The sequence below is a fragment of the Blastopirellula marina DSM 3645 genome (assembly GCF_000153105.1).
Classification (GTDB): domain Bacteria; phylum Planctomycetota; class Planctomycetia; order Pirellulales; family Pirellulaceae; genus Blastopirellula; species Blastopirellula marina.
In genome coordinates, this window is sequence record NZ_CH672377.1 from 407,274 (window position 1) to 459,500 (window position 52,227).

34 protein-coding genes and 1 tRNA gene are annotated in these 52,227 nt (G+C 57.7%); 13 read left to right on the plus strand and 22 right to left on the minus strand.

The window, feature by feature from the left end; translation table 11 throughout:
* Positions 1-291 precede the first annotated feature (291 nt).
* Together DSM3645_RS20760 and DSM3645_RS20765 are read left to right on the plus strand one after the other, a co-directional pair.
* Entirely contained in the window at positions 292-708 is a 417-nt protein-coding gene (locus tag DSM3645_RS20760; protein ID WP_002654527.1) for a hypothetical protein, read from the plus strand.
* A 464-nt stretch (positions 709-1,172) separates the two neighbouring features.
* Positions 1,173-2,717, plus strand: a complete 1,545-nt coding sequence (locus DSM3645_RS20765) for a hypothetical protein (protein WP_040352895.1) — start codon at positions 1,173-1,175, stop codon at positions 2,715-2,717.
* A 412-nt stretch (positions 2,718-3,129) separates the two neighbouring features.
* Here DSM3645_RS20765 and DSM3645_RS20770 read toward each other — a convergent pair whose 3' ends face one another.
* Positions 3,130-4,461 carry an HD domain-containing protein gene (locus tag DSM3645_RS20770; protein WP_002654530.1) on the minus strand — a complete coding sequence of 444 codons (1,332 nt, stop codon included), beginning with the start codon at positions 4,459-4,461 and terminating at the stop codon, positions 3,130-3,132.
* Positions 4,462-4,669: 208 nt separating this feature from the next.
* Here DSM3645_RS20770 and aspS point away from each other — a divergent pair, with 208 nt between their 5' ends.
* Positions 4,670-6,454, plus strand: coding sequence for an aspartate--tRNA ligase (aspS, locus tag DSM3645_RS20775; RefSeq protein WP_002654531.1), 1,785 nt, complete (start codon positions 4,670-4,672; stop codon positions 6,452-6,454).
* A gap of 3 nt (positions 6,455-6,457) precedes the next feature.
* Here aspS and DSM3645_RS20780 read toward each other — a convergent pair whose 3' ends face one another.
* The gene (locus DSM3645_RS20780) at positions 6,458-8,068 is read right to left on the minus strand and encodes an ArnT family glycosyltransferase (protein WP_002654532.1); all 1,611 of its coding nucleotides are present in this window, start codon (positions 8,066-8,068) and stop codon (positions 6,458-6,460) included.
* A 118-nt stretch (positions 8,069-8,186) separates the two neighbouring features.
* A complete protein-coding gene (gene glgX, locus DSM3645_RS20785) occupies positions 8,187-10,274 on the minus strand; it encodes a glycogen debranching protein GlgX (protein WP_002654533.1) in 2,088 nt (695 codons plus the stop codon).
* Positions 10,275-10,713: 439 nt separating this feature from the next.
* Here glgX and purM point away from each other — a divergent pair, with 439 nt between their 5' ends.
* Positions 10,714-11,775 carry a phosphoribosylformylglycinamidine cyclo-ligase gene (gene purM, locus DSM3645_RS20795; RefSeq protein WP_002654535.1) on the plus strand — a complete coding sequence of 354 codons (1,062 nt, stop codon included), beginning with the start codon at positions 10,714-10,716 and terminating at the stop codon, positions 11,773-11,775.
* A gap of 71 nt (positions 11,776-11,846) precedes the next feature.
* Here the strand turns inward: purM and DSM3645_RS20800 are convergent, their stop codons facing one another.
* From DSM3645_RS20800 to DSM3645_RS20830, 7 genes are all read right to left on the minus strand, one after another.
* Entirely contained in the window at positions 11,847-13,049 is a 1,203-nt protein-coding gene (locus DSM3645_RS20800; protein WP_131282760.1) for an amidohydrolase family protein, read from the minus strand.
* Positions 13,050-13,393: 344 nt separating this feature from the next.
* On the minus strand, positions 13,394-14,146 hold the full coding sequence (locus tag DSM3645_RS20805) for an RluA family pseudouridine synthase (RefSeq protein ID WP_002654537.1): 753 nt from the start codon (positions 14,144-14,146) through the stop codon (positions 13,394-13,396).
* Between the two features lie 81 nt (positions 14,147-14,227).
* Positions 14,228-14,494, minus strand: a complete 267-nt coding sequence (locus tag DSM3645_RS20810) for a BON domain-containing protein (RefSeq protein ID WP_002654538.1) — start codon at positions 14,492-14,494, stop codon at positions 14,228-14,230.
* Positions 14,495-14,685: 191 nt separating this feature from the next.
* On the minus strand, positions 14,686-16,173 hold the full coding sequence (locus tag DSM3645_RS20815; protein WP_002654540.1) for a Gfo/Idh/MocA family protein: 1,488 nt from the start codon (positions 16,171-16,173) through the stop codon (positions 14,686-14,688).
* 107 nt (positions 16,174-16,280) lie between these two features.
* Positions 16,281-17,099, minus strand: a complete 819-nt coding sequence (locus tag DSM3645_RS20820) for an SDR family NAD(P)-dependent oxidoreductase (RefSeq protein WP_002654541.1) — start codon at positions 17,097-17,099, stop codon at positions 16,281-16,283.
* 2 nt (positions 17,100-17,101) lie between these two features.
* Positions 17,102-18,430 (minus strand): GTPase HflX, encoded by a 1,329-nt coding sequence (gene hflX / locus DSM3645_RS20825; protein WP_002654542.1) that lies wholly within the window; start codon positions 18,428-18,430, stop codon positions 17,102-17,104.
* Between the two features lie 123 nt (positions 18,431-18,553).
* Positions 18,554-19,441, minus strand: a complete 888-nt coding sequence (locus DSM3645_RS20830) for a LysR family transcriptional regulator (RefSeq protein ID WP_002654543.1) — start codon at positions 19,439-19,441, stop codon at positions 18,554-18,556.
* A gap of 250 nt (positions 19,442-19,691) precedes the next feature.
* Between DSM3645_RS20830 and DSM3645_RS20835 the strand changes: the two genes are divergently transcribed.
* From DSM3645_RS20835 to DSM3645_RS20855, 5 genes are all read left to right on the plus strand, one after another.
* Positions 19,692-21,491 carry a catalase gene (locus tag DSM3645_RS20835; RefSeq protein WP_040352898.1) on the plus strand — a complete coding sequence of 600 codons (1,800 nt, stop codon included), beginning with the start codon at positions 19,692-19,694 and terminating at the stop codon, positions 21,489-21,491.
* A gap of 95 nt (positions 21,492-21,586) precedes the next feature.
* Positions 21,587-22,252 (plus strand): ankyrin repeat domain-containing protein, encoded by a 666-nt coding sequence (locus DSM3645_RS20840; protein WP_002654545.1) that lies wholly within the window; start codon positions 21,587-21,589, stop codon positions 22,250-22,252.
* Between the two features lie 114 nt (positions 22,253-22,366).
* Entirely contained in the window at positions 22,367-23,266 is a 900-nt protein-coding gene (locus DSM3645_RS20845; protein WP_002654546.1) for a sugar phosphate isomerase/epimerase family protein, read from the plus strand.
* A 439-nt stretch (positions 23,267-23,705) separates the two neighbouring features.
* The gene (locus DSM3645_RS20850) at positions 23,706-24,305 is read left to right on the plus strand and encodes a hypothetical protein (RefSeq protein ID WP_002654547.1); all 600 of its coding nucleotides are present in this window, start codon (positions 23,706-23,708) and stop codon (positions 24,303-24,305) included.
* Between the two features lie 263 nt (positions 24,306-24,568).
* Complete coding sequence (locus DSM3645_RS20855) at positions 24,569-24,925, plus strand: ATP-dependent Clp protease adaptor ClpS (RefSeq protein WP_116344543.1); 357 nt, start codon at positions 24,569-24,571, stop codon at positions 24,923-24,925.
* 327 nt (positions 24,926-25,252) lie between these two features.
* Here DSM3645_RS20855 and aroA read toward each other — a convergent pair whose 3' ends face one another.
* From aroA to DSM3645_RS20875, 4 genes are all read right to left on the minus strand, one after another.
* A complete protein-coding gene (gene aroA, locus DSM3645_RS20860) occupies positions 25,253-26,536 on the minus strand; it encodes a 3-phosphoshikimate 1-carboxyvinyltransferase (RefSeq protein ID WP_002654549.1) in 1,284 nt (427 codons plus the stop codon).
* Positions 26,537-26,758: 222 nt separating this feature from the next.
* Positions 26,759-28,483 (minus strand): hypothetical protein, encoded by a 1,725-nt coding sequence (locus DSM3645_RS20865; protein ID WP_002654550.1) that lies wholly within the window; start codon positions 28,481-28,483, stop codon positions 26,759-26,761.
* Entirely contained in the window at positions 28,480-30,453 is a 1,974-nt protein-coding gene (locus tag DSM3645_RS20870) for a multiheme c-type cytochrome (protein ID WP_161603393.1), read from the minus strand. Before DSM3645_RS20870 ends, DSM3645_RS20865 begins: the two co-directional genes overlap by 4 nt.
* A 196-nt stretch (positions 30,454-30,649) precedes the next feature.
* Positions 30,650-33,199, minus strand: a complete 2,550-nt coding sequence (locus DSM3645_RS20875) for a hypothetical protein (RefSeq protein WP_002654552.1) — start codon at positions 33,197-33,199, stop codon at positions 30,650-30,652.
* Between the two features lie 427 nt (positions 33,200-33,626).
* On the opposite strand from DSM3645_RS20875, the gene DSM3645_RS20880 reads away from it, so the two are divergent.
* Positions 33,627-39,776 (plus strand): alpha-2-macroglobulin family protein, encoded by a 6,150-nt coding sequence (locus DSM3645_RS20880; RefSeq protein ID WP_081444954.1) that lies wholly within the window; start codon positions 33,627-33,629, stop codon positions 39,774-39,776.
* Positions 39,777-39,962: 186 nt separating this feature from the next.
* On the opposite strand, the gene DSM3645_RS20885 is transcribed toward DSM3645_RS20880, so the two are convergent.
* The 5 genes from DSM3645_RS20885 to DSM3645_RS20905 all read right to left on the minus strand — a co-directional run bounded on the left by DSM3645_RS20885 (position 39,963) and on the right by DSM3645_RS20905 (position 45,677).
* On the minus strand, positions 39,963-41,381 hold the full coding sequence (locus DSM3645_RS20885) for a hypothetical protein (protein ID WP_131282762.1): 1,419 nt from the start codon (positions 41,379-41,381) through the stop codon (positions 39,963-39,965).
* Between the two features lie 591 nt (positions 41,382-41,972).
* Positions 41,973-42,452 carry a carboxypeptidase-like regulatory domain-containing protein gene (locus DSM3645_RS20890; RefSeq protein WP_002654556.1) on the minus strand — a complete coding sequence of 160 codons (480 nt, stop codon included), beginning with the start codon at positions 42,450-42,452 and terminating at the stop codon, positions 41,973-41,975.
* A 102-nt stretch (positions 42,453-42,554) separates the two neighbouring features.
* Entirely contained in the window at positions 42,555-43,529 is a 975-nt protein-coding gene (locus DSM3645_RS20895) for a DUF1559 family PulG-like putative transporter (RefSeq protein ID WP_002654557.1), read from the minus strand.
* Positions 43,530-44,081: 552 nt separating this feature from the next.
* Positions 44,082-44,528, minus strand: coding sequence for a hypothetical protein (locus DSM3645_RS20900; protein WP_002654559.1), 447 nt, complete (start codon positions 44,526-44,528; stop codon positions 44,082-44,084).
* A gap of 129 nt (positions 44,529-44,657) precedes the next feature.
* Positions 44,658-45,677 (minus strand): DUF1559 domain-containing protein, encoded by a 1,020-nt coding sequence (locus DSM3645_RS20905; protein WP_040352899.1) that lies wholly within the window; start codon positions 45,675-45,677, stop codon positions 44,658-44,660.
* Between the two features lie 666 nt (positions 45,678-46,343).
* On the opposite strand from DSM3645_RS20905, the gene DSM3645_RS20910 reads away from it, so the two are divergent.
* The 3 genes from DSM3645_RS20910 (at position 46,344) to DSM3645_RS20920 (ending at position 49,095) form a co-directional block, all read left to right on the plus strand.
* On the plus strand, positions 46,344-47,789 hold the full coding sequence (locus DSM3645_RS20910) for an AAA family ATPase (RefSeq protein WP_040352900.1): 1,446 nt from the start codon (positions 46,344-46,346) through the stop codon (positions 47,787-47,789).
* A gap of 614 nt (positions 47,790-48,403) precedes the next feature.
* Positions 48,404-48,474, plus strand: a tRNA-OTHER gene (locus DSM3645_RS20915).
* Between the two features lie 27 nt (positions 48,475-48,501).
* Positions 48,502-49,095: an HNH endonuclease gene (locus DSM3645_RS20920; RefSeq protein WP_002654562.1), complete on the plus strand. Its 594-nt coding sequence runs from the start codon at positions 48,502-48,504 to the stop codon at positions 49,093-49,095.
* 89 nt (positions 49,096-49,184) lie between these two features.
* Here the strand turns inward: DSM3645_RS20920 and DSM3645_RS20925 are convergent, their stop codons facing one another.
* From DSM3645_RS20925 to DSM3645_RS20935, 3 genes are all read right to left on the minus strand, one after another.
* Positions 49,185-50,789: a hypothetical protein gene (locus DSM3645_RS20925; protein ID WP_081444955.1), complete on the minus strand. Its 1,605-nt coding sequence runs from the start codon at positions 50,787-50,789 to the stop codon at positions 49,185-49,187.
* A 263-nt stretch (positions 50,790-51,052) separates the two neighbouring features.
* A complete protein-coding gene (locus DSM3645_RS20930; protein ID WP_050769476.1) occupies positions 51,053-51,520 on the minus strand; it encodes an MOSC domain-containing protein in 468 nt (155 codons plus the stop codon).
* A gap of 6 nt (positions 51,521-51,526) precedes the next feature.
* Positions 51,527-52,075 (minus strand): RNA 2'-phosphotransferase, encoded by a 549-nt coding sequence (locus tag DSM3645_RS20935; RefSeq protein WP_040352901.1) that lies wholly within the window; start codon positions 52,073-52,075, stop codon positions 51,527-51,529.
* Positions 52,076-52,227: the final 152 nt, after the last annotated feature.

Sequence of the window (52,227 nt, forward strand, 5' to 3'; positions counted from 1 at the left end):
CTAGTTTAGAACTGCCGCTTCGCGCCTAAGACTTCGCCCGCATTCCGCAACTATCGCAGGGTGGGTGCAGCACGCAAGATTTCCGGCGGGCAAAATGGATCGACAGGGCCGATTGATTAACCCAACAACCATGCCGAACCGGCAATCGGGTTCGGCCGGTTGCGTTGAACCAAACGTGTCGATGGAAGATGGTGGAATCGATTGCGGTTTCGCTCTACCCAATCTGCGATGCTAGAAATATCTCCGTCCTTGCCCCGTGACGGTCAACGTGCTGACAAGACTGGAACTCCAATGGACTTCAAAAAGCCCGTGATCGTCTACTCCGCAGCGACCAACTTCGAAGCCCTTTTGATCGTCGCAATGCTTCACACCAACGGCGTGCCCGCGCATGCGGTCGAAGTCCAGTCGGGCGTCAGTCTGTGGGCACTCGGAACGATCGGGCAATTTCACAAGCCGAACATCTGGATTGACGAAGCAACCCAGAAAGAGGCCGCTGACCTAATCCGAGACTTCGAAGCGAAAAGAAAATCACGCAACGCGCCTGTGAATGGCTTGGCGGACATCAAAGTCATCTGTGAAGACTGTGGAAAAACTACATCGTTTCCGAATTCACTCGACGGGACGACGCAAGAGTGCCGACATTGCGCCGCGTACGTGGACGTTTGGGATTTGGGATGGGACGATGACTTTGGTGAGACCGAGGACTGAATCCATCGCGACGGAGACGACCACAACAAGGCCGTCATCCAGCTACTTCTTGCATCGCCTGAAGTTCTCGAGAAGTGCGACGATGATGGACACTCCAGGCAACGGCAGACGTTGAAGGCCGATTGATAGTGGTGGAATGGACTTCCTCTCTATCATTGAATTCGACCGCATCCATGGCCACGCAAGCCCGTAGACAGAGCACGGGCGCGAGACTACGCGGAACTAGTTGAGGTCTATCCAAATTAGTAGACGCCTACGTTCGGCGACACCGCTAGTTTTCACGCAAAGACCAGACAGTTGCTGAAGGTCAGCGGCTCATAAATCAAGAAGACTCGCCATTGCCACCTCAACAATTGCTGTTATTCAATTGCACCTTTTCTGTCATTTCTGTTGACAAACAAAAACGCGTTCCTCTATTCTTGGTAAATCCTTTCTTCTATCTTTTCATACCGAAGGAGAATGCTATGATTTCGCGATCTTGGATCATTTGCGTTACACTTTCAGTTTGCATTTCCGCAGGATCGACTGCAGCACAATCACCGTCTTCCAATCTCGACGAGGCCGGAAAACACATAGCTGTTGAGTTGGTTAGCTTCTTAGACTCCGTTCGCCCTGCGGTCGGGAAGAACCAAATTGGCATCCTGGCATTTGGCGACATTAATAGAATCATCACACCGTCAATGGGCGATTTCCCGCTGAAACTTCAAGCTCAGACAATCGAACACTTGATAGAACAACTGATTAACAATCCAGCGACAGATCCATTAGCATCAGATTTCGACGTTTTTACATACTCTCAACTCGAAGCGGTATTCAGCGCCCCGGTCAGTCCAAGCGGCTTGAATGATCTCGATCTAACCGCAGCTCGTGCAGCATTGGCGAATTTCAGCCAAATCGATGTGGCAATCGTCGGGCACTTTGAGATTGATGGAAAAACACTAAAACCACAAGACATCGGCAGGACCGTAAGTGTGTCGGTAACCGCTTTCACAGCAACAGCAGCCGAGACCTTTACTTTTTCTATGACTACGAGTGATCTTCTGCCAACGACTCCAGGAGGAGGCCCTGGCCCGCAGATAGGCGATAGTGATAACAACGGTAACGGAAGAGCTGACGTCAATTCCAACTTCATCGTCGAATTCTTCGCGCAACCAAATGGTTCAAGCACTTTTGAGCAGGTTCCACTAAAGCTAGTCACCGACGCCGGAAGCCCTCTGTTCAATACTTTTCTTGTTGTTTTAGATCGCGACCGTTTCGCTGGACAACGATATAAACTGCGAGTAAAAAACCGCGGTGGAAAACCGCACTTTATTCTTCCCGGAGAGCGAACGCCAAATGGAGACGGAACGGTGACGGTAGGCGTCATGCGTTGCCCAGATCCGCCAACCCCAAATGCCGAAGATCGCGTGTATCTGCTCTCGAGCTATGTCGATGGCGTATCAACGATAAATCGTCGAATTACCAACTCGGCAGGAGGCCTAGAATTCACCAAAGACATTCGGCATCAGGCCTTCGTCGGACGTCGCATCCTGACACCGCCCAAAAAATGGTTTGTCAGAGAAGATGGGTTTGAAAATAATCGCTTCAAAGATGCCAAACTGACTCCTTCGAAGCCTGGGTTGGTAGACCACAGCGAACAGGAGATTCTTGCATTTCTCAACGTGCGAGATGATGGCAGTCAAACGACCGGCAATGTCTTCGTTCTAGGCGATGCCCAGGAATCGGTCGGAGCAGAATTCGTCTCCACGGGACGAAACTCAATAGGAATCATTTCACTCTATTTCTTCGCCGAAAAGTTGCCGAACGAGACTGGCGCTGCTGAGGCAAAAGTCCTTTCAGAAAATGCCGCTACAATCGCTGGGCCCGAGATCCCCCGCCCAGTGATCCGTGTTGGTATTAAGAATGTCTATCCAGTCCCGATAGAGACTTGGCACATCCGCTATATGTACGACGAGGGATCGGGTGATGTACCACCAGCGATACCGATTGACCTATCGCCGAATGGCTAATCGCTAAAGAATAAGTCCATGTCATTGATACTTTTTCAAAACAAGTAGTTGCACTAGGCAATATGCGTCGAATTTCGCATCTACGTGGCAACGTGGCTTTGTTAGAGCTGAGCCCAAGTGAACGGAAACACTGCTTTCGGCTGCCAAGCAATTCTCTTGAAGTACATGTAAATTTTCGGGCCGATCGTGAGCCTTCGCTCGACCTTTGACCACGGCGGAATCCGGTGAAAGAAGAAAGGATCCGCCCCAACAAACGTCAGCATCTCCGGTGAGACACATACCCAGGACGAGCGAACGCGCCCTGGGCTAGTTAAACTCAGAGTTTGGCGCCGAACCGCCCACGGTTCCCTCTCCGCTTTGCTTGCGGCCGCATTCCCTCGCTGGCGCAACGGGCTAGTGTTTAAGCTCTCCCTTAGTCGATCGCTTCGATCGCGTCGGACAGTAGCGCTTCGATGTTATCGATCTTGCGCAGGTCATCAATGATCGCGGGGTGCGCGAAGACGCGGACCTTTTTCACGTAGTCGTCGAACTGGCGTTTGGCCAAGGTTTCTACCATCGGCGAGACCTGGCCTAGCAGGCGGTATTTGTCTTCTTTGGGCGAGAAGATCTCGATGTTGAACTGCACTTCTAATTTGATCGGCGGCGCGTCGATCAAGATTTCGTGCGGCGCGATGCGGCGGGTCATCGTGGTGCTGAGCCGGTTGGCGAATTCGGCCGACAAGCGTTCGAGCCATGCGTAAGGCCGTCGCGCGATCAGGTCGTAGAAATCGGGGTTTTCGACAAAGCTGTATTCGAGCAGACGTTTGTAAACGCGGCGGACCGGGCCAAACAAACCGAACAGCAGATCCCGTGCAGGGCCGTTGCCGGCGGCGCCCCGCATCGATGCGATCATCGGTTGCTCGACCTGGCGGAAGAGGGAATCGAGATCGAGCTGATCGTGCAGCATGTAGAAGGCGCGTTGGAACATCGCGGTGCCTGATCGAACGGCGTGATGCCAATAGACTTCGCTGAACATCACGTAGCGTGCGAAAACCATCATCTCGGCGGCGGTGCGCCCTTTGTTGGTCAGCGCGAGTCCTGTGCCGGCTTGATTCAAACAGAGACTGCCGATCAGGCGCTGTTGGTCAAAGTTCAAGCCGTACGGAACGCCGGCGTGCAAACTATCGCGGCGCAGATAGTCCATCTTGTCGACATCGATCGGCCCTGACAGCAAACTTTGCAGCACCTGCATTTTTTTGTTGCGGGGCTTCTCCGATAGCAGCGCCACCACGTCGCGCGGATTGATCCCCCAATCATCCCGCAGGCAATCGGCGATCTCCCCTTCCAGCAAAAAGCTGTTGGCGAACATCTCGTGCTGCGGCACGTTGGCCAGCCGCAAATCTTCGATCGGATGACAAAAGGGCCAATGCCCCAGGTCATGCAGCAGGGCCGCGACGATCAGCAGCTCGGCGTCGGCCGGCGTGATGATTTCGGCGAAACGCTCATCATGTGCAAGCTGCTGCAAATAGAGGAGCGCCGTTCGGTAAACGCCCAGCGAATGCTCGAACCGGGTATGGTTGGCCGCCGGGTAAACCAGCGAGACCAGCCCCAATTGGCTGATTTGCTGCAAACGGCGGAACTCGGGCGAGTCAATTAATTGCCGAACCCGCGGCGATAGCGGGACGTCCATCTCGGGGGGAATGCGGACGACCTGGCGTTTGACGTTGAGCCCGGCGACTTCGGGGATGTGCAAAATATCGGTCATTGGCCCGGTATACCGCGCTTCAGGTCGGCTGAGAAGACGACGAACAGGGTCCGCCTAACATGCGCAAACGGCAGTTTCCGCGAAACTTAACGGTTGGGACGCGGCGACTCGGGCCATCGCTGGCGCGGGGGAACCTTTGCGCATTGGCCGCGTCCGTCTAGAATACGTGATTTCCCCCCTACCGGCAGCCCAAATTCGGGAATCCCCTGTGTTACGAACGCATACTTGCGGCGAGCTTCGTGCCGCTCAAATCGGCCTTGAAGTTACTTTGTGCGGCTGGGTCGACAGCTATCGCGACCATGGCGGCGGCCTTTTTATCGACCTGCGCGACCGCTATGGCAAGACGCAAGTCGTCTTTAGCCCCGAAAGCGGCGCCGCCGTCCAAGAAGCGGCTCGCGGCCTGCGTAACGAAGACGTGATCAAAGTTCGCGGTCAGGTCAGCGCTCGCCCCGCAGGGACGGTCAACCCGAAGCTGATCACCGGGGAAATCGAAATCCGCTGCGTCGAGCTAGAAATCCTCAACAAGTGCAAGACGCCGCCGTTTTTGCCGACGCAGCAAGATATGCCGGGCGAAGATCTCCGTCTAAAGCACCGCTATCTCGACCTGCGTCGTCCGGCGATGCAAGAAACGCTGATGCTCCGCAGTCGCATCATCAAGATGATGCGCGACTATTTTGAAGAGCAACAATTTATCGATGTCGAAACGCCGATTCTGGGACGCAGCACGCCGGAAGGCGCCCGCGATTATCTGGTGCCAAGTCGCGTGCATCATGGTCATTTCTACGCACTGCCGCAGTCGCCGCAGCTGTACAAGCAGATCTTGATGATGGCCGGCTACGATCGCTACGTGCAGGTCGCGCGCTGTTTCCGCGACGAAGACCTGCGTGCCGACCGTCAGCCAGAGTTCACCCAGTTGGACGTCGAGATGGCGTTTGTCGACAAAGATGACGTGATCGGCATCATCGACGGCTTGGTCCAGCGAACCGCCAAAGAGCTCAAAGGACTCGACGTTCAATTGCCGCTGCCGCAAATGACCTATGACGAAGCGATGGAGCGTTTTGGTCACGACGCGCCCGACTTGCGGTTTGGCATGGAACTGGTCGACGCGACCGACCTGGCCGCAGAGGCCGAGTTCCGCGTCTTCAAAGCAGTCGCCGAAGCAGGCAACCGCGTCCGCGGCATCAACGCCAAAGGCGCCGCCGACAAGTACTCGCGCCGCTTGATCGACGAATTGACCGAGTTCGTCTCCAACGACTTTGGCGCCAAGGGACTCGCTTGGTTCAAGTGCGAAGCGGACGGCAAATTGGCCTCGCCGATCGCCAAAAACTTTACCGAAGAACTGTTGGCCAAGTTCAAAGACCGCTTCGAAGCTGAGCCCGGCGACTTGATCTTGATTGTCGCTGACAAGTTCAGCGTAACCTGCAAGGCGCTGTACGCACTGCGAAAACGGTTGGCGGCCGAGCTGAAGTTGTACGATCCCAAGCAGATGCACTTCTCGTGGATCGTCGAGTTCCCAATGTTCGATCATGACGAAGAGACCGATCGCTGGGTCGCGATGCATCACCCCTTCACCGCGCCGCGCCCGCAAGACCTAGAGCACCTGGAAAGCGATCCCGGCAAATGCCGCGCGGTCGCCTACGACCTGGTGATCAACGGCAGCGAAGCAGGCGGCGGTACGATGCGGATCCACGACAACAAAGTGCAGCAACAGGTCTTTGGCCTGTTGGGGATGACGCCGGAAGACGCCAAAGAACGTTTCGGCTTTTTGCTCGACGCGCTGCAATATGGCGCTCCGCCGCACGGCGGCATCGCGTTGGGGATCGATCGCTGGGTGATGCTGTTTGGCGGCTTGGATAACATCCGCGACTGTATCGCCTTCCCGAAGACGCAGCGCGCCGCCGACCTGATGACCGATGCGCCCGGCAATGTCGATCGCAAGCAGTTAGATGAATTGGCGATCAAGATCTTGCGTCCCGAAGAACTGAAGAAGTAGCCGCTAGTCGGCGGCTAACTTTTCGGCCCCTTTGCGGTAGGTTCGCAACTCATAATCCAGTAGCGGCGACGTGGCGATCAGTCGCCACTCGCTGTGGCTGTTGATTTGTTCGGCCAGCGGATCGCGCGAATCGACGATCAACGTTTGCACGCCATATTCGTCAAATTCGGCGTCGGCGGTGCTCCAATCGCTGGCGAATGATTTTCCGAGAAATGGCTGTTTCGCGTAATACGAAATCAGCAGGCCGTCTTGCCAACGATCGCCGATCATCGCGATTGGACCATCGACTCCTTTGCTCGCCAGCAGCTCCGAATACTTCTTGATCGCGCGTCCCGAACCACGTTCGTTGAAGACGTCGCGCAACAGGAAAAAGCCAGGCCGAGCGCAACATCCGACCACCAAATAGGCGGCCAACGCATAAGGCGCCCAGCGGCGCGTCGCGCTTAGTGATACGGTCTCGGCGTCGACGTTCAGCAGCCATTCAATAAAGGCCCACAGCTGCGCCACGCACAGCGGCAGCAGCACCGGCGCCATGTAACGGGGTTCGAACGCGACCGGCAAAAAGCCGCCGGCATAGATGCCGCACGTCGCAATCATCCAGACCGCGGCGAACTTGCTCCGCTTGTCGCCGTACAAACAGACCGTGAAGCCCGCGATCAGGATCATCGCCGGAAACAGGCCGAGCGGATCGAGCTTCCAAAAGCCGCTGAGAATCTTCTTGCCATTTTCGCGGGTATGCTGCAATTGACGCAGCAGGTTCTCTTGGGACGCGATCGGCGACCAGTCTTCAAAATCAAGTCGCTCCGGCGTCTCCCAAACGCTGTAGCGTCCCGGCTCTGGTTTTTGGATTTTATAGACGACTTTCCAATCGAAGTCTTCAATTCCAACTTGGTAGTGATTGAAGGCGCCCGAATTGGAAAAGGTAAATCGCCCATACTTGCTCGAGAGCGCACCGACCCAAGGCCCGGCGACAATCGTAAACGCGACAATCCCAATCGCCCAGCCAGCACACGCTTTGCCGAAACGAGTTTCTCGGCGATCCGCCAAATACCGCACCGCGACGCAAATGGTGAAGTGGGCCAGGAAGAAAGGAAAAGCATAAGCTTTGGCGAAAAAGGCGATTGCGCCCAGGACGCCGGCAAGCGCCGCGCAGCGCCAATCGGTCAACAGGCGATCCGAAGCGGTCAGGGGAAAATAGACCAACAGGAAACAGGCGAGCGCCACATCCGGCGTGGTCAGCGCTCCGCTCCAAACGGCGCCGGTGATCGCGGCGATCAAGCCGACGATCCATTGTCCGCGCGCATTCAATGCAAAGATTTGCGTCGTCGCCCAGATCGCGGCGGCGACATAGCCGACGCCGAGGATGCCTTGGGCGATCCGAAACGCGACGACCGACTCGATTCCGCTGGCGATCATCGGCGCCGAAAGAGCCGGCAAGAGAGGGCTCCAATATCCCGAGGCCGCTTCCCAGAAATCACCCTGGGCGAAGTAGTCCGCTTGTTGAACGTAAGCCGCGCCGTCGGGGCCGATCGCGTACATGACAACCGGCGCCGCGAGTCCAAATATTGCGACGAAGATCGCCTGGCAAACGAGGACAATTTTCCAACGTACCACGATATTTTAGGGGGAAATTCTGGAGCGATGCGCCCACGCTAAAGGGCGTACTCCAAAAGAATAGCCCGCACCTTGCGGTGCGGGCCATCAAATGTCGATCATTCTCGAAATATCGGTTTTAACGCGCGGCGACGTAAACTCGCATCGAGCGTTCCGGCATGACGAACTTGCCGGAAGCCGGCGGGCGCGGTCCGTTCAAGTCGGGATAAACGTCGGCCGGCGGTTCGGCGGCGGTGTCGACAAACATTCGCCAGCTGGTCGCTTTGGCGACCGGCGGCAGAATAAACTGCGCCGGTGCCGCGCTGGAGTTCATGATCAACAACACGTCACGGCCGACGCCATGCGGATCATTGAACGGCTCTGGAGCCGCCAAGACGCAAGTGAGCGTCCCTTCGGCCGCATCCCAGGTGACCGCCGTTCCTAGAGCGCTGTACCAGTTGACGTCAAACAGTCCGCGACGACCGGTCGGCTTGCCGCTCAGGAAGTGCTTCTGCCGCACCGTCGGCTGATCGCGTCGGAACGCAACCAACGCTTTGACAAACCGTCGCAGGTCGGCGTTCTTCTCGACCAGCTTCCAGTTCATGTAGGAGATTTCGTTGTCTTGGCAGTAGGCGTTGTTGTTGCCCCCCTGCGTTCGACGACATTCGTCTCCCATCAAGATCATCGGCACCCCTTGCGACAATAGCAGGGTGGTCATCATGTTCTTGATTTGTCGCTGACGAGTTTTCTCGATGCTGCGACGACGCGTCGGGCCTTCCACACCATAGTTGTAGCTGATGTTGTGGTTGTCGCCGTCGCGGTTGTTTTCGCCGTTGGCGTCGTTGTGCTTGTCGTTGTACGACACCATGTCGTTCATCGGAAAGCCGTCGTGCGACGTGATGAAGTTAATGCTGTGGTACGGCTGACGTCCGCCTGGTTGATACAGGTCGCTGGATCCAGCCAAGCGAGTCGCCAACGCGCCAAGTTTGCCGGGATCGCCGCGCCAGAACGAGCGGAGGTCGTCCCGATAGCGGCCGTTCCATTCGGCCCAACGCATGTTGGCGAACGAACCGACCTGGTAGGCGCCGGCGGCGTCCCACGCTTCGGCGATGATCTTGGTGTCGGCCAACAACGGGTCTTCAGCAATTGCTTCGACCAGCGGCGGATTGGGCACCAAATTGCCGTTGCGATCACGACTCAAAATCGACGCGAGATCGAAGCGGAAACCATCAATGTGATAGTTGTGGACCCAGTGCCGCAAACTATGGAAGATCATCTCGCGGACGATCGGATGGTTACCGTTGACCGTGTTGCCGCAGCCAGAATAGTTTTTGTAATGGCTGCCGCCGTTGGCCATCATGTAGTAGACCTGGTTCTCGAGCCCCTTGAAGCCGAGAATCGGTCCCATCTCGTTCCCTTCGCAGGTATGGTTGTAGACGACGTCGAGAATCACCTCGATCCCTGCTTGATGCAGCGCCTTGACCATCTCTTTGAATTCGCGAACCTGACCGCCGGGCTCTTTGCTGGCGGCGTAACCTCGATGCGGCGCAAAGAACGCCATCGAGTCGTAGCCCCAGTAGTTGTTGCGGGTCGGCTTTTCACCGGTCATCATGTCCATGATCGGAAATTCATGAACCGGCATCAGTTCGACCGCGGTCACGCCGAGCGATTTCAGGTATGGAATCTTCTCGACCACGCCGGCGTACGTCCCGGGATTTTTGACCCCTGACGTCTCGCTGGCCGTAAAGCCTTTGACGTGCATCTCGTAGATGATCGATTCCGACAGATCACGGCGGAGATGGCGATCTCCTTCCCAGTTAAACTGGTCGTCGACCACCACGCATTTGGGCGGTCGCACGATACCGTCGAAAGCCGGCTGAAACGTTCCGGCCAAAGCTTTGGCGTACGGATCGATCAAGCGCGCTCGGCCGTCAAACAGCATTCCGCGACTGGGATCGTACGGACCTTCGGCTTGGAAGTGATAGAGCTGGCCGGCGCTGACGCCTGGAACAAAGATGCTCCAGATATCGCCCCAACGGTCGGTGTCTCGATCGAAATCGATAATTTCCGACGGCTCGGTATCATCCACCGATTTGTACATCAGCAGGCGCATCGCCGTCGCATTGCGACTGAACACGACAAACTGTACGCCTCGCTCGTGCAGCACGGCGCCGTACGGCAGGATATGAGTAAACTGTAACTCTGGGTGGGGATAAACCATAAGCATAGGTGACGACATTGCTCCTTCGTCAGACGGGCTTCCTCGCATCAGCGATTAAAAGCTAACACCCGACTTGGAGTCGTGTCGTTGAAATCACCCCTCGCTATTTTGTTTTTTGGAATCTAGTCGCTTGTTGCATCATCTGGCGAAACAATAGCTTAGGGTCAACGGTGAAGCACTGCGAAAACCTTGCCGGCTATGACAATCAATGATGTCGCCATGGCGGCAAAGGATACGCACATCCCGCGCAATCCCTTCCACACGGATCATAGCAACGATTGCGACAGCGAAAACAATCGACTCGGCGAGAACTTCTATTTCGCGGAAATTAGCTCAAAAAACGTGGGCCAGCCCGATTCTGCATTAACTGACTCGGCTCGTTGACAATCTGGACCAGCAGCGGGAAAATGGCCTCTTTCTCCCGCAGCTTGCACGAATAAAGTCAATGGCCAAAGCAACTTACAAAGACGCCGGCGTCGATCTCGATATCTACGCCGAGTCGATGTCGCGACTTCCGCGACTCGTCCGCCGAACCCACAGCCCGCGGGTGATGAAACTTGACGGGGGATTCGCCGGGCTGTTTAAGCTCGACTTTGACAATTCTTTATTTGCCCGCAAGTACGAAAATCCCGTCCTTATTTCGTGCACCGACGGCGTTGGTACAAAATTAAAAATCGCGGAAAAAACCGGGATTCACAAGACGGTTGGGATCGATCTGGTCGCGATGTGCGTGAATGACGCCATCTGCTGCGGCGCCGAACCCCTCTTTTTTCTCGACTACATCGCGATGGGCAAGGACGACCCCGATCTGCTGGAAGATCTGGTCGAGGGGATTACCGACGGCTGCCTGCAGGGGGATTGCGCCTTGGTCGGCGGCGAAACCGCGATCATGCCCGACATCTATAAGGTGGGGGATTATGACATGGCCGGCTTTTGCGTCGGCGTCGCCGAACGTGCGCATTTGATCGACGGCTCGGCGATTGCGGCCGGCGACAAGGTGATTGGCCTCAGCTCCAGCGGAATCCACTCCAATGGGTTTAGTCTGGTCCGCAAAGTGGTCTTTGAACTCGCCCAACTGACCGTCGACCAGACGATCGACGAACTGGGAGAAACGGTCGGCCAAGCGCTGCTGCGACCGACCAAGATCTACGTCGCACCGGTTCGCAAAGTGCTGAACCACTACAAGGTGAAAAACGTCGTCCACGGCGTCGCGCATATTACCGGCGGCGGTTTAGCCGAGAATATCGAGCGCATCCTCCCCAAGAACGTCGACGTGCAGATCGATGGGCAATCGTGGAGTCGCCCGGCGGTCTTCCCCTGGCTGCAAAAGCTGGGTGAAATCGAAGAGGCCGAAATGGCCCGCGTCTTCAACATGGGAATCGGCCTGACCTTGATCGTCAGTTCGTACTACGCCAACAGCGTGAAGAGCCTCGTCGCCGACTGCGGCTTTGAAGCGTTCGACATCGGTGAAGTAGTCGATGGCAGCGGAAAAGTGACGATTCAGTAAACGCGACTGAAACGGCGGCAAATGGGGGCAGAAAAGGGGGGCAGGTCCCAATTTTGCTGCGGCCCCTTTCTTCAGACAGGCTGCGGCTCGACGGCCAACATCGCTTCCGGCAGCGCGCTTTGCGTTACGTTTGCCGGAACCGCGAACGTCACTAACGGGGCCGCTTTCCCCACGGTTAGCGAACCGTAGGTTGACTCAATCCCCAGCGCAATCGCCGGCGTTATCGTCACCATCCGCAGAAAATCGCTAGGCGGGATTTCTGGAAAAGTCGCTGCCGCAAGGCGCACATCGCGCCAAAGCGCCAGGTCGGGATTGGAGGCGCGCGAGTCGGTTCCGATCGCCAGCGCCGCGCCCCATTGGTAAAGCTTCGCCAATGGGTGACGATCATGCCCAAAGTACTGATGCGTCCGCGGGCAATAGACCAAGGTCAGCGACGTTGGACGCTCGGCGACGTATCGCAACTCTTCATCATCGAGATAGTTGCCGTGGATCACCAGCGCATGTTGCGCTTCGGACAAGCGACGCAGATAGTCGAGCGGCCGCGTTCCCGCAGCAAAGACGTCGTCGCGCCAGACCCCAAATTTCTCTAGCAGCTCGCGAAACGGCCCGGTCTGGCGATCGAGCAGTTCTAGCTCTTCCCGCGATTCGGCCAGATGCATCGCCAGCGGAGTTTTCGACGCGGCCGACAATTGCGCCGCCGCCGAGACCACATCCCGATGAACCGAGTATGGAGCATGCGGACTCAGTCCGGCCCGTTTGCCGTTGGCGTCAGCTTGCTGCAGATGGACCTGCGCGGCCGCGATCAACTCGGCGCCGCGCTCCGGCGCAAGTCCAATCAGCTCTAAGCAGGAAACGACGCCGTCCGCGGCGGCGTACATGTCCGGGGAATAGGGAACCGTCGTGATCTCGCCCAGCGCCGCGATCCCCTGCGTTTGCGACTCTTTGATACCAGCAGAAATTGCCGCGTTTTTTTGCGCTTCCAACAGCTCGCCGGCAGCAAGCCGCCGCCCGACCACTTGTTGGATCCAAGCGGGAAACGACATGCCGGCTTCCCCCAACGGCTGCGCGATGTCGCTGAATTCGAGATGCGTATGCGCGTTCACAAGCCCCGGCGCCAGCGCTGCATCGCCCAAATCGATCGGCGGCTGTCCCGAGAGATTTTCGCCGACCGCGACAATTCTTCCGGCGGCGACCGTCAGCAGCCCCCCTTCGAGCGGCGGTTGATCGACAGGAACGAGCCACTTCGCTCGATAGCAAACGGGCGCGGCGGTCATGATTAGGTCCTGTATCACGCGTTCTGAAATGTTGTTATTGGAAATCGCGAGCGTCGATTTCTCTTCGTAGCCCACAGCGTCCCGTTTTGAAGTTGCGATAGTTGGCAATTGGCGAACGATCAAACACGACTGAAGGGCGTAAAACAGGGTCAGAATCAACCGTAAATCGTCACACTAGCCAGAGGCGCGAGCCGATGGGATACGGTCGGCGATCCCAATTCGGCTTGAAGTGGCCAACCGCATTCCATCGGCTTGCGCCTCTGGCTAGTATTCGCTTGGCGCGAAAAATCGCCAACTTCAAAAAACGCCAACGAGCGACGAAGATCGATGACGGCCCCGTTTTCCTAAGGTGCAACATCAACAATCACGCGCTGGTCTTCCCACTCGGGATTCCAACCGGCGATCGCATTCCAACTCTCTGGCAGCGGCGCCGTGACGGCGACGATCTCGTCGACCATGGGATGTTTTAAACGCAGATAACGCGCGTGCAGCGCGATATGCCGGGCCCGCTCGTCCTCACTTTGCGGTCCAAAAGGAATCTCGCCCCCGTACGAGACGTCGCCCAAGATCGGAAATCCGCGCGACGCGCACTGCACGCGGATCTGATGGTAGCGACCGGTGTCGAGTTCAATCTCAAGCCAGGCGCCCTGCTCGGTTCGCTGGAGCACTTCGTACTTCAGCTTGGCCCAGCGTGCGCCCGGATCCGATGGCGACACGATCTCGGCCATCGCGACGTCCGGGATTTTGCGAATCGGATCTTCCCAAACTCCCTGGTCATCCGGCGGCTGGCCGGCGACGAACGCCCAGTAAAGTTTGCGCACCAGACGCGTTTCAAACTGCTGCGAGATCCGGCGCGCCGCACGCACATTGCGAGCAAACGTCAGCACGCCGGAGACAGGTCGATCCAACCGATGGGGAACGCCGAGATAAACTTTGCCGGTCTTAAAATCGCGTTGGCGGATAAACGCTTTGAAGCGCGACTCCAGGCTATCAATATGCGGGGGGGCCTGGGTCAGTAGTCCAGCCGGTTTGGCGATACAAAAGCAGGGGCCCTGTTCGTAGAGGATATCCACGTTGGCCGGAGGGAATTCATTCATCCGGCCATTATAGCGAAGTGGACGGAGATCGCGGCAGGCGGCTAGTTTTGCGGCACCCGATAATTGAGCAGCGACTGACTACTAATGGGCGACTTCGATGAAGTCCGAGACGCGTCGGACTGAAGTGAGGCGTGACACCAAGCGAACCGCCGATAGTTTTAGCGTGTCGGTCGGAACGGTGCCGCAGAGGACGACTTCGCCGTCGCAAGCGGCGCAGTACAGGCGCGACAGTTCGGCGCGTCCGCTCGCGTCCAGCAACTGCCGAGCAGCGGTGGTCAAAATGGCGTCAGACGATGCGCGACGATCTTCGCCGGCCATGATTTCAAGTTCCGTCGAAATCGCGTTCATTGGAAGACTTCCTGATCCAATAGGCATGATAGGGTTTTCTCTTTTCTCTAAATTACGTCCTGAATTCGAATGCTGAGTGAATTGAGTGCGAACTTTTCGCGTATCTCACACCGAGGAACAGCCCACGAAAACGAAAAACGCCGGCAAGCCAGTGCCGGCGTTTTCGATTTTGTCGAATCGGTGGGGTGGTTTTAGACCTTGCCCGCAGCCGGAACTTCGTACGGTTTGCGATATTCGCGCGACAACTGGTTGTCGGCCGCTTCGTTCCCGATAAAGGTTTCGCTCTTCGGATCCATCTTCAGGTTCGGACCAAGTTTGACTTTGTCCTTCGCCAGATCGACCTTGTTGTCTTTCAGATGGTCGGTGAAACGGCCCAACGTCGCTTTGACGTTTTCGGTCGTATCAAACTCCTCCAAACGTTCCAGGCATTCGCCGGCCGAGACGCTTTCGCCCAACTGGTAAGAAATATTACCGGTATGGCAAAGGGCGCTGGAAAGGTGACCTTCCAGAATGTCGCCGTTCAAGCTCGAAACGTCGCGTGAACGAACGCCTTCGATAAAGTTGTCGTAGTGGTGCTGGTCGCCGCCGCCGCTAAACTCTTTGAACTTCTTGCCATCCTTGTCGAAGGCGACGCCGCCGTTGTACGAGGAAATAACGACATAGCCGTCGGTTCCTTCGAAGATCACGCCGACGCTCGAGCCCTTATACTTGCGGCTGCTCTCAGGCGTCGATTTGTCGTAGACCAATCCACGAACTTCAAACACCAGCGAACTGTCGCCGTAGTTGTGAATGATGACTTGCGTGTTGGGCGTCGTGCCTGCGTCTTCGTAGCCGTAACGACCGCCGTAGCTGATCACCTGCGAGCTTAGTTCGTCAACGCCCAAACCCCAGCGTGCGATATCCATTTGATGGATGCCTTGGTTGCCAAGGTCGCCGTTACCGTACGGCCATTGCCAGTGCCAATCGTAATGGAACTGCTTGCGCGTCACCGGACCCAATTGAGCCGGCCCCGACCACAAATCGTAGTCGACCGACGCCGGAACCTTGTAGTCGCCAACCGGTCCGATCGAGGCCCGCGGCTTGTAGCAAAGGCCGCGAGCAACTTTGACTTCGCCGATGCCGCCGTTTTGCACAAAATTGATCGTGTCGATCATGCCGGGGTTCGAACGGCTTTGCGTACCGGCCTGACAGATCTTGTTGTATTTACGGGCGGCTTCGACGATGCGGCGACCTTCGCTCACATTGTGGCTGACCGGTTTTTCGACATAGACGTCTTTGCCGGCTTGCAGCGCCCAGATCGCGGCCAATGCATGCCAGTGATTCGGCGTCGCGATGGTGATGATGTCGACGCTGTCGTCTTCCAACACCTTGCGCAGGTCGGTCGCGATTTGCGGTTTCTTCCCTTGCTTGTCAGCGACTTGCTGGGCGCGGCGAGCGGCCACGTCCGAGTCGGCGTCGCAGATGTAGACGTATTCCGTATCTTTGCGGTTGAGCATTCCGCCCACGTGCGACATGCCGCGACCATTCACGCCGATCGTTGCGACCCGCAGTTTTTCGTTCGGGCTGCTGCTTTGCTTCGGCTCATCGGCCATCAGCGGAGATGCAGCGCTGGCCGCAACTGCGGCGGCCGATGCGAACATCGATTGTTCCAAGAATTGACGACGAGACTTCAAAGTCATTGGGCGCTCCAATTAGGTGGGCAAAAAGAATGCGCGTAAGGTAGGGATAAGTGCAAAAGCACCTCCCCTATGATAAACGATCTCGGCTCAATTGGAAATCATTACGCTCATGATTTTTTGGATTGTCGGCCTGCTGAGCCGTCAAATCCAAACCGCGTGACCAGCCAATCGGCCCAGGTCGGCGCCAAGCGATCCAACCAGACGAGCCCCTTCCCGCCGAGGCTCAAGATCACTTCGTGCTTGCCGGATTGAACCGCCTTAATCGCCGACTTGGCGACGTCAGCAGAGGTCATCGCCCCCTTCCCCTTGGCTGGCTGACGACCCGACTTTTCGATCACCGCGCTCGAAAACTCACTCTCGGTCGTGCTGGGACTGACCAGAATGACATCAATCCCCTCGCTAGCAAGTTCAGAGCGGAGCGCATCACTGAAACCGTGGATCGCAAATTTGCTAGCACAATATTCGCTTTTCGCCGGCACGGCGCGGTGGGCCAAGATCGAAGAAATGTTGCAGATCGCCGGCGATCTGCCGCGGCGCAAAGCAGGGAGAGCCGCGCGGATTAACTCAACTGGCGCAAAGAAGTTGACCTCCATCACCTGTCGCAGCCGCTCGGGAGATCCGTCGGCAAAGGGACCGAGCGCCCCGATACCGGCGTTATTAATCAGCAGATCGAGTCCCCCAAAATGCTCATCGGCGGCGCTGACCAACGCGGTTCGCAGCGCCCCGTCGCAGATGTCGCCGGGGACAATCACCAATTGCTGCGGCGCCGCGACTTCGGCGGCCAACTCTTGCAGACGATCTTCGCGCCGCGCGGTGGCGACCACTTTGGCGCCGGCGGCGAGCAACTGCCGCGTCAGTTCTCGGCCAATTCCGCTGGAAGCGCCGGTGACGATCGCTCGTTGATCACGCAGTTGTCGACGCGCCATCGTTAGGCGACTTCTTCGATCGGATCTTGATCCTCGGCCGTCGTTTCGGTCGGCACATGATCACGAATCACCGTATCGGGATCATCGATACGGCCGAGAAAATGGGCCGGCAAGCGACAATGGATCCGCATCCGCGTCTCGCTATAGGTTTTCGAGACGACTTCTCCGTGCGACGCCAGGTAGGCCATCAAGCGGCCGTTGTCGATGCCGGTTTCGACATCCACATCGCGAAAACTGCGGCTCAACGCGTCGCTGACCGCCAGCGCGAATTTCTCGCGACCTTCGCCGGTCTTGGCGCTGACCAGCAGTGCGTCGGGATAGCGCTGCAGCAGCACTTCCAGCGTATGCTGATCGGTGACGGCGTCGATCTTGTTTAAGACCAACAGCGCATCCTTTTCTTCAATCCCAATTTCTTCCAGCACTTCGTAAACGGCGCTGATCTGATTGACGACGTCGGCATTGCTGGCGTCAGCGACATGCAACAGCAAGTCGGCCTGACGCGCTTCTTCGAGCGTCGCTTTAAAACTGGCGATCAAGCGGTGAGGCAAATTGCGAATGAATCCTACCGTATCGCTCAGTAACACTGGCCCCCAGTGAGGAAGTTGCCAGCGCCGCGTCCGCGTATCCAGCGTCGCGAACAACTTGTCCTCGGCCAGAACCTGCGCTTCGGTCAGATAGTTCATCAACGTGCTTTTGCCGGCGTTGGTGTAACCGACAATCGAGATGGTCATGACATTGCGCCGCGAAGCGACTTCCCGTTCGCGCCGACCTTGGACTTTCGCCAGGTCGTCTTTGAGATCGCGAATTCGCTTTTCGACCAACCGGCGATCGACTTCCAATTGCTTTTCACCCGGCCCACGCATGCCGACGCCCATCTTGATGCGGTCCAAGTGGCTCCACATCCGTTTGAGCCGGGGAAGCGCGTATTGCAACTGGGCGAGTTCAACCGCGAGACGCGACTCATAGGTTTGCGCATGCGTCGCGAAGATGTCGAGAATCAGCTCGGTCCGATCGATCACCTTCAGCCCGGTCCCCTGCTCCAGGTTACGAGTCTGGGCCGGCGAAAGCTCGTTATCAAAGATGATGACGTTGGCTTCCGACGCTTCGGCGCACAGCTTTAACTCTTCGACTTTGCCGGAGCCTAGATAAGTCGCCGTCTCGGGCTTATCGCGCCGCTGCGTCATTTTTCCGACGACATCGGTGCCGGCGGTTGTCGCCAGCCCCGCGAGCTCATCAAAGGGATCGTCGCCGACGATCGTCTCGGGGAGGATGACTTTGACCAATACCGATTTTTCTTCGGCGACGCTTTGTTTCCGTTCTCGTTGAGTCACGCGGCCTCGGGATACCGTTGGAAGGAATTGAAAAGTAGTTCTGTCATTATCTTATCCCACCACGAGAAACCTCCAAGAGTCTCTTGCGGCGGAAGTGGAGGGACGCCGCCCCCCGAATTAGGTTCACGCGGCGTTCGTCAAGCGATATTTTCGCGTGACTTCCTTAAACCGTTCTACCAAACGACTTTGAAACCGGTAAGGATTCCAGGCCATTGCGATGGTTCGCTGCGGTTTTGGGGCGCTAAGCGAACTATAAATCCTTCGCTCGTCATGATCCAGACGGCGAGCCATCTCCGGCACCATCGAAACGCCGTGCCCTAACGCGACCAGCTCTTGCACCGTGGCCAATTGACTCGTTTTCTCGACCGAAACCGGGTGAAACGACTTCTGCCGGCAGAACGAGACGATGTTATCCGACAAACAATGCGCCTCATCCAGCAAGATAAAGGGATAAGGTCGCACATCGGCGATCGTAATCCGCTTTTTGGTCGCCAGCGGGTGCCCAGCTGGCATCGCCAACAGCAATTCTTCGTCAAACAGCGTTTCGACCTCAATATGCTGCATCGAAATCGGCAGCGCCAACAGCGCCACATCAATTTCTCCCTGCGCGACCCGCTGCAACAATTTTTCGGTCACTTCTTCCTGGACGGTTAGGGTCGAATCGGGCGAAGTCGCCGCGAACGCTTGTAACAGCCCCGGCAGAAAATAAGGGGCGATCGTCGGGATGGCGCCGATCCGAATGCGGCCGGTTCGCCCGTCGTCGGTAATCTCGGACTTCGTATCTTCGATCAGCGACAAGATCTGCTCGGCCCGCGACTGCAACAGCCGGCCCGCTTCGGTCAATACGACCGATCGGGTTTGCCGCTCAAAGACCGGTTGCCCCAACTCTTCTTCCAATTTGCCAATCGAGCGACTCAGCGCCGGCTGCGAGACCAGCAGATCTTCAGCGGCCCGAGTGAAGTTCTTCCACTCGGCCACTTTCAAAAAATAGCGTAACTGACTGATTTCCATCGTTTCTCTCGCCCGTTTCCACCAATAACCAATACGCATTGTAAGCATCCCAGTAATGCATTGGAAGCATAACGAGAGTCGAGCGACAATCTAGCAAAGCAAGCCAGACGACGAGCCAGCTGCTCTTCGCAGCTCGCAGCGCGAGTTTGGAGGCTGCGTCTTTCCCCGGCTTAGTGAAATAACGCAACTTCAAAACTCCCGCGGCGGACTACGAAGAAAAAAATCACCCTACATCCTTTGGAGACAAAAAATGCATCTTCGATCTTTCGCAACAGCCGCGCTCTTGGCGGCGCTCACCATCACCTCTGGTTATGCGGCGGCGCCCACACTGACCGAAGATGGGGGCCAACCGGTTGGCGACAATCAAAATTCGCGCACCGCCGGGCCGCGCGGCGGGATCCTGCTCGACAATTTTCACCTGATCCAAAAGCTGGGCCGATTTGATCGCGAGCGGATTCCAGAGCGCGTCGTCCATGCTCGCGGCGTTGGGGCGCATGGTCAATTTGTCAGCTACGACGATTGGTCGAAGTTCACCAAGGCCGATCTCTTCTCGAGTCAAGGAAAGACGACGCCGGTCTTTTTGCGCATCTCGACCGTGATTCATCCGAAAGGCTCGCCCGAGCAACTGCGCGACCCGCGCGGGTTCGCCGTGAAGTTTTATACCGAGCAAGGAAACTGGGACCTGGTCGGCAACAACCTGCCGATTTTTTTCATCCGCGACGCGATGAAGTTCCCGGACATGGTCCATTCGCTGAAACCATCGCCGATCACCAACCAACAAGATCCGAATCGCTTCTTCGACTTCTTCAGTCATGTGCCGGAGAGCACGCACATGCTGACGATCTTATATAGCGACCAAGGGACGCCGACCAACTTGCGACAGATGGACGGGTTTGGCGTCCACGCTTTTAAATGGGTCAACGCCGCCGGCGACGTGACCTACGTGAAGTTCAACTGGCGCAGCATGCAAGGCTTGAATCCGGCTACGGCCGAAGAAGCGGCCGCCGCTTCGGCGAAGAACCATAGCGGCATGACCGCCGATCTGTACGACTCGATCAACCGCGGCCAATATCCGGAGTGGGAACTGGGCGTGCAGATGCTGAAGCCGGATCAATTGGATGACTTCGATTTCGATCCGCTCGACGCGACCAAGATTTGGACCGGCGTGCCGGAGATCAAAGTGGGCAAGATGACGATCAATCGCGTGCCGAGCAACTTTTTTCAATCGACCGAGCAAGTCGCATTCTCGCCGGGCATGGTCGTGCCGGGAATTGAGCCGTCGGAAGATCGTTTGCTGCAAGGTCGTCTCTTCTCGTACGCCGACACGCAGCGCCATCGCATCGGCGCTAATTACTTGACGCTGCCGATCAATCGCCCGCAGGTCGAGACGGTCAACATCAACCAAGACGGCGACATGAACATGGGCGCAACGACCTCGGACGTCAATTTCCAGCCGAGCGCCATGCCCGACACGCCGCGTGAAGAAGAGTCGTACGAATACAGCCAGGCGCCGTTGTCGTCGCAAGTCGTGCAGCAGCGGATTGCGAAGACCCTCAACTTTCAGCAAGCAGGCGAACTTTATCGCAGCTTTGACAAAGACGCTCAGGCCAACCTGGTGAAAAACTTCGCCGGAGACTTGTCGCAGGTGAAAAATCGCCAAATCAAGTTGCGGATCCTGAGCTTCCTGACGCAGTCCGATCCTGAATATGGAGAACGCGTGACGGCAGCGGTGGGCGAGTCCGCCGACGACGTGCAGCGGATGATCACAGCGAACGAAAACGTCGAACCGACTCGTTGGACCAAGATCGAATTGCCGGACGCAGCGCAAGCCGACAAGGCGACGATTCACAACAGTTCGGTTGCGCCGATCCGCTATCAAACCCGCGCCGGAGGATCGGCCTGGAGTAAGACCTTCACGCTGATGCCGCGTCAGTCGCATCGCTATGACGCGGCGCTCGACGTGCGGGTGGTCGACAAGCAAGTTGGCGCCGCGCAAAGCGTGACGCTCGGCAAGCTGGTCGATCTGTCCGAAGCGGACGGCGACAAGTAGTCGATCCGCCGTTCCCAGTTCCAGGCGTTCTGGCGCCTATAGCGCCGAACGCCGTTTTCTTCGTTGGCAAGTTCTATCTACGGAGTCACCACGCCATGTTCACCCTCCTGCGCTTCGCGGCCAAGTTTTCCCTGGCTTCCGCCATGCTGGCGGTTGTCGGCATGATCGCGCTGCTGTCGCTGACTCCTGCAGAACCATCACCACCGCTGGTCAGCGCTGCCGGCATTACGCTGGATGACGAAACGGCGGCGCTGCTGGTTGACCTTGTGTTTCAAGCGGCGCGCGATGATGACGCGGTGACGATCCATGAGTATCTGGGCGCAGGGTTCTCGCCCAATGTGCGCAGCTCGCGCGGCGATACGCTGTTGATTGTCGCCAGCTATCACGACAGTCGCGACGTGGTGGATCAATTGTTGCTGGCGAAGGAGTTGGATCTGGAGGCCCGCAACCGGATGGGCCTGACCGCAGTTTCGGCGGCGGCGTTCAAAGGCTTTGACGAAACGCTGACGCGGCTAATTCGCGCCGGCGCCAATGTGAACTCGGCCAACGGCATGCAACAAACGGCGATCATGTTCGCTGCGCTGGCCGGCAAGAGCAGTACGGTCGAGATCCTGAAACAAGCCGGCGCCAACGCAGCCGCATCCGATGCGTTGGGCAATACGCCAGCGTCGCTGGCAGCCAATCAGGGGGCGTATGCGGCCTTAGCCGCCCTTCGCAGCCGATCCGAGTCGGATCATGCCGATATTGCGGCGGAGAAATAAGGTCAACACGCGGTGGTTCGTTGTGTGACGAATTTCTGCGGGATATATTTGAGTTACGACTCGTTCTTCTTGAAAACCCCGTAGTAACGCACTCCATCAGAGGACTTCTCACGCATGACTCGCATTGATCGCCGCTCCTTTCTGCAGTTCTCGGCCGCCGCCGCCGGCGCCTTCGTGTTGCCGACCTCGTCGCTCTTGGCCGCTGACGCCAAAGCCCCGTTCAAGATTTCGCTCGCCCAATGGTCGCTGCACAAAGCGTTGAAGGGCGGCAAACTCGACAATCTCGACTTCGCCAAAGTCGCCAAAGAAGAATGCGGCATCGAAGCGATTGAATACGTCAATCAGTTCTTCGCCGGCAAAGCCAAAGACGAAAAATACCTGGGCGAAATGATCTCGCGCAGCGACGACTTGGGCGTCAAACGCCTGCTGATCATGATCGACGGCGAAGGGGATCTCGGCGCCAGCGACGACGCCAAACGAACCGCAGCGATCGAAAAGCATTACAAATGGGTCGAAGCGGCCAAATTCATGGGCTGCCATTCGATTCGCGTGAATGCTCGCACCGACAAGAAGTACGAAGAAGGGATGAAGCTCGCGGCCGATGGACTTCGCCGCTTAAGCGAATTCGCCCAGCCGCATGGGATCAACGTCATCGTCGAAAACCATGGCGGCTTGTCGTCGAACGGCGAGTGGCTGGCCGGCGTGATGAAGACGGTCGATCTGCCGAACTGCGGCACGCTGCCTGACTTCGGCAACTTCCACGAATACGACCGCTACAAAGGGGTCGAAGAAACGATGCCGTTCGCCAAAGCGGTCAGCGCCAAGAGCCACGACTTCGATGCGGAAGGGAACGAAACCCGTACCGACTACTTCAAGATGATGGATATCGTCGTCAAGAAGTTCAACTATCACGGCTACGTCGGCGTCGAATACGAAGGGAACAAGCTGCCGGAAGTCGAAGGGATCATCGCGACCCGCAAACTTCTGGAACGTTGCGCCGAGAAACTTGGCTAACCCAACTTTGCTAGCACCTTAAGTGCCATGCTCTTTCGAAGAAGACGCCGTAAGAGCATCGCGCCAAAAATCTAGCGACAGACGTCCGAAACATCTCAGCCCGCCCAAGCCGCCACTTGGCCGGGCTTTTTCATGCGCGAAGCCGGCAACCGGGAAACTTTTTGAACTATTTTGGACAAAATTGGCGTTCGAAACGGGGACAGTACCCTCGATCAGAAAATGAGGGTTGCTTAAAAGTTGTGCAACTCGACCCCTGCCCAAAAAAGAGGCGCGACTGCCACCAAAACATGCAAGCAATGCTGTCAGCTGTAAGTGCTTGCACTGCAATCACTTCGATGCTGGTCTTGACTCGATGGCAAGGATTCTGGGATACCCTTTACCGTTGCGTTCACGGCGAAGGACTGAACGCCAATTTCCAATCGAAAGGAAGGAGCCCGATATGCCCGATTTCCACCAACACGGCGGAGCTTACGCCAACCCGAGCCAGCCGCAGACCGGCTATCCCCAAAACAACCCGTACGCCGCCGCGGCCCCGCAGCGACTAACGTCGCAGCCGAGCCCGCTGTCGTCGTCACCGCTCGCGTCGACCCCGACCAACCCGCCGATGCCGACCAATCCCGGCCCAGTCGCTACGACAGCGACGATGGCGCCGCAAGCTTCGGTCGCTGAGAAGAAGCAGGAAGCGCTGCGAGTCGCTCGCGATCTGTTTCGCCAGTCGCCGGACTGGGTCACCTTCTTCCGTGAGATCCTCGGAGTCGAAGGGGTCGTTCGCCGCCTGTTCAACGTGCCGGAACAACTGAACGACTTCGAGCATTGCGAAGAGTACGGCGAAATCCAGCTGATGATCGCCAAGCTGCGCGAACGAACCAGCGTCCAGGCCGAATCGAAAGAGCCGACCCGCGTGATCACGGTTCGTCTGCCGAAAAGCTTGCACGAGTCGCTGCGGGTCGAAGCCCACACGCGTCGCACCAGCATGAACAAGCTTTGCATTTCCAAGCTGCTTCAGGTCGTCGATGACTCGATGATTCCGAACGACTAACGCCGCCAGGTCTTCCGAAAGTCACTCGATTACGCCACGGGCGGCGAATTTTGGCACGGACGCCAACTCGAGGTTGATCTACGGAAGCCCTGACAGACTCGCTCCTTTCGGGAAATACTCGCGCCCGCGGCTGACACGTCGGTCCGCCGCGGCGCGATTTCCTGAGGCGAAGATCGATCGTCCCCAAAAAACGATTGACTTTCGCCCTGCTCCGCGATAACCAAAAGGGATAGTTCCTTGTCCCCATCGTGGGAGAAATTCAGATGGCGAAACAAGATGCGGCGGTGGCTGACGCCCCCGCGACTCAATCCGACACCAAGACCGACGCACGCAACCAGACGAAGCGACAGCCGCCGTACGTCGTGATCTTGCACAACGACGACATCAATACCTTTGACTTTGTCATCGAGACGCTGCGCAAAGTGTTTGGCTACGAGCTGGAGAAATGTCTCCAGCTGACGATCAACGTCCACAAACAAGGCCGCAGCGCAATCTGGAGCGGCGCCCTGGAAGTCGCCGAGCTCAAGGTCGACCAAATTCGCTCACGCGGCGCTGACCCACAGATGAAGAGCAAAGGCGCGCTGCCGCTGAGAGTCACCCTCGAACCGCTGCCGCAATAGGTCCGACCGCGGCAAGTCGCCGGCGCCCCCATTTCTCTTCGCAGACTGCTGCGCCCGCTTTGAAGTTGCGATTATTGCATGGCTGGAAGCGATAGCCCTGCTATCGGAGCGGCGCAACCGTACACTAGCCAGAGGCGCGAGCCGATGGAATGGGGCCAGCCACTTCAATCCGCGCCAGGATCGCCGACTCTATCCCATCCGCTCGCGCCTCTGGCTTAGTGTTTTAGTGGTTCGAAAAGGCGAAATTTCAAAGCGGGCGCTGCGGGCTACGAAGTGAAATGCTCGCCCAGTCTTGCCAACGGCACTGCTTCGAAACGGACTCTAGAACTACTGAAACTCAACGCCGGCCAGTCGCGACAGGTCTTCAAAGTAATTTGGGTACGTCTTGCCGGTGCAGGCCGGGTTCAAAATCACGACTCCCGGCTGCCGCAGTCCGACCAAGGCCAAGCTCATCGCCATCCGATGGTCGTTGTAGGTCTCAATTTCGGCGGGCTGCAGCCGGGAAGGAACGATCGTTAGCCCGTCCTCTAACTCTTCGACAACGGCCCCCAGCTTGCGCAGTTCGCACGCTAGATCCCCGATTCGATCGGTCTCTTTGTGGCGATTATGAGCGACGCCGGTCACCGTGGTCGGACCATCCGCAAACAACGCGACTGCAGCCAGCGTTTGCACCGTATCGCTGATCGCATTCATGTCGACGCAGATGCCGCGCATCCGACTGCCGACCACTTTGATCGAGTTGGGCCCGTATTCGACCTGACAGCCCATCTGCTCTAGGCATTCGCAAAAAGCGACGTCTCCTTGCAGCGCGTCGCGCGATAACCCTTCGACGGTAACACTGCCGCCGGTGATCGCCGCCGCCGCCCAAAAGTAACTCGCGGCCGACGCATCCGGCTCAATCGCGTACTGGCGGCCCACATATTTGCCGTGCGGAATCACCAATTTGGTCAAATCACCAGCGTCGACGTTGACGCCAAAATCGCGCATGACGGCGGTCGTCATATGCACATACGGCTTCGAGACCAACTCGCCGACCACTTCCAGCGATACTCCCTGGGCGGCGTAGGGCGCCGCCATCAGCAGCCCGCTGAGATATTGGCTGCTGATGTCACCGGCGATCTGGGCGACTCCACCGACCAATCCGGACGTTTCCACGACGACCGGCGGACAGCCGTTCTCCGCTTCGCTGCGGCAAGTGACGCCGAGCGCCGAAAGGGTTTCGAGCAAGTCGCGAATCGGGCGTTCTCGCATCCGCTGGACGCCGTCCAGTCGATAGCGCCCCTTTCCGGCGGCGACCATCGCCGTGAGAAAACGAATCGTCGTGCCGCTGTTGGCGACAAATAGATCCGCGTCGGACGACGGAATCACCCCGTCGCAACCGGTGACATCGATCACCTTAGCGCGGCGATCATGCTGCACGTCGATCCCCAGTCGCCGGAGACTGTCGATCATGACATGCGTATCCTCGCTCTCCAAAGCGCCGGTCAGCGACGATTTTCCCTGGGCCAGCGCGGCGATCACCAAGGCGCGATTCGTCAAACTTTTCGACCCCGGCGGAAGGATCGAACCGAGAATCGGCGGCGAAGGGGCAATCTCAATACGACTAGTCACAGGCTCGTCTCAAAGGGTATGCAGGAAAGTCCGCCGCTATTTTAGCGAAAATCAGCCGCGACAGCAGCGTGGGAATCAGCCCCATAGCGGTTTTCAGCGAGCCGCCGAAGTCACAGAAAATGGGGGTTAGGCCCCAATTTCGCGGCGAAATTGGGACCTCACCCCCCATATTTCGCACTCCCCACTTTCTCTCTCCGTTTTCTCGGTTCGCGACTCTCTTTTCTAAAAGAGGATCGTCTGCGAGACCGAAATGCCGTCGCGACGATAAATCTGCGTGTCGGAGAAGTTCACGACGCCGAGCACTTCAAAAAACGACCGCTGGCTCGTCTTTCGAAGGTAACGCAGTCCCAATCCCCAGACCGGATCGCCGGTCGGCGCCTCGTAGGCGATTTCCGGAATGATCGACTCATCTTCGTGGTGGCGAAAGTACTGCACGCCCAACGCGACGCCGCTATTGGGACCGACGGTATTTCCGGATGCGATTTGCACCAACGGATCGACTTCAAACGCCGTGCGCAGGCGGTTGTAGTTACCGCTTCCCGCCGGGTTCCAGCCGTCGCGAGCATAAAAGGCGTTGCAGTAATAAACGCAATGATCAATGCCGAGAAATTCGTGATCAAAATAGCGAGTCAGGTTACTCTCGAACACGAACAACTGCCCTGAGCCGATGCCGGCTTCATCGCCAAACTTGAACATCGCGCGGCCGGCGATCGTCACGGGGCCGTAGAATTTGGTTCGGCTGTAGGCCAAAAACTGCTGGTCGCGTCCCGGCGCATCCGGCGTGTTGACGGCCAAAGCGCTGAAGACGTGAAATTCCCGATCATAGTCGGCTTGAATGTTAACGCCATACAAACCTGAATCGGGATCGGCCGTATTTCGCACGTCGGTCGCCGCGTAAATCCCCTGGACGTTGATATTGCTGACGTTGCCCAGATAGATCGTATTTTTATTGACGACGACGCCTAACATTTCGTCGTTCATCAACAGACCATTGTGCAGCGCAAAGGGAAATCGCCCGGCGGTGACGACGACGTCGCGGACAGCGAACGGACTGAAAAATCCGCCGAAGATGCTATCCAACTCTCCTTCAAACCAATAGCGGGTCGGTTCGCCGGTCGAGTTGTCGACGTATCCTTCCGGATCGTTGAAGCGGTAATACGATCCGCCGGTGTTCCCCTTGCCTATCGGTCGAAACTGGAGATGAAACCGCTCGGTCCCGGTCAGCTGTAAATCGAAATCCGCAATCAACTGATGCGCCAGCGCGTCTTGCCGCGTCGTCCCTTGCTTGAACGCCAGCGCGGCGAACTCGTAGCTTCCATAGCCGACAAAGCGCGGCTCCCAATTGTTGTATCCGCGCAACCAGGTCAGATCCCAAACGCGAATCGGATCGTTCCCCAAAAACTCGGCGAACCAGGTGACCGGCATCGGAGCAACTTCATCTTCCGGCAAGCGAAGCAGTTGATAATGCTCCCCTTCCCCTTTGCACGGCCATCCCAATCGATCCCCTTCAGGCGAATAGAGATACGATCCGCCGTGATTCCACAGCTCTTCTTCCAACGGAGGCAAATATTCGTCCGCAGGATCAGGCGTCTCAATCGATTCCGGCAGCGGAATCGATGTGTCGAAGTAGTCTTCGGTGGGCGCCAGCAGTCGTTCGGGCGATCTCAACGGAGTGGGCGACACCGAAGCGATTCGCACCGGCTGGGTTTCCGCCGAACCGTTCGAGGTAAACCTGGGGGCGGCTTCTTCTTCCACATGTTGCGTTTGTTGCGACGACGTGGTCAAGCGATCTTCGCGACCACGGACCGGATTGATCGGAACCGCCGTCGTCACCGCCCAGACGGGAAGCCGATCGGGAATCTGAGCGACGACGATAGACGGGAACGGCGTCAACCCAACTGCGGTCAACGCAGCGGCGACAAATTTGCGGATCGTGGTAATTCTCACGGCGCCACCTCAATCACGCCGGTCCACGAATCGATCACGACGATCTCCAGCAAGTGCTTCAAGTGCGGAGTGCCGATATGATCCAACAGCGTCGGCGGCAGGTGACGGAAGTTCAAGCGAACGTCGACTTGGTAGGTTCCCGGACAGTCGGGCGAAAACTTGTACGTTTGTCCGCGCGTCGCCAACGGCGGCAAGCTCCCTTTGGCGATCCGAAACGTGCCGGGACGACCAAACGACGCGGACAACCCGTTGTTGGGTCTCAGCACATTGACCGGCAAAATGTTTCGATTGACCGACAACACGACCGTGCGATCGGTCCCCTTGTTCGACAACGCGACAAATTTGTTCTGGAAGTTCAAGAGATCGTGATCGTACGGAATTTCGCCGGTGAGAACCTGATGACTGTGATCGTCGCGCAGATCCGCGTTGTTGTCTAAGTCGCCCGACGCGAAGACGACGCGACCTTGCGGATCGCGGATGGTGATCGCCACCCAAACCTGGCGTTCGGCCGTAAAGCCGGTCGGCAAGCTATGTCCGGCCATGATGCTTTCGACATCGACGCGGACGTCGGTCTTACGGCCCACTTTGGCGGTCGCCGGCGAATTGACATGGATCACCGCGGCGTTGCGGAGCACTTCGTAGCGCTTTGCATCGGCGATACGCAGCGAGCGTCGATTCTTTTTCCGCAGCGCCACCAAGGTTTCCTTTTGGTACGGCGTCAGATTGTCCCAGTCGCGATAGTCGGTTTCGTACATCCAATCCAGTTTCTCGGGAAACTCGGTATCCGGCAGCAGCGAGTAGTCAGGGCCGGCGAACGTGTGATCCGTCAAATTGCGCAGCGGCAATGTGTTTTGCGACACGCCTGGCAAAACGGCCGCATAGCCGAGCGGACGATTGCAATCGGCGACGGAGACGCCTTGCACGGGGCCCATGTGACACGACTGGCAAGTCTGCCCTTGCTTGGCGGCGGGACTGTTTTGCCATTCGCTGAACGCTTCTTCCAAGCGAACGCCGTCAGGGCTGGTCACGTCATGACACTCGCCGCAGAACTGCGACGATTTCATATAGGGAAATCCGCTCGCCGGATGCGTACCGGTGTCAGGTCCACTGACCGAATCGTCAAACGGCCCGAACATGCACGCGTCCAACACCGCGCCAGGCGTCACCGGAACGCGTCCCGACGCTTTTAAGTGAGTCGTATTGCGGCGATGGCACGTGACGCAGGTGACCCCTTCGAGCGAAATCCGCGAACGATGCACGTTACGCGTGCTGCCGGTCTCGCCCATCGCGATGCCGATCGGCGTGTGACAACGCGTGCAAAAGGTGCCGATCGTTCCGCCTGTCCGCTCGATCAACGTCAGCGTGAACGCTTCGAAAATCGGGCTCTGCTGAGCGTAGGCGTGCATCGAGCGCGACCACTCGTCATATTGCTTGGGATGACACGTTGCGCACTGCTGGGCGCTCGGGAAATCCATTTCGGTGACCGGCGGCTTGCAATGGATCGGCAGCGTAAACTCCAGGGCGCCGTTGGTGATCCAGCGTTGGATCGTTTCCAACTGTCCGGCGCTCAACCAGGCCGATTTTTCCGGCGGCATTTCTGGACTGCGGGGCGCCGTCGAAACGGCCGTTTGATGGACGTTCCAGTTGACGTATTCCCACAACATTGAATCTTGGGGACTGCCGGGAACGATCAACTTGTGCCCAAATTTCTCGGCGTCGATCATCGCTGCGTAGCTGGAGAGATCGATTCGATCCGATTCGGGGCGATGGCAAGCCGCGCATTTGTTCTGCAGAATCAGATAGACGTCGGGCCAGTCGCAATCATAGGGATAATTGCCCGGCGTAATGGTATGCGGGACCGCAACGGCTTGCTGCTGGGCCGGCACGATCAATGACCCGATGGCCAGCGCGGCTACCAAGAACGCAATCAAGCCAAATACGCGGCGACTCCGCACAATACGTTGCAACATCTTGAGAATCCATCCCTTGAAGTTCCATCCATGAACGGCGCACCGGGGCTTGGCGCACGCATTCAGTAGGAATTTTCGGCCGATTCTCTTTGTAAATTTGCTGCAATAGAAGTTCGCGGCGCGATGCATGCATCACACGCGACTCGCTCAATCGAAAGAGGTGGTGGAAACCGCAAAACCCGATCGAGAGGGGGATCTATAAAGACTGCTGCAACTGTTCGACCTGTTCCACAAGTCCCTTATTGCGGGCCTTTTTCGCGGCAACTGCCGCGGTTTCGGCGACGGTGACCGCCTCGTCGCGACGTCCCGCTTTCAGCAAACGAGGTGCTAGCGTCAACGCATACTTGGCGACCCGCTCTTGTTGCAGCGCGCCCTCGCTAGCCGCTGCTAGCTGATATGACTTGAGGTCCCACTCCAGCGGATCGATCGAGAATCGCTTCGCCCAGTCGAGGACGATCTCGTTGCACAGCGGCAGTTCGCCCCCCTTGGCCGCTTCAGCCAGCGCGTAGCGGAAAGTCACAAATTGCAGCTGGGCGTCATCGTCGATCGACTTACCTTCGCTGAGCAACTTTTTCGCAAGCTCCGTGTGGTCGCTCGCACGCTTCGCATTGGCGAACGCAGTCGCCCACTTCTCTTGAAACTGGGCGGTAGCCGCGGTCAGCGACGAGTCGCTGGGAACTGCGACCTGCACCAACAAATCGTCGGCCAGATTGTAATTGTCGGTCGCGACCAACGGCAGATCGCCAAGGTCGGCGCCGGCTTGTTTCGCCTCGTCCCACATGGCCGCCGCACGTTCGACTCCGCCTTTTGGCGCAACCAACAAGTAGGCGCCGCGGATCATTTTGGACTGAGCGTCGTCGTCGGCCAGTCCTTCGGTCGCAAAGTGCATCGCCAGGCCAGCCGGCAGATCTGCGAGCGTGTAGCGTCGATTCTCGCCGTTGACGCGAATCACCAGATAGTCGGCGCGATTTTCCACAATTCGTGCGACCGTCGGACCAACGGTCAGATCGGTATCAGCAGTTAAACCAGCCAGCTCTTCACTGACGGCGGCCCAAAAAAGCCCTACCTGGTCGGCTAACTTTTGCAGCCGCGCGACTTTTTGTTGGTGAGCAGGCAACTCGGCCAGCGGCGTCGCTTCGGCCAGAATACGCTGCGCATCATCGGGTCTGCGCTCGACGAGCGCTTGTCTGGCGGCGGTCAGCATTTGGCCTAACTGGATCACAGGCGATGATTCGCCGTTCATCTCTGCAACCATCGCCGGTGAAGTCGACTCAGGAGTCGCCGCCGGATCTTCGACCGATGTCATGACCGGCGCAGCGCCGCGCCGGCTCGGAGCGTATCGGCTCTTTTCATCGGCGAGAGCGATGTAGCTCGAAATGTCAGCGCCTTGGGCGGCGGCCGCTTTCCAAACGTCCATCGCATGTCCCTGGTCCGCGATATCGGAGAACAGGAGAAACGAACCCTCCACCAACTTCTTTTGGGCGTCATCACCCGCGAGACTGTAAAGCGCCAGCGCCCGCCGCAAGCCTTCCGGCAGATTGGCCAGTTCGTACGACTTGGATTGGCCTGCAACGCGCAACACGAGATGGGTCGCGGTTTTGGAAGCGACCGTAAAATCGGTCGAACCGACCTGCAATTGTTCGCCCCCTTGCAGCTTTTCCAGCGAGCTGTCGATCGCCTTTTGAAAGGCGACCAGATTCTTGGCGAGTTGATCGACGCGTTGAAACTCGGCTTCGCCTTGATCGGTTTTGTTCAGCGATGCGGCGCCGGCGAGAGTCGCTTGGGCCGCCCCAAAATTCTTCGCCGCTAACTGCCGCCAAGCTGTTTCGATCGTCGTCTGAAGTTGTTTCTTTTCGGTCGCGGTCGGTTGCGGCTTGACCGGAGGTTTCGGCTTGGGCATTTCGCCCATCGCTTCCATCCGCTCGTCGGGATCCCCCAGACCTGGAATCGAACCGGCCAATTCTTCCGCCGTGGGGCGTTTGCCGGGCTGTCGCAGCGGCTTCTTTGCTTTCTTGAGTTCGACAACGTCGGTCGACGCATCCATCACCGGCGAGACCGGCGCAACCGGATCCGCGTCGGCGACTTCCTGGGCTTGCTGGTTGGATTGCCAAACGACAAAACCGCCGACGGCGCCGCCGACTAACAAGAGCCCGAGCAGAGCGGAGACCCAAAACATCCCGCCCCCCCCTTTGGCGCGTGATTTAGCGCGTTTGGCGGTCGAAGCGCCACGGCCGCTCACTTGGACCGGGGCCTCGCTACCGCTAGGCGCCGCTTGGGCAGTGCTGCCGACTCCCCCAGGACCTGCGCCGTAGCCTACCCCCTGAGAGGCCGGGTAACCAGCCGGCGCCATGGGATTGGTTTGGCTCGGCTGCGCGGTGGGAGCATAACCGGCGTTTCCACCGTAGGGGGCTCCTCCGTACGGAGCGCCGCCATGTTGCGCGCCGCCGTGCTGGGATCCGCCGTATTGGGCGTAGTACTGCTGTAGTTGCTGGTCGTAGATTCCCTTTTGCGCCGGATTCTGCAAACAGGCGCGTGCCGCTGTGATCTCTTGCAAGATTTGCTGACGCGAACCTTCCTCGGCGCCCCCATGCTGCGTTTGCACGCGCAGGAAGGCCTGCTCTCCCTGGGCCGAAATCAGCTGCGGATCGGTCTCGAAAGTCCGCAAGCCAAGCAGCGTGTAATAGTCAGGGCGGCCGTAAACGGAAAGTCCCAGCCAGCGGTAATACGGATTATTAGGATCGGTCATGACGGACAAATCATCGTGAAGGTGGGCGGGAATATGTCAGTGGGGCGGCGTCACGACGGGGAATGCCTCTTCTCCGTAGACGACGATGCGCGGGCAAAAGTTTTCTCGACCTGGCTCCCCAGACCTTTGGGGGCGGCGGATCTATCCAAACTCTATCATAGTCGGGGGCGCCATTTCCTCGCAAAAGCGGCGTCGTGCGGCAATACGACTAATTCTTTTTCACCCAAATATCCACTCAGGTTTCGCACAAATTTTTACTTAAATCTGCCATAATCCTCTTTATCGATAAATCGCCCGCGGACGAGAGCAGCGCTTCGCCTCCAAAGTTTCCTGAAAACTTTTTTGGGGCGCACGTCGTCAAGGTTGGTGATTAGCAAGAAGCGGTGCACATGGGCAGCCCGCAAGTGATCAGGCATTAGGTAGAAATATGAACCAGAGAATCACCGTAAGGTTTCGCTTCGTCGACACTGCAATACTTTTGGCCATCGTCGGCGTGATGGGTGCGCTGCTGGTCGGACAATTAGGATCGCTCGCTGTGCAAGCTCAACCGATCGACTTCGCGCAACTCGACAAGCTGTATAAAGACGGCAATTACAAAGAAGCGTACGAACAGGGGCGCCCCCTCTTTTTGAACGCCGACAGCGACGCCGACGAGATTCGCACGCATCTCTACCAAATGATTAGCGCATTGCAGCAATTGGCCCGCGTCGACGAGCAGGCCGATTTTCTTGAAGAGGTGGTCGCCGCACATCCCGAAAAATGGCGCGTCTTGGCGGCCGTCGCGACGCAGTATCAAAGCGTCCAGCACTATGGGCAAATGATTGACAACCAGTTCGTCCGCGGCGGTCGACGAAATCGCGGCCAATGGACCAACAGCATCGAGCGTGATCGCGTTCGTTCTTTGCAGCTTTATGAACAAGCGCTCCCCTTGGTGGCCAAAGACGACCAAAAGGGAGAGGTCGCAAGTTTCTATCAAGCGCTGGCGCAATTTGTTCTCAGCGGACGCAGCCACAACGAATCTTGGCGCCTGCAGTATCTGACCGAAACCGACGAGCTGCCGGACTACGAAGAAGGCTACGGCCGCGGCGGACAAGCGCAAGGAGCCCCCGTCGATGAAACCGGGAAACCGATTTACTATTCGGAGCCCAAGTCGTGGGAAGCAGCGGCCAATGACGGCGAGCGCTGGCGTTGGGCCCTAGCGATGACCGTCGAAAATTCGGCGAGCCTGAAAGGATACGCGTTACGCCAACGGGCCGATTTCGCCCAGCAGCAATTTGGCGTGCAGACGTTGCAGCGGTTCGGCTTTTGGCCCCGCGGCGGTCAGCCACAAGATGAAGGCGCCGACACCGGAACGTACGCGCTGCACACGCTGAAAGAAAACGAAACGATCGCGCGTCTGGCCAACGGGATCAAGCGATTTGAATTGCCCGACGAATTCAACCATATCGCGCTTTACAAACAAATCATTGCCGACCAATCCAGCTACGCCGAGTCGACCTACGATCAACTGGCCAGCATCTTCGAGAATCGCCGGCAATATCCTCGCGCCGCACAGCTCTGGCGCGACGTGATCGCCAAGCATGGCCCCGGCGGCAACAACTATCGCCAACAGCGTCTGCAACAAATCGTCGGCAATTGGGGACAGTTCCAAGGGGGCGAGATCGCGCCCGCCGGACAAGGCGCCGAGCTGCAATATTTGTTTCGCAACGGCAAAAAAGTGAGCCTGACCGCGTCGCCGATTGATGTCGAAAAGCTGCTGACCGATGTTAAGAACTACCTGAAGTCAGACCCCAACCGCGTCGACTATCAACAAATCAACATCCAAGACATCGGTTCGCGCATCATCCATCAAGGAGACGAACAATACGTGGGCGAGCCGGTCGCCAACTGGAGCGTCGACCTCGCGCCGCGCGAGCAGCACTTCGACAGCCGCATCACGATTCAGGCTCCGCTGCAAACGGCCGGCGCCTATCTGATCAAAGCCAAAATGGAGGATGGCAACGAGTCGCTCGTCGTCGTCTGGGTGGCTGACTCCGCGATCATCTCCAAACGACTCGACAAAGGAATGTTGTACTATGTCGCCGACGCCGTAACCGGCAAGTCGTTGGCCGGCGTCAATGTCGAGTTCTTTGGCTTTCGCCAAGACAACATTCGCGGCACGAACAAGTTTCGCATCACCACCAAAAACTTCTCGAAGAAGACCGACGCCAACGGCCAAATCAAATTTGATGAGCCTGCGGAAAAAGACAATATGCAGTGGGTCGTGATCGCGCGTCCCAACCAGCGCGGTCTGGCTTACATGGGATTTCAAGGAATCTGGTACGGTCAACGACACGATCCGGAATACAACGCGACCAAAGCGTTTTTGATCACCGATCGCCCTGTCTATCGCCCTGATCAAACGGCCAACTTCAAATTTTGGCTCGGCCACGCGCAATATGACAAAGAAGGAGCGAGCGAGTTCGCCAACCGCCAGTTCAGCGTCAGGATCAACAATCCGCAAGGAGACAAGGTCTATGACAAGCAACTGACGACCGACGAGTTTGGCGGGCTCGTCGGCGAGTGGCCGATCCCCAGCGACGCCAAACTCGGCTCCTACACGGTCTACACCGATCACGGCGGCGGAAACTTCCGCGTCGAGGAATACAAGAAGCCGGAGTTTGAAGTCAAAATCGACGCGCCGACCGAACCGGTCATGTTGGGCGAAAAGATCGAAGCGACCATCACCGCCAAATACTTTTTTGGCGCTCCGGTCACCAACGCCAGCGTTAAATACAAGATCATGCGGACCGATTATCGGCAAGATTGGTATCCGATCGCGCCCTGGGATTGGTTCTATGGCAACGGCTATTGGTGGTTCGCCTATGACTACAACTGGTATCCCGGCTACTCTCGCTGGGCTGGCTGCATGCGGCCTTATCCCTTCTGGCGTCCCTTCCCGCAAACTCCGCCGGAACTCGTCGCCGAGCAAGAGGTAGAGATCGGCCCTGACGGCACGATCAAGGTCGAGATCGATACCGAGTTGGCCAAAGCGATTCACGCCGACAAAGACCATAAGTACTCGATCACCGCGGAAGTCCGTGACGAGTCGCGACGCACCATCGTCGGTACCGGCGACGTCTTGGTGGCGCGACAGCCGTTCAAGGTCTTTACCTGGCTCGATCGCGGTTACTACCAAGTAGGCGACGCCGTCCAGGCGAATATCAAAGCGCAAACGCTCGACGGCAAACCGGTCTCCGGTCCCGCCGATCTGGTCCTCTACAAGATCACCTACGACAAAGACCGTAACCCGGTCGAGACCGAGGTGCAATCGTGGAAAACCAACGTCGGCGCAGAAGGGGTCGCCAACCTGCAGATCAAAGCTTCCGCCGCCGGACAATATCGTCTCTCAGCGACGGTGACCGACTCCCAAAAGCATGCGATCGAAGGGGGTTTCATCTTCACGATTATCGGAGAAGGCTTCGATGGGTCGCAGTATCGCTTCAACCATCTCGAACTGATTCCTGACAAGAAGGAATACCAGCCCGGCGACACCGTCAAGCTGCAGATCAACACCGATCGCCCCGGCACGACGGTCCTCCTCTTCTTGCGACCGACCAACGGCATCTATCTGCCGCCGCAACGACTGGAACTAGCCGGCAAAAGCAGGGTCGTCGATGTCGGAGTCGTCAAAAAGGATATGCCCAACTTCTTTGTCGAAGCGCTGACGATCTACGACGGTCAGGTCCATCAAGAGACGAAAGAAATCGTCGTTCCGCCTGAGAAGCGCGTGCTGAACGTCGCCCTCGCTCCGAATTCTGAAAAGTACAAGCCCGGTGAAGAGGCCAACGTCAAAATTACGCTGACCGATCATACCGGCGAACCGTTCGTCGGCTCGACCGTCGTGTCGATCTATGACAAAGCGGTCGAGTATATCTCAGGCGGCTCAAACGTCGGGGATATTCGCGAGTTCTTCTGGAAATGGCGCCGACACCACCAACCTTCGCTCGAAGACAGCCTCTCCAAAGCGTCGTACAACATCTTCCTGCCCAACCAAATCGGCATGAGCTTCCTCGGCGTCTTCGGGCAAGGCGTCGCGGACGAGCTGAGCGATGCCGGCGGCTTTGGTGGAGGCGGCGATAAGCAAATGATGGCCGAGGGGATGGCCATGCCGATGGCCGCGGCGCCCGGCAGGCTGATGGCTCGCGGCGCGATGGCCAAATCAAGCATGGCGCTGGACGCCGTCGAAACGCAAGCGAACGAGGTCGGTGGCGAAGCCGCCGCCGCGCCGCCGATGGTCGAAGCATCCGTGCGGACCAACTTTGCCGATACGGCGCTGTGGGTCGGCGCGCTGACGACCAACAAGCAGGGAGAAGCCGAAGTCTCCTTAAAAATGCCGGAGAATCTGACCACTTGGAAGGTCAAGACTTGGGCGATGGGCAACGGCACGCGTGTCGGTTCCGGCGAAGCCGAAATCATCACCACCAAGAACTTGCTGATTCGTTTGCAAGCTCCCCGCTTCTTTGTCCAAACTGACGAAGTCGTCCTGTCGGCCAACGTCCACAACTACCTGAAGACGGCCAAAGCGGTGCAAGTTTCGCTAAAAACGCCTGGCGGTTTGCTAGAGCATCTTGATCCGTCCGAGCAGACGGTCAAGATCGAAGCCGGCGGCGAACTACGCGTCGATTGGCGCGTGAAAGTATTGTCGGAAGGGACCGCCGTCATTCGCATGAAGGCGCTGACCGATGAAGAATCGGACGCCGTCGAGATGAGCTTCCCGGCCAAAGTCCACGGTCTGCTAAAGACCGAATCGTGGGCCGGCGCCGTTCAGCCCGAAGTCGATATGGCGACGCTGACCGTCACCGTACCGCAACAGCGCCGCATTGATGACAGCCGTCTGGTCGTCCGCTATACGCCGACCTTGGCCGGCGCGATGGTCGACGCGTTGCCTTACATGGTCGACTATCCGTATGGCTGTACTGAGCAAACGCTCAACCGCTTCCTGCCGACCGTCATCACGCAAAAAGTGCTGCTCGATATGCAGCTTGACTTGAAAGCGATTCAAGAGAAGCGAAACAACCTGAACGCCCAAGAGCTGGGAGACGCCGCCGATCGCGCCCAACAATGGAAGCGATTTGAGCGAAACCCCGTCTTCGAGATCGAGACCGTCCGCAAGATGGTCGCCGACGGCGTGCAGCGCCTGACCGACATGCAAAACGCCGACGGCGGCTGGGGCTGGTTCTCCGGCTACAACGAACGGAGCTATCCGCATACCACCGCCGTGGTCGTGCACGGGCTGCAAGTCGCTCAAGAGAACGACGTCGCGATCGTCCCCAGCGTGATTAACGGCGGACTCGATTGGCTTTCGAGCTATCAGGCGACCGAAGTGCAGAAACTGCAAAACGCCGACGGCCAGAAGCATCCCTGGAAGACGACCGCCGACAATACCGACGCGCTCGTCTACATGATCCTGGTCGACGCCGGTCGCGAAAACCGTGCGATGCGAGACTTCCTCTATCGCGATCGAACCCATTTGTCAGTCTACGCCAAAGCGATGTACGCCCTCGGCTTGCACAAGATGGCCGACGCCGACAAGTTGGCGATGGTGCAGCGCAACATCGAGCAATACCTGGTCACCGACATGGAGAACGAGACCGCCTACCTGAAGATGCCGGAAGACAACTACTGGTGGAACTGGTACGGCGATCCAATCGAAGCGAACGCCTACTATTTGAAGTTGCTCACCAAGGTCGATCCCAACAGCAAAACTTCGCCCCGCTTGGTGAAGTACCTGCTGAACAATCGGAAGCACGCGACCTACTGGAAATCGACGCGCGACACCTCGTTGTGCATCGAAGCGATGTCCGACTACTTGCGGGCAACCAATGAGTTGAAGCCCGAGATGACCGTCGAGATTTGGATCGACGGCCAGAAGAAGGAAACGACCGAGTTCACCAAAGAGAATCTCTTCACGGTGAACAACACGTTTGAATTGGTCGGCAAAAATGTCACCGGCGGCGATCACAAGATCGAAATTCGCCGCCAGGGAGAAGGCGCCGTCTACTTCAACACCTATCTCACCAACTTCACGCTCGAAGACTTTATCACCAAGGCCGGCTTAGAGGTGAAAGTCGAACGACGTTACTACAAGTTGGTCCCGGAAGAAAAAGCAGTGAAGGTCGCCGGCGATCGGGGCCAAGCCGTCAATCAACGCGTCGAGAAATATCGCCGCGAACCGCTGGAAACCGGCGCTCAACTGACCAGCGGCGATCTAGTTGAAGTCGAACTCGTGCTCGAGTCAAAGAACGACTACGAGTACGTCATGTTCGAGGACCAAAAAGCGGCCGGGTTTGAAGCCAAAGATCTGCGCAGCGGATACAACGGCAACAGCCTGGGCGCTTACATGGAACTGCGGGACGACCGCGTCACGTTCTTCGTTCGCCAATTGCCGCGCGGCAAGCATAGCCTGACCTACCAACTGCGGGCCGAAATCCCCGGCAAGTTCAGCGCGTTGCCCGCCATCGCCGAAGCGATGTACGCTCCGGAATTGGTCGGCAACTCGAACGAAATGAAGGTAACGATCATCGACCAACAGTAGATGATCAGTTGCCGATCACATCGAGCAGTGACGTAAGCTGGGTTAGGCGACAGGCGTAACCCAGCTTTTTTTGTGTTGGAATACGACGAGAAAAACCATATTTGCAGACACAAAGGGGACGGGGGCGGTATTCCCCCGACTCTTTTTCTTGCTCGCTCCGGCTCGTCCCAATTGCGTTTCACCAGCTCAGTTGCTAATTGCAAAAACGAGCATCAGACGATGGGCGTCCCCCGTCGCCCCATCGAGCGTTTCCTTGCGGCCGTAGAGGTATTCTGTCCCCAGGAACATGTTTTGGCCCTCGGAATCGGGTTTCGACGAGTTAAACAATTTAAGGTGACTCACTAAGTTGACGGCAACATAGTCGCCTGCTCGATAAGGAGAAGTTGCAGGTGCGCGGGGTGCTGTGCTGTGCAAGTCGACATGGCTGTACGTGATCGTGCTGCGAAGATCATCAGTCCAGTTATGCGTGTATCCGCCATAACAAGCAAAGACTGGGAGCGCTTCGAGCGAACCGCTTGTATTCACCATGGCGTCGCCCGTATCAGGGGCGGCGTTCAAATCGACAATATAATGCGAGATCCCTTCCCCATAGGTGATAGAAAACATCACCCTGTCCTGCGCGGTCAACGCCGGGTTAAGCTGCATCCGATACGCTCCACTCAATGCGAGCCCCCAGCCAAATTCGCTTTCGTCCAAAGCCGCCGGAGTCTCCAACGCCAAGCTGCGAAATACGGACCCTAATTGCACATGCCACCGCTCGACGAACTTACCGTTCACACAATCTCCCACGACATACTGAGGAGCGAAGATAAAGTCTGGTAAGTAAGCGAAGCGACTCTCGTTGGCGGCGGTATAGGAAATCTCGGGGATTGGCTGTTCAATGCTCGCGACCGCCTTGAAACCATCTTCTCGCTGCGAGAAAAAGTCATAGCTAAGCCGTCCTTGACCATTCGTAATGCCCGCGTCGAATACGGTGACCCGTGCGCTTGGGCCGGCAATATCGATTGTTTCCGGAACGGCTGACGGGTCCGAGAAGGCTGAATCGGAGACGCCGATCGTAAATCCGTTGATCGTGCCAACGACGCTTCGTACGGCAAAACCGGTGGAGACCGAGTTATCCCCGATCGATAACTCCGCATTGTCGAGAACGAGGTCCGCGTGAGCACTGGCCCTGTAGGACGAAGTAGCCGGGGAGTAGGCGCTGAGTCGCAACGCGCTTCCATTCCCTTGAAGGCTGGCGCGTGCGTTTGTTCCGTAGTATGGCTGACCCGCGACCGGAATTGCCGAGGGGAGAAACATGCCGTTCGCGAATGGCGCCAGACGCGTGCTGTCGCCAAATACTGCAGCCCGCGCTAGATAGTTGGAGTTAATCGTTGAGTCAATCAGGTAGCTGGTGTACGGCGCCGCCTTATCGTCTGAGGGAGCATACGCCATTACTGTTTGCGAGCTCGTCACCGGGGAAGGCGGAAGAACCAATAGATCGTTGATGTTCTGACCGAGGGCTAGCTCAAGTCTTACGCCAAGACAAGCGAGCGCACTCAGTACCACCAGGAACGCAGGCCGAATAAAGCTTCTTGCAACAAAGTGTGAAAGCAGTGCTACCATTTTTAGTCCGCCTTTAAATGTGACGCTCTACGTTCTTCATTGCCAAGGTTTCGGCTACACACATTGGGTATCGGCGTCGCAACTGCTGGGGGTACACGTTTTTCCGGATACGTGAAAGCTAGCCAATCATAAAACGGCGGTCTAACGAACGGACAAGTCAGCGAATGTCGCACTGACAAAGGCGCGGCTGCAGATGACACGCCTTCCTGAGTTGCGCTGGGCCGAAGAGATTTTGGAAACGCCTATAGTGACGTCGGGCCTGGGCGCCGTCGCCACATCTTATGGCGACAAATGGGATCGACGGGCAGGTAGTGGCGCATCCCACGAAAACTTGACCAACCGACGGGGCGATACTCAAGCCGATCGCCATGCAAATTCATTGCCACCCAAGAACGCGGCAATGCCTTCCCCATGAGAACTTCGTTGCATGGAGGAATTCCATCCTCAATACAGTCAAAGCCAAAGGGGGCCCTTGAAAACAATGACCCCCGTCCTTCTACGTTTTCTATGGCTTTGCTCGAAATATCCAAACGCATTCATTGCCGCAAAGACGTGGCGATGGGGCCCGGTGACGGCATTTTTTGCCCCGCGTTATCTCCCCCTGCGGGATCGGCTCCGTTTTGACGAGAGGTCAAAATCAAACGTGTTTGCGCCTGGCTGCACGTCCGCTTCCAGTTCGCTCTGCACGTTGTAGCGAGCGGGGATTCTCGGCTTCCCTGATTTGGCGCGGCGCTTGACTTGGGGAAGTTCGGCGTCCGGTTCCGCTTCGTCAGGCTCATCCGCTTCTTCGCTCGGTGCGATCTCGACGCGATTGTGGCCGAGCTTGGTCCCTCGCGTACTGCGAATGTAGGTCAGCTCGTACTTTCCCTCCGCATCCGTCTGGCCATGGGCCGGGCGGCCGTTGTCGGGTTGAAAGACGATCGCCACGCCGCTGAGCGGATCGCCGTCCAGCGTGACGGTTCCACTGACTTGACCCAGTTCAGGTTGATCACTCGGAGCGCTGCAGCCTGACAGACTTAGGAGGAGCACCGACAAGGCCGCCGCCAGGCGCCCAGTTGGGTTTGACTTCATAATACAACTCGCAATGCGGCTGATTGATCGAGGGTGATTTCAGCCTAGAAACGTGCCGCGCCACGGTCAGCGGCGCGGCTTGTTCGCCATCCATTCTGCGGATTAGTACCCGCCCAGAACTTCGCCTTCCGAGCGCGTGCTGAGCCCTTGGTAGGTCGGCATGTCCATGTTTTCTGAGAGGAATCGGACGCTGCCGTCCCCCATGACAAAATTCGCTCCGCCGGCGTGCCAGCTGCCGGCCGCTTCTTCGGCGCCGCCGTTGATCGGATCGTTGCCTTCGGCCGCGATCAAATATTCCGTCATCTCGAAGGGCGGGTTGCCGTCAGCTCCGGTCGAGAAGATGGCGCGACGGTCGCTGCCGACGCCATAATGGCCCATGATTTGGCCGCCGGTATCAACAACCTCGCTGACGAAGATCGTGTTGCTCAGACCGTCACGCACGTCGGCAAACCGCGTCTTGCTGTCAACGTAGAAAATCCCGTTGCCATTCATGCAGCCCCAAGCTTCCGATCTCATTTCGGCGAGATTCGATACGCCCGTGCACTCGCAGTTGTCATTGCCGTTCCCGATCCGGGTTCCCATGTTGCCGTTGTAATTGGACGGCTGGTACCCATTCTTCGCTTCGCCGTTGGTGACGTCTTCCTGAGAGGGGCACCAGAACACGGAAACGACCGTGTCACGAACGATCAATGGTTTACCAGCGCCTTGGCTCCCCGATTCGTTGCCAAACCCGTCGGAACCCTGGATCGCATCAAAGAGGTTCCCTTGTTCTAGGAACGTCAGGATGTTGGCGTGCCAGGTCCAGCCATGTCCGCTGTAGGTATTGGCCGACTCTTTCGGCAACCCTTGATTGCCGGCCGATAGGCTCTGGTAGGTGTCGTGATAGTTGTGCAGCGCCAGCCCGATTTGCTTCAGATTGTTCTGGCAATGCATTCGCCGAGCCGCTTCGCGAGCTTGCTGAACGGCAGGCAACAGCAGCCCAATCAGCACGCCGATAATCGCGATCACAACCAGCAGTTCCACCAAGGTGAAACCACGGCGAGCACTCTTCATTTGGGACAAACGACCGAGTTTCATTTCAACAACTCTTCAGTAACAGATGAAAAACAATTGCCTTGAACAGAGCGTCGAAGCACGGTTGGCGGTTGCTTGGGCGTCGACGCAGGCAATAGAACAAAGCCGATTGCCGTCGCACAATCGTTCTTCACGCAGACTGACGACAATTCATCGAAACCTAATAAAACGCCGTGCAAATGCGGAACTTGTTGGGGGCTTTGGCGCAGTGAAGAGAAGGGTTTCTGCGCGAAAGCGCGAGCACGCCGGCGCCGTGGTCACGACTTCAAGATCATCGCTGCAGTCAGAGAATTAGCAGCGGCGCAGCCCACGAAAATCCAACCACCCAATGGCGCCGGTCACGTAGAGTGGGTGGAGCGAAACCGCGATCGATTCCACCATCATCCAACGACAAGAGCGGGTTGCGCAACCAACCGCACCCCGATGGCGAATCCGACGCAGTCGGTGGGTTGCGCAAGCGGCGGCGTCGCTTGAGATTGGACACCGCCGTTCGCTTGCCGCACCCACGCTACATTACTGGGGACCGCGCTATTTATGCGTTCCTGGGCGCTCTGGCTACTTCGTCTTTAGATCGAAGTCGATGGTGTTGCTGCCGGAGTCCACTTGGGCAGTCAACTCCGTTTTTGCGTTGTATTTGGTGGGAATGGTTTCTTTCCGCGCCGCGACCAAGGGCTGGCCCCCTTCGCCGCCACCGGCGTCGGCAGCAGACGTAATGCGAACTTGGTGTTCTCCCAAGACGGCTCCATTTCGGCTTGCTGTAAAGATAAGTTCATAGCGTCCATTGGCGTCGGTAAAGCCTACTGAGGGGCGTGCGTTGGCAGGCTCAAAGGTAACGACAGCTTTGTCGATGGGCTTCCCGTCCAGCGTGACGACGCCGGTCACATAACCCGTTTCCGGGCCTGGCGGCTGAGAACAGCCGACGGTAACCGCAGCCAAAACTAGCGCGAAGACGCCTGACGCGCGTGCATGCGAGATCAGAAATTGTTGGCAAGTCGTGATCAATGGATTCAGTCTCCGATGGAAGCCGGAACGCGAATTCCTCGGTCCGGCGATACGAGTAGAACAGTTCAAGAGCAGGGCCTTCGACTTTCGTAATCGAGGCCGGCTGGGGAAAGTCAGAATGGGCGCGGATTAATATTCGCCGATCACGTTTCCATCGGACATGCTGCCGAGAAATTCCATGATCGTATCGGTGGTTCCGCTGGCGTTACTCGCGGTGGTTTCCGATAGGAAGCGAACCGACCCATCCGCAAAGCAGACCTGGACTCCGCCGGGGTGCAGACTGCTTAAACCAGACTCCTCCCACTTCGGATAGGAATCTGCATGTTCCCAAATCTTATTCGGAGAGTGATAAGTCGTTACCAGAATTCTGCTCGCCCCTTGATCGGCCATGCCGCCCCGGTCTCGATGAGCCGGACCGCCGCCGTTGTAGTCGCGGGTCGCGAACAGTTCGCCCGCCAGATAGTCGGTCGTGTTGATGCGATAACAGCGCTCGCCCACCATCACCGTGTTGCTGCTGCCATCAGTAATGTCGCGCAGCCGCGTGTCGCTGTTTCGATAGAAGATGCCGGTCGCGCCAGTCGTACCATCGTTGAAGTTCGTCGCCTGATCCGCGCGAGCTAACGCCGAGCTATTGATGCCGAGATAGTTGGACAAAGAATGCCCTAATTCCGTCGACCCACCGTTCTGGATACAGCAGCCGGCGCATTCGGTGGTGCTGCTGAAGTCGGGGCCGATATCGGAAGGACAACGGAACGCCGCGTACCGCGATTGCATGACCGCTTGCTGCGTGTCCAAGACGTTGGACGGAGAAGCCGGGCCGACATTCAACAGGTCGTGCACATTTCCCATTTCCATAAACGGCAGGGTCAACGCGGCCCACGACCAATGCCCCTTGTTGTCAACCACTTCCGTGCGGCCCGAAATGTCGACATAGCCAGAGGGGAACGAGCCGAACGTGTCATGATAGTTGTGCAGAGCAAGGCCGATTTGCTTCAGATTATTCGAGCACTGCATGCGGCGGGCCGCCTCACGCGCCTGCTGCACTGCCGGCAGCAACAGCGCAATCAAGACCCCGATAATAGCGATCACCACCAACAACTCGACCAGTGTAAAACCATTTCTGGCCATGCGAGATACGCGAGACGACATAAGAAAATTGCCTACAATAAAGGAATTAATACAGGGGGGGGCCGCAAGAACCGACTGACGCCTGCGTCTGGGAAAGGAAAATTTAAAATTCAGAATACAGACAGGAACTCGCTTGGCCTGACGCGTTGAAAGCAACTCTAATAGCGCATCCCTGCTCTCAAGCAGCATCTAGCGAGGGACGTTCCTCACGAAGCAGTCGAACGGTCCACACCCAGTTTACCATAACAAATCTCAACAAAATGTGAAATTTAGCACCCCCCGCCAGACAAGCGGAATTCTCCCCCCCTGTTTTCTGTACGAGGTTTTTGGCAAGAACCACCAGAACGCCCCGCTTGGCGTTTCGCTTTCTCCGCCCCCGATCAGCCGCAGGGCCTTCGCCCCGGTTTCTGCTGCGAACTCCTTTGCAAGCAACAATCGGCCGCAAAAACCTCCCCCAATAGAGGTTGACACGCCGCCCCACCGATAGTATAAATTTGTACAGTACTTCGAGCGACGGCTCGGCCCTGCTTTTCTGCGTTTGTTCTGGCGCCTGCGGGATGCGCCGGAGTCTAGTTGCGTAAGACGTTTGGCCTGGGGATGGGGCTGAGCGTCGGAGTGTTGGTTTGCCCCGATTTTGGGCGTGCGGCTCTGCTGCGCCTGCGGCGAACCACGGGGGGGGAAATTGAGATGTCAATCGTCATAAACGAGCCTTCTTTCCAACCAACCAATCCAACGCCATCGAATGACGCGACTTCGCCGGAATCGGATGTTGCGGAGAAGCGGCCGGATCGCCGCGACCATTTGCGCTTGGCCGATTCTGATTCCGAAGAGGAGCGGCGTTCGGGCCCCGAAGAAGAACCTTTAGAGGGGCTGACCACGACCCAATTATTAGCACGGAAAAAACCGCGGGCCTGGTTGTTGCCGGGGATGCTGGCTCGGCATGAAGCGGCGGTGATTTTGGGGCCCCGTAAAAGCATGAAGACCTCGCTGGCGGTCGATCTGTGCGGCGCGCTCGCGAGCGGCGGCAAGTTTTTGGGCCAATTCGCGGCCGAGCGGGCCTTTCGCGTCGGCTTTGTCGGCGGCGAAGGCGCCGAGCCGGTGGTGACCGACCTGGCGCCGCGCTGGAGCGCAGCGGCGGGTGTCGACTTGTCGACGCTGGATCGGCTGGTCTGGGGGCTGAACATGGCGGAGCCGGGCGATCCGGTGAATGTGCGGCGGCTGACCGCTTGGATCGAGCGACACCAGTTGGAAGTGGTGCTGATCGACGCGGCCGATTTCTCGACCGCGACGCCGCGGGCCCAGACCCGGCAGCTGCGCGAGCTGGTGCGGTGCTGTTTGGAAGCCGGCGCGACGCCGATTCTCTGTTGTCCAACGCGCAAAGAGTCGCCGCCGCGGGCCTTAACCGCCGCCGATCTCGCCAGCGCCGCCTGTACGGCTGTCGCGCGGCAATGGCTGCTAGTCAATCGCCGCCAAGCGTTTGAGCCGGGGAGCGGGCGACACCAGTTGTGGTTGACGCTGGGGGGCGGCGCCGGGCAAAGCAGCCTGTGGGGAGTCGACATTGATGAAGGAGCAGCTGGTCGCAAGTGGGAAGTACAGTTGCGCGACGTGCCGGCCATCGCAGAAGAAACGGCCCAGTTGGCCGCCAAGGCGCAAGCCGATCACTTGCGGTGGAAACTGCGGGGCGTGATGTCGCAGATCGACCCGGCTCAGGCGACCAAGCTGAAGATCCGCGAGCAAAGCGGGATGAGCGGCGCCAAGTTCGGCCTGACTTGGCAACGTCTGGTCGACGCCGGCGAAATCCGACTCGCTTCCAGCAGTGATCCCTCCATGCGCCAGTGGGAGCCCCGTTATCGCCTGGTCGATCTGGCCGAATTAAGCGATGACGATGCGGCCGATTTCGACCCGCTCGACGAAATCTTCCCCACCTTCACCACCGCCGAACTATTGGCCTACGCCGAAAAAACTGCGCCGCCGAGTCCATTCCAGCAGGCCGACCAGCCGAGTCGTCCTGCGAGCGAAGCCGAGAAAATTTCACGCGCGAGTCCACTCGAAAAAAAGTCGCCGCCGAGTCCACTCCACGCTGCCCGCAAGTCGCGGAAGCGCCGGGCGAAGGTGCGAAAAAGGAGAAGGTGAAGCGGCGACGATTGTTGCTGCAAAAGTCGCGTAGAGGGTGGGTGGAGCAAAACCGCGATCGATTTTACCATCCTCCAATGACAGGACCGGTTTGCGCAAGCCACCGAACCCAATCGTCGCTCTGACCCAATCCGTGGGTTACGCAAGCGGCGACGTCGCTCGAGATTGGACACCGCAGTTCGCTTGCTGCACCCACGCTACGTTACTGAAGTTGCTGGTCACCGATGGACGTTCCGGCGCGAACCCCCTCTCCAAGAGTTCTCTCCTTTCATTGGAAAGCGATTTCGACAAGCCGCCGCGCGGATTCACCAAAACTTCAAGCCAACGTGAACGGTTTGCGGATTTGGCGATGTCGCGGCGGCGAATCTTGGCAGAGAGCGAAATACCGGCCAAGAAGGGACGATTGTGTGCCTTTGACCGTGTGACCTACTTGTTCTCTTCACCAATTTCTCGCGGTGACCAACCTTGCGGCGACGCCCCAAGGAAAAGGTTCGACCACGAAAAGTTGCTGTCAAAATCGCAGATGTGTTATGCTAAGGGCCTGACTTCGCTCCCCTCCTCACCCCAACTGGGGTCGGAATGCAGCCCTACAAAAGTTCCTTGATCGAGCCCAAACGACTGTAGCTCAACCAGGCAGAGCGCCCGTAGAAGCGGTTAGAAATCGGTTCGAACCCGATCAGTCGTCATCGACAATAACCTCAGGGAGAGATGGATGTCGGCAATCCTCGAGCGCCCAACGCTCGTCCTCAATCGAAACTGGCAACCCGTAGGCGTCGCCTCGGTGGCCCGCTCGTTGACCAAGGTCTTCAGCGGTACGGCGCGGATCGTCGATCCGCTCAGCTACCAACTGTACGACTGGGAAGATTGGTCGCAACTTGTCCCGAACAAGGACGAGCCGTTCATCTCGTCGCAACGGTTGAAGATTCGCGTTCCGGAAGTGGTCACGCTGGTCAACTACGATCGCGTCCCGCGTAACACGGTGACGTTCAGCCGTCGTAACGTGTTCAAGCGCGACAACTACACGTGCCAATATTGCGGTTCGCGACCAGGAAGCGAAAGCTTGACGATCGACCACGTCCTGCCGCGTGCCCAAGGGGGCGAGTCGAGCTGGGAGAACTGCGTGCTGGCGTGCGTCGAATGCAATCATTCGAAAGCGAACCGTACGCCGCTGCAAGCACGAATGCCGTTGCACTCGATCCCGGTCCGCCCCCGCTGGTCGCCGGTTTACGCCGCACGCCGCGTACGGATCGAGTCGTGGGCCAAGTTCATCAGCGAAGCCTACTGGGATACCGAACTGGGCGCCTAGACGCTGCTGGTAATATGAAAAACGCAAACAGCCGTCCGAGTCACTCGGACGGCTGTGTTTTTAGCGAACGACGAATCTTTGGCGCCAGGTTAACTTTTCTTGGCGACTGCCGGCGGCGTTTCGGCAAGATATTGCGATTCGAGCTTCACGAGTCGCACGTAATCTTCCCAGACCGTCGCATCCGCCGTTACGGCCAGATTGATCGCGAGAGCGCGGGTTTCTAACCAGTACTTCAGACGTTCGAGTTTCACGACATCCAGTTCATGCTGCTCGCGTTTCGCATCGAGCTCTTCAATCGCGCCGTTTAGCTCCTTCACCTTGGCGTAGTTCTCATTCTCGAGAATCGCTTGCTTTACCGCGTCGGCTTCTTCGGTGAGTAAGCGAGCCGTTTCGGGGTGCCAGGGGCTGCCGATCGCGGGCCAGCGATGCTGGATCGCTTTGGAGATTTCACTTTTGGCGGTCCCGAGCTCCTTTTTCTTCTCGCGGAGGTCTCCATCAGCGCCTTTCTTTTCTTCGCTGATCCGCTTCATCGCTGCTTCGACCTCTTTGCCGCGATCGGCGCCGACCAGCTCGAACCGCTGGCTGAGACCTTCGATCACCGCTCGTTCACTGGGACTGGCCGACATTAACAACACGTCAACCGGAGAATGGATCGACAACAAACCGTCTCGGCCGGTGGTCGCCGAATAGTGTCGCAGAAGAGCGTCCGAGGTCCGCGTCGGAATGTCGATCGTGTCGGCGTTCAATACGGTATAGGCATGCGCCTCCAACAGCGAGCTGCGTCCGTCCTGATCAAAATCAGGTCGCGTCACCGACTGCCCAGTGCGGGTCTCTCCGGTCAGCGCTTCCCAGAAGTAGGAAGAGTATTCGCGATACTCGGCCTGCTGGATGTTGGGGGTACAGCCGGCGGCGACACGATCCGGCACCGTCGAGAAGAACCCGCAGCGGGGATGATCGGCCAGCCCATTTTCTGGATCGCCCCCTTTGAAAATCAAGTTGCCGAACCCGCCGCTATAACATTGCACCATCACCGCGATCACCGGCGCGTCGACCGGCAGCTCATCCAGCTTTTCGGTCCACTCGGTCACGGTCATCTCGTGGGAGTTCCAAAGGTGCGTCCGATTGTTGACCAACGGCTTAGCCCGCTTCTTCGGCTCTTCTTCCTTCGCATCGCCTTTCTCCGTCGGCTCCGATTTCTTTTCGGTTTCCGCAGGCTTTTCTTTCGTCGGCTTCGAGCGTCCGCCGTGCCCAGTAAAATAGAAGACCAAGCGATCATCGGCCGAGAGCCGCTGCGAGAGATCTGCGAGCGACTTTGCAATCACTTCCGGTTCGGCGGCGCCGCTGACGCCGGGGATCGAGCTGGATCGATAGTTGAACTGAATCCCGTTGCTGGGCCCCACGATCTCGGCCAGCAGCGTGCGGATATCTTCGTCGTCGCGCGTGACATCTTCGTACTGCAGATCGGCCTGGGGATTGTCGCCGTCGTCAAACAGGATCTGATGCTCGAGTTGATCCAGCCCCAAACGAGCAAGAGACCGCTGGAAGTAGAGAACGTTATTCTCCAACGAGATCTGACTGCTCTTCGCGACAGGTCCTCCTCCCACCGTGAAGAAGTGATCGGCGGCTTGGGCCGACGCCGCATGCAGCGCCAGTAGGCCCAGCCCTACGCACAAAGTAGATGTCATTCGAACCATGGCAAACCTGTTCTCATAGAAGTCAGATATTTTGACAAATAACTCGCGACGCCCAGCCAACGTATCGCGATAACATGCGGTCATCAGCGCCGCGCTGCTGGAACCAACTAGATCCGCAGCAGAAAGTTTCGCGCTCCGGCGAATGATGCGGCGAGTTTCCTGCGACGTCGGACGAGCTCAATCGGCGATAGAAGTCCGGCGCACGACGCATGGTCAACAAGTCACGATTGTAACTTGTGTGTCTATGCAATGCAGTTTTTGGTTCAATGATTTTGCGAAGAATTCGCAGTAAGCGTCACAATGTCATCCGCCGCGACCTGTCCTGCTTGGATCACCATGGCGAACCAACCGGCGAGCTTTTCGCGATTCGGACGCGTCTTTCCGCTCCGTGGATGTTGCACGTAACAGGGCGCCCAGCGGCGCGTGAGACGAACGATCACTTCGCCCAGTCGAAGCTCGGCGCCGGCGTCTAATTGACCAAGCCCCACGCCGGCGACCGTGATGTTTTCGCCCACGCTTCCCGGCGGCGCCGGCTCCTCATCGATCGGCAATTGCTCGTAAAGCTCGACATCAAACAGGCTCACGGCCCGCTCGTTCGTCTCGTGCTCTAAATAGCGATGCTTATCGCCGACAATCCCCTGCGGCGTCAGCTCGATCGCTGCGACCGAATAGCGCGGAATGCCACCCGACGTCGAAGTGCAAACGGCGATCACCCTGCCTGTCGCATTCATTTTGAGTTATTCCAAAATACTTAAGTAAGCAGGGGGAACTTCGTCCGTCAGCCAAACTTGGTTGGGCGTCACGTAAAACGAATAACCGTCGGCATGCATTCGTCCCGCCGCGATTTGCAGCAACACCGGCTTGCCCCGTCGTTGTCCGACGGCGCTGGCCGTTTGTCGATCGTGATGCAGGTGAACGTGATGACGCTTCATTTTTTTCAGCCCTGTCTCCAAAATGATCGCGACCGATTGCTCCGGCGTTCCATGCAACAGATACTCAGGCGGCGCGGCAGCTTCGTAGCCCAGCTCCACTTCAATCGAATGCCCTTGCACCGCGCGGATGCGCAGCCCGTCTGAGGAGAACATGAACCGCTGCTTGTCATTTCGCGTCACGACTTCTTGCAGCTGCGCTAACGTCAGCGGCCGACTTTCGCGCCTGATCGCGGCGAGCAACGTGGCCACTTCGACCCAACCCTGCTCATCGAGTTCGATCCCAATTTTATCGGGCTGATGCCGCAGCACCAAGCTAAGAAATTTGCTCGTCTTCGCGAGCTGTTTATCATCCATCGCTTTCACGGTATCTCTGGTTACCGTTTCTATTTTGAAAGTTTGAAGTTGCGTTATTTGGCATTCACGAAGAATAGAACACGGACGCCACGGATAAATCACGGCCAGAATCAACCGAACATCGCCACACTAGCCCGCTGCGCAAGCGAGGG

Excerpts from the sequence above, each read along its gene's own strand:
- DSM3645_RS20760 (WP_002654527.1), top strand. The coding sequence starts at position 292 with ATGGACTTCAAAAAGCCCGTGATCGTCTACTCCGCAGCGACCAACTTC.
- DSM3645_RS20765 (WP_040352895.1), top strand. The coding sequence starts at position 1,173 with ATGATTTCGCGATCTTGGATCATTTGCGTTACACTTTCAGTTTGCATT.
- DSM3645_RS20770 (WP_002654530.1), bottom strand. The coding sequence starts at position 4,461 with ATGACCGATATTTTGCACATCCCCGAAGTCGCCGGGCTCAACGTCAAA.
- glgX (WP_002654533.1), bottom strand. The coding sequence starts at position 10,274 with ATGCTTATGGTTTATCCCCACCCAGAGTTACAGTTTACTCATATCCTG.
- purM (WP_002654535.1), top strand. The coding sequence starts at position 10,714 with ATGGCCAAAGCAACTTACAAAGACGCCGGCGTCGATCTCGATATCTAC.
- DSM3645_RS20800 (WP_131282760.1), bottom strand. The coding sequence starts at position 13,049 with ATGACCGCCGCGCCCGTTTGCTATCGAGCGAAGTGGCTCGTTCCTGTC.
- DSM3645_RS20805 (WP_002654537.1), bottom strand. The coding sequence starts at position 14,146 with ATGAATGAATTCCCTCCGGCCAACGTGGATATCCTCTACGAACAGGGC.
- DSM3645_RS20810 (WP_002654538.1), bottom strand. The coding sequence starts at position 14,494 with ATGAACGCGATTTCGACGGAACTTGAAATCATGGCCGGCGAAGATCGT.
- DSM3645_RS20815 (WP_002654540.1), bottom strand. The coding sequence starts at position 16,173 with ATGACTTTGAAGTCTCGTCGTCAATTCTTGGAACAATCGATGTTCGCA.
- DSM3645_RS20820 (WP_002654541.1), bottom strand. The coding sequence starts at position 17,099 with ATGGCGCGTCGACAACTGCGTGATCAACGAGCGATCGTCACCGGCGCT.
- DSM3645_RS20830 (WP_002654543.1), bottom strand. The coding sequence starts at position 19,441 with ATGGAAATCAGTCAGTTACGCTATTTTTTGAAAGTGGCCGAGTGGAAG.
- DSM3645_RS20835 (WP_040352898.1), top strand. The coding sequence starts at position 19,692 with ATGCATCTTCGATCTTTCGCAACAGCCGCGCTCTTGGCGGCGCTCACC.
- DSM3645_RS20840 (WP_002654545.1), top strand. The coding sequence starts at position 21,587 with ATGTTCACCCTCCTGCGCTTCGCGGCCAAGTTTTCCCTGGCTTCCGCC.
- DSM3645_RS20845 (WP_002654546.1), top strand. The coding sequence starts at position 22,367 with ATGACTCGCATTGATCGCCGCTCCTTTCTGCAGTTCTCGGCCGCCGCC.
- DSM3645_RS20850 (WP_002654547.1), top strand. The coding sequence starts at position 23,706 with ATGCCCGATTTCCACCAACACGGCGGAGCTTACGCCAACCCGAGCCAG.
- DSM3645_RS20855 (WP_116344543.1), top strand. The coding sequence starts at position 24,569 with ATGGCGAAACAAGATGCGGCGGTGGCTGACGCCCCCGCGACTCAATCC.
- DSM3645_RS20870 (WP_161603393.1), bottom strand. The coding sequence starts at position 30,453 with ATGTTGCAACGTATTGTGCGGAGTCGCCGCGTATTTGGCTTGATTGCG.
- DSM3645_RS20875 (WP_002654552.1), bottom strand. The coding sequence starts at position 33,199 with ATGACCGATCCTAATAATCCGTATTACCGCTGGCTGGGACTTTCCGTT.
- DSM3645_RS20880 (WP_081444954.1), top strand. The coding sequence starts at position 33,627 with ATGAACCAGAGAATCACCGTAAGGTTTCGCTTCGTCGACACTGCAATA.
- DSM3645_RS20885 (WP_131282762.1), bottom strand. The coding sequence starts at position 41,381 with ATGGTAGCACTGCTTTCACACTTTGTTGCAAGAAGCTTTATTCGGCCT.
- DSM3645_RS20890 (WP_002654556.1), bottom strand. The coding sequence starts at position 42,452 with ATGAAGTCAAACCCAACTGGGCGCCTGGCGGCGGCCTTGTCGGTGCTC.
- DSM3645_RS20895 (WP_002654557.1), bottom strand. The coding sequence starts at position 43,529 with ATGAAACTCGGTCGTTTGTCCCAAATGAAGAGTGCTCGCCGTGGTTTC.
- DSM3645_RS20905 (WP_040352899.1), bottom strand. The coding sequence starts at position 45,677 with ATGTCGTCTCGCGTATCTCGCATGGCCAGAAATGGTTTTACACTGGTC.
- DSM3645_RS20910 (WP_040352900.1), top strand. The coding sequence starts at position 46,344 with ATGTCAATCGTCATAAACGAGCCTTCTTTCCAACCAACCAATCCAACG.
- DSM3645_RS20920 (WP_002654562.1), top strand. The coding sequence starts at position 48,502 with ATGTCGGCAATCCTCGAGCGCCCAACGCTCGTCCTCAATCGAAACTGG.
- DSM3645_RS20925 (WP_081444955.1), bottom strand. The coding sequence starts at position 50,789 with ATGGTTCGAATGACATCTACTTTGTGCGTAGGGCTGGGCCTACTGGCG.
- DSM3645_RS20930 (WP_050769476.1), bottom strand. The coding sequence starts at position 51,520 with ATGAATGCGACAGGCAGGGTGATCGCCGTTTGCACTTCGACGTCGGGT.
- DSM3645_RS20935 (WP_040352901.1), bottom strand. The coding sequence starts at position 52,075 with ATGGATGATAAACAGCTCGCGAAGACGAGCAAATTTCTTAGCTTGGTG.